This window comes from Vibrio sp. V15_P4S5T153, from assembly GCF_963874485.1.
Classification (GTDB): Bacteria; Pseudomonadota; Gammaproteobacteria; order Enterobacterales; family Vibrionaceae; genus Vibrio; species Vibrio anguillarum.
Genome location: NZ_CAWNHR010000017.1, coordinates 608474 through 666144, shown reverse-complemented (window position 1 = coordinate 666144; position 57671 = coordinate 608474). Strand labels below are relative to the sequence as shown.

At 36.8% G+C, this 57671-nt stretch carries 56 protein-coding genes and 1 pseudogene (2 of these 57 running past the window's edge); 44 read left to right on the top strand and 13 right to left on the bottom strand.

Annotation, left to right across the window (positions count from 1 at the left end):
* Positions 1-124 carry the 3' portion of a hypothetical protein gene (locus AACT42_RS13795; protein WP_094131826.1) on the top strand. 236 nt of this gene lie to the left of the window's left edge, so 124 of the gene's 360 nt are visible here — the last part of the coding sequence; its start codon lies beyond the left edge, outside the window; the stop codon is at positions 122-124.
* Between the two features lie 82 nt (positions 125-206).
* Here AACT42_RS13795 and AACT42_RS13790 read toward each other — a convergent pair whose 3' ends face one another.
* Positions 207-1100, bottom strand: a complete 894-nt coding sequence (locus tag AACT42_RS13790) for a hypothetical protein (protein WP_094131825.1) — start codon at positions 1098-1100, stop codon at positions 207-209.
* 422 nt (positions 1101-1522) lie between these two features.
* Positions 1523-1744, bottom strand: coding sequence for a hypothetical protein (locus AACT42_RS13785; protein WP_094131824.1), 222 nt, complete (start codon positions 1742-1744; stop codon positions 1523-1525).
* Between the two features lie 153 nt (positions 1745-1897).
* On the opposite strand from AACT42_RS13785, the gene AACT42_RS13780 reads away from it, so the two are divergent.
* Together AACT42_RS13780 and AACT42_RS13775 are read left to right on the top strand one after the other, a co-directional pair.
* A complete protein-coding gene (locus AACT42_RS13780) occupies positions 1898-2311 on the top strand; it encodes a hypothetical protein (protein ID WP_141194978.1) in 414 nt (137 codons plus the stop codon).
* A gap of 101 nt (positions 2312-2412) precedes the next feature.
* Positions 2413-3201, top strand: coding sequence for a thioredoxin fold domain-containing protein (locus AACT42_RS13775; RefSeq protein ID WP_094132031.1), 789 nt, complete (start codon positions 2413-2415; stop codon positions 3199-3201).
* A 30-nt stretch (positions 3202-3231) separates the two neighbouring features.
* Here the strand turns inward: AACT42_RS13775 and AACT42_RS13770 are convergent, their stop codons facing one another.
* Positions 3232-4341, bottom strand: a complete 1110-nt coding sequence (locus AACT42_RS13770; RefSeq protein ID WP_094132032.1) for a S1 family peptidase — start codon at positions 4339-4341, stop codon at positions 3232-3234.
* Between the two features lie 76 nt (positions 4342-4417).
* A complete protein-coding gene (locus AACT42_RS13765; protein WP_176432228.1) occupies positions 4418-5404 on the bottom strand; it encodes a DUF7768 domain-containing protein in 987 nt (328 codons plus the stop codon).
* 73 nt (positions 5405-5477) lie between these two features.
* Between AACT42_RS13765 and AACT42_RS13760 the strand changes: the two genes are divergently transcribed.
* Entirely contained in the window at positions 5478-6140 is a 663-nt protein-coding gene (locus AACT42_RS13760) for a DsbA family protein (RefSeq protein ID WP_094131992.1), read from the top strand.
* Positions 6141-6152: 12 nt separating this feature from the next.
* Here the strand turns inward: AACT42_RS13760 and AACT42_RS13755 are convergent, their stop codons facing one another.
* Together AACT42_RS13755 and AACT42_RS13750 are read right to left on the bottom strand one after the other, a co-directional pair.
* A complete protein-coding gene (locus tag AACT42_RS13755) occupies positions 6153-6710 on the bottom strand; it encodes a hypothetical protein (protein WP_094131991.1) in 558 nt (185 codons plus the stop codon).
* Positions 6710-7666: a hypothetical protein gene (locus tag AACT42_RS13750; RefSeq protein WP_094131990.1), complete on the bottom strand. Its 957-nt coding sequence runs from the start codon at positions 7664-7666 to the stop codon at positions 6710-6712. Before AACT42_RS13750 ends, AACT42_RS13755 begins: the two co-directional genes overlap by 1 nt.
* Positions 7667-8214: 548 nt before the next feature.
* On the opposite strand from AACT42_RS13750, the pseudogene recA reads away from it, so the two are divergent.
* From recA to AACT42_RS13590, 33 genes and pseudogenes are all read left to right on the top strand, one after another.
* Positions 8215-9145, top strand: a pseudogene (recA, locus tag AACT42_RS13745) (recombinase RecA); the annotation flags it as partial.
* A gap of 127 nt (positions 9146-9272) precedes the next feature.
* Positions 9273-9695, top strand: a complete 423-nt coding sequence (locus tag AACT42_RS13740) for a hypothetical protein (RefSeq protein ID WP_094131771.1) — start codon at positions 9273-9275, stop codon at positions 9693-9695.
* Positions 9696-10365: 670 nt separating this feature from the next.
* A complete protein-coding gene (locus AACT42_RS13735; protein ID WP_045592536.1) occupies positions 10366-10662 on the top strand; it encodes a hypothetical protein in 297 nt (98 codons plus the stop codon).
* 2 nt (positions 10663-10664) lie between these two features.
* Positions 10665-11321 carry a DotI/IcmL/TraM family protein gene (locus tag AACT42_RS13730; protein WP_094131772.1) on the top strand — a complete coding sequence of 219 codons (657 nt, stop codon included), beginning with the start codon at positions 10665-10667 and terminating at the stop codon, positions 11319-11321.
* 16 nt (positions 11322-11337) lie between these two features.
* A complete protein-coding gene (locus AACT42_RS13725) occupies positions 11338-12411 on the top strand; it encodes a DotH/IcmK family type IV secretion protein (protein WP_094131773.1) in 1074 nt (357 codons plus the stop codon).
* 14 nt (positions 12412-12425) lie between these two features.
* A complete protein-coding gene (locus tag AACT42_RS13720) occupies positions 12426-13904 on the top strand; it encodes a DotG/IcmE/VirB10 family protein (protein WP_094131774.1) in 1479 nt (492 codons plus the stop codon).
* Between the two features lie 310 nt (positions 13905-14214).
* The gene (locus AACT42_RS13715) at positions 14215-15636 is read left to right on the top strand and encodes a hypothetical protein (protein WP_094131911.1); all 1422 of its coding nucleotides are present in this window, start codon (positions 14215-14217) and stop codon (positions 15634-15636) included.
* Between the two features lie 111 nt (positions 15637-15747).
* A complete protein-coding gene (gene icmJ / locus AACT42_RS13710) occupies positions 15748-16479 on the top strand; it encodes a type IVB secretion system protein IcmJDotN (RefSeq protein WP_094131910.1) in 732 nt (243 codons plus the stop codon).
* 2 nt (positions 16480-16481) lie between these two features.
* Positions 16482-17678, top strand: coding sequence for a hypothetical protein (locus tag AACT42_RS13705; protein WP_094131909.1), 1197 nt, complete (start codon positions 16482-16484; stop codon positions 17676-17678).
* Positions 17679-17680: 2 nt separating this feature from the next.
* Positions 17681-17926: a hypothetical protein gene (locus tag AACT42_RS13700; RefSeq protein WP_038129330.1), complete on the top strand. Its 246-nt coding sequence runs from the start codon at positions 17681-17683 to the stop codon at positions 17924-17926.
* A gap of 47 nt (positions 17927-17973) precedes the next feature.
* Positions 17974-20934 (top strand): hypothetical protein, encoded by a 2961-nt coding sequence (locus AACT42_RS13695; RefSeq protein ID WP_094131908.1) that lies wholly within the window; start codon positions 17974-17976, stop codon positions 20932-20934.
* A gap of 113 nt (positions 20935-21047) precedes the next feature.
* The gene (locus tag AACT42_RS13690) at positions 21048-21563 is read left to right on the top strand and encodes a DotD/TraH family lipoprotein (RefSeq protein WP_094182874.1); all 516 of its coding nucleotides are present in this window, start codon (positions 21048-21050) and stop codon (positions 21561-21563) included.
* A gap of 11 nt (positions 21564-21574) precedes the next feature.
* Positions 21575-22453, top strand: a complete 879-nt coding sequence (locus AACT42_RS13685; RefSeq protein ID WP_094182873.1) for a type IV secretory system conjugative DNA transfer family protein — start codon at positions 21575-21577, stop codon at positions 22451-22453.
* A gap of 52 nt (positions 22454-22505) precedes the next feature.
* Positions 22506-23657 (top strand): type IV pilus twitching motility protein PilT, encoded by a 1152-nt coding sequence (locus AACT42_RS13680; protein WP_094182872.1) that lies wholly within the window; start codon positions 22506-22508, stop codon positions 23655-23657.
* A gap of 15 nt (positions 23658-23672) precedes the next feature.
* Entirely contained in the window at positions 23673-23915 is a 243-nt protein-coding gene (icmT, locus tag AACT42_RS24820; RefSeq protein ID WP_038129327.1) for an IcmT/TraK family protein, read from the top strand.
* Positions 23916-23987: 72 nt separating this feature from the next.
* Positions 23988-24800: a toxin co-regulated pilus biosynthesis Q family protein gene (locus AACT42_RS13675; RefSeq protein ID WP_094132885.1), complete on the top strand. Its 813-nt coding sequence runs from the start codon at positions 23988-23990 to the stop codon at positions 24798-24800.
* A gap of 17 nt (positions 24801-24817) precedes the next feature.
* On the top strand, positions 24818-26500 hold the full coding sequence (locus AACT42_RS13670; protein WP_176432227.1) for a hypothetical protein: 1683 nt from the start codon (positions 24818-24820) through the stop codon (positions 26498-26500).
* A 14-nt stretch (positions 26501-26514) separates the two neighbouring features.
* Positions 26515-27885 (top strand): type 4b pilus protein PilO2, encoded by a 1371-nt coding sequence (locus AACT42_RS13665; protein WP_094132889.1) that lies wholly within the window; start codon positions 26515-26517, stop codon positions 27883-27885.
* Positions 27886-27983: 98 nt separating this feature from the next.
* Positions 27984-28709, top strand: coding sequence for a hypothetical protein (locus AACT42_RS13660; protein ID WP_094132890.1), 726 nt, complete (start codon positions 27984-27986; stop codon positions 28707-28709).
* 122 nt (positions 28710-28831) lie between these two features.
* Positions 28832-30865: a GspE/PulE family protein gene (locus tag AACT42_RS13655; RefSeq protein WP_094132892.1), complete on the top strand. Its 2034-nt coding sequence runs from the start codon at positions 28832-28834 to the stop codon at positions 30863-30865.
* Positions 30866-30876: 11 nt separating this feature from the next.
* The gene (locus AACT42_RS13650) at positions 30877-31950 is read left to right on the top strand and encodes a type II secretion system F family protein (protein ID WP_094132894.1); all 1074 of its coding nucleotides are present in this window, start codon (positions 30877-30879) and stop codon (positions 31948-31950) included.
* Positions 31951-32131: 181 nt separating this feature from the next.
* Positions 32132-32680: a type 4 pilus major pilin gene (locus AACT42_RS13645; protein ID WP_094132896.1), complete on the top strand. Its 549-nt coding sequence runs from the start codon at positions 32132-32134 to the stop codon at positions 32678-32680.
* A gap of 143 nt (positions 32681-32823) precedes the next feature.
* Positions 32824-33849 carry an ATPase, T2SS/T4P/T4SS family gene (locus AACT42_RS13640; protein WP_094182871.1) on the top strand — a complete coding sequence of 342 codons (1026 nt, stop codon included), beginning with the start codon at positions 32824-32826 and terminating at the stop codon, positions 33847-33849.
* 68 nt (positions 33850-33917) lie between these two features.
* Positions 33918-35606, top strand: a complete 1689-nt coding sequence (locus AACT42_RS13635; RefSeq protein ID WP_094132757.1) for a type IV pilin protein — start codon at positions 33918-33920, stop codon at positions 35604-35606.
* Positions 35607-35717: 111 nt separating this feature from the next.
* Positions 35718-36920, top strand: coding sequence for a radical SAM protein (locus AACT42_RS13630; protein WP_020331548.1), 1203 nt, complete (start codon positions 35718-35720; stop codon positions 36918-36920).
* Positions 36920-38017 (top strand): radical SAM/SPASM domain-containing protein, encoded by a 1098-nt coding sequence (locus tag AACT42_RS13625; RefSeq protein WP_094132755.1) that lies wholly within the window; start codon positions 36920-36922, stop codon positions 38015-38017. Before AACT42_RS13630 ends, AACT42_RS13625 begins: the two co-directional genes overlap by 1 nt.
* A 5-nt stretch (positions 38018-38022) precedes the next feature.
* Positions 38023-39114, top strand: a complete 1092-nt coding sequence (locus AACT42_RS13620) for a radical SAM protein (RefSeq protein ID WP_094132753.1) — start codon at positions 38023-38025, stop codon at positions 39112-39114.
* A gap of 57 nt (positions 39115-39171) precedes the next feature.
* A complete protein-coding gene (locus AACT42_RS13615; RefSeq protein ID WP_094132751.1) occupies positions 39172-39930 on the top strand; it encodes a hypothetical protein in 759 nt (252 codons plus the stop codon).
* Positions 39931-40017: 87 nt separating this feature from the next.
* Positions 40018-41139 carry a radical SAM protein gene (locus tag AACT42_RS13610; RefSeq protein WP_094132749.1) on the top strand — a complete coding sequence of 374 codons (1122 nt, stop codon included), beginning with the start codon at positions 40018-40020 and terminating at the stop codon, positions 41137-41139.
* Positions 41129-41986 carry a hypothetical protein gene (locus AACT42_RS13605; RefSeq protein WP_094132747.1) on the top strand — a complete coding sequence of 286 codons (858 nt, stop codon included), beginning with the start codon at positions 41129-41131 and terminating at the stop codon, positions 41984-41986. The genes AACT42_RS13610 and AACT42_RS13605 overlap by 11 nt, the downstream gene beginning before the upstream one ends.
* A 7-nt stretch (positions 41987-41993) precedes the next feature.
* The gene (locus AACT42_RS13600; RefSeq protein ID WP_094132745.1) at positions 41994-43100 is read left to right on the top strand and encodes a radical SAM protein; all 1107 of its coding nucleotides are present in this window, start codon (positions 41994-41996) and stop codon (positions 43098-43100) included.
* Positions 43078-43332, top strand: coding sequence for a hypothetical protein (locus AACT42_RS13595; RefSeq protein ID WP_094132743.1), 255 nt, complete (start codon positions 43078-43080; stop codon positions 43330-43332). The genes AACT42_RS13600 and AACT42_RS13595 overlap by 23 nt, the downstream gene beginning before the upstream one ends.
* A 65-nt stretch (positions 43333-43397) precedes the next feature.
* The gene (locus AACT42_RS13590) at positions 43398-44612 is read left to right on the top strand and encodes a radical SAM protein (RefSeq protein WP_217899627.1); all 1215 of its coding nucleotides are present in this window, start codon (positions 43398-43400) and stop codon (positions 44610-44612) included.
* On the opposite strand, the gene AACT42_RS13585 is transcribed toward AACT42_RS13590, so the two are convergent.
* Positions 44609-44953 (bottom strand): hypothetical protein, encoded by a 345-nt coding sequence (locus tag AACT42_RS13585; RefSeq protein ID WP_085762313.1) that lies wholly within the window; start codon positions 44951-44953, stop codon positions 44609-44611. The two genes, AACT42_RS13590 and AACT42_RS13585, sit on opposite strands and share 4 nt — an antisense overlap.
* A gap of 71 nt (positions 44954-45024) precedes the next feature.
* Here AACT42_RS13585 and sbcB point away from each other — a divergent pair, with 71 nt between their 5' ends.
* Entirely contained in the window at positions 45025-46680 is a 1656-nt protein-coding gene (gene sbcB / locus AACT42_RS13580; RefSeq protein WP_094132742.1) for an exodeoxyribonuclease I, read from the top strand.
* Positions 46681-46766: 86 nt separating this feature from the next.
* Positions 46767-46985, top strand: coding sequence for a hypothetical protein (locus tag AACT42_RS13575; RefSeq protein WP_094132740.1), 219 nt, complete (start codon positions 46767-46769; stop codon positions 46983-46985).
* A 31-nt stretch (positions 46986-47016) separates the two neighbouring features.
* On the opposite strand, the gene AACT42_RS13570 is transcribed toward AACT42_RS13575, so the two are convergent.
* From AACT42_RS13570 to AACT42_RS13550, 5 genes are read right to left on the bottom strand one after another with little or no spacing between them, the layout of a single operon-like run.
* The gene (locus tag AACT42_RS13570) at positions 47017-49638 is read right to left on the bottom strand and encodes a DotA/TraY family protein (protein ID WP_094132738.1); all 2622 of its coding nucleotides are present in this window, start codon (positions 49636-49638) and stop codon (positions 47017-47019) included.
* 23 nt (positions 49639-49661) lie between these two features.
* On the bottom strand, positions 49662-50114 hold the full coding sequence (locus tag AACT42_RS13565; protein WP_094132736.1) for a hypothetical protein: 453 nt from the start codon (positions 50112-50114) through the stop codon (positions 49662-49664).
* 10 nt (positions 50115-50124) lie between these two features.
* Positions 50125-50757: a hypothetical protein gene (locus AACT42_RS13560; protein WP_094132734.1), complete on the bottom strand. Its 633-nt coding sequence runs from the start codon at positions 50755-50757 to the stop codon at positions 50125-50127.
* A gap of 44 nt (positions 50758-50801) precedes the next feature.
* Positions 50802-51875: a hypothetical protein gene (locus AACT42_RS13555; RefSeq protein WP_094182870.1), complete on the bottom strand. Its 1074-nt coding sequence runs from the start codon at positions 51873-51875 to the stop codon at positions 50802-50804.
* 13 nt (positions 51876-51888) lie between these two features.
* Positions 51889-52098, bottom strand: coding sequence for a hypothetical protein (locus AACT42_RS13550; RefSeq protein ID WP_045592669.1), 210 nt, complete (start codon positions 52096-52098; stop codon positions 51889-51891).
* Between the two features lie 137 nt (positions 52099-52235).
* On the opposite strand from AACT42_RS13550, the gene AACT42_RS13545 reads away from it, so the two are divergent.
* The 5 genes from AACT42_RS13545 (at position 52236) to AACT42_RS13525 (ending at position 57104) form a co-directional block, all read left to right on the top strand.
* Positions 52236-52718, top strand: a complete 483-nt coding sequence (locus AACT42_RS13545) for a type IVB secretion system protein IcmW (RefSeq protein WP_038129310.1) — start codon at positions 52236-52238, stop codon at positions 52716-52718.
* A complete protein-coding gene (locus AACT42_RS13540) occupies positions 52715-53206 on the top strand; it encodes a hypothetical protein (protein ID WP_094131815.1) in 492 nt (163 codons plus the stop codon). Before AACT42_RS13545 ends, AACT42_RS13540 begins: the two co-directional genes overlap by 4 nt.
* Positions 53207-53249: 43 nt before the next feature.
* Positions 53250-54902: a DNA topoisomerase gene (locus AACT42_RS13535; RefSeq protein WP_094131814.1), complete on the top strand. Its 1653-nt coding sequence runs from the start codon at positions 53250-53252 to the stop codon at positions 54900-54902.
* 130 nt (positions 54903-55032) lie between these two features.
* Entirely contained in the window at positions 55033-55329 is a 297-nt protein-coding gene (locus AACT42_RS13530) for a hypothetical protein (RefSeq protein WP_094134004.1), read from the top strand.
* 92 nt (positions 55330-55421) lie between these two features.
* Entirely contained in the window at positions 55422-57104 is a 1683-nt protein-coding gene (locus tag AACT42_RS13525; protein ID WP_094134005.1) for a hypothetical protein, read from the top strand.
* Positions 57105-57661: 557 nt separating this feature from the next.
* Here the strand turns inward: AACT42_RS13525 and clpX are convergent.
* A protein-coding gene (gene clpX / locus AACT42_RS13520; protein ID WP_094134006.1) for an ATP-dependent Clp protease ATP-binding subunit ClpX crosses the window boundary here: on the bottom strand, positions 57662-57671 show its final stretch. The gene runs 1211 nt beyond the window's last position; only the last 10 of its 1221 coding nucleotides appear in the window; its start codon lies beyond the right edge, outside the window — the gene reads right to left on this strand; it ends in the stop codon at positions 57662-57664.

Sequence of the window (57671 nt, the reverse complement as noted above, 5' to 3'; positions counted from 1 at the left end):
GGTTAAAGATGAGATCGTAAAGGTTCAGGCTGAGACTTTACAGGAATTGCAAAACGCATTGCTGCTCATTAATGAAGGGATTAGCAATACGGTGGTGTTCACAGAGGATGACAAAGAACATTAATTGCTAAATAACCCTTTACTTTTGCACCTTTTTAGGTATACTAGAAGAGTGGATTAGGGGATAACCCACTCATTAGATGGAACTACATTCCTAGAGATGATTCTCTTGAAGAGTCTTTCTCTTTAACCTTAGAGAGGTCGATAATATTTCTAATTTCGATTGCGTCAGTATTAAAGATGACACCGAAGTTTTCATCTGGGTGCGCCCTAGCTACTGACAAGTCTCCAGGGTTTTGCTCATACTTGCAAACCTCTTCATGAAACACTTTTGAATAAAAGTCTACATTTCCATTGGTTCCAATTACCGCAATGGTTTGAGACATGTTTCGGATCATTTGCCACATATTATTGCTTCTTCTCATTGTCTCAAGAACAAAGTGTTCTCTTGACTTGCATGTGGCAAATTCTTCGTAGACAAGATTGCAAGGATCGATAAAGTTATTAACGTGCTCTTCAGCGGTATATTTCCAGTAATCTGGATCATCATATTCATCAGGAGATACATCATCCAAGAAATCTGGAAGAACAGCGTTTATCTCATCGAAAGCCTCACCTTCTGAGGGTGCCGCTCCATACTCTTCCCATTCAGAAGCGAAATTGTAGATTGCTGAAGATATTCTTTCCTCATCATATCCATTAATCTCGTAAACCCTAGAGATAACGTTGTTAATTATTTCAAGCCAAGATTCCGTGTCGATGTAATCTGATTCTAGATCATCAATAAAGCCATTATGTTCTACCTTTAAAACGTACACGTAACCAGGATTTTCTTCATGAGATGCATGTAATGAGGCTTGCTCTGTATTTACCCCGTAGTATGCATAAATACCAGAACCGTAAACATCATTACTATTATTTGAAAAAACAACGTCTTCATCAAGCGCAACTACCATTTTTTTGTCGCGTCTAATCCTTCCATTAAACAACTGGAATTCATCAATTTTGTTTGGAGAGCCGTGCGTAAATAGAGATTTCATAAATCTTCCCACATTATTATTTATTATTTAATAAATATTTTACCGCATCGAGCAGTCTAATTGGAAGCATTCTTTTATTGATGACTCACCAAACCTATAGATTTAAAAAAATCAGAGATTTTATTTGACATATAAATTCTGAAGTAATAATATCTCCACATCGCCTAAGGATTCTCTTAAGTGATTCAAAAGTGTTTGAAAATGTGTGTTTGTGTTGGGAACAGGAAGGGGTGCCTTCCTGTTCTTTTTTGTGCGTAAAAAACAAAATCGACACAAGTGTCGATAATAACATTGTAGTTGTCGCAAGCGACAACAGTAACATTGTAGCTGATGCGAGCATCAGCAGTAGCGTTAAGATCAAAAAAGCCCACAACTAAGGATTAACCTTTCGTGGGCTTTTTAATAGAGGATTGAGGATTTAATTATGCGTTTATAACCTCAACCTCTGTGTCTGGCTCTATATGCTTGTTAACAGAAAATAAAGAAAGTACAGAAACTGAACCAGCAGCAATCACTGAAAAGTCCAATATGGTTTTTAGGCTTCCACTAACCAACCCAAATGATGAGATTGCGTAAAGCACAAAAGAAAGTGTGAGCGAAGTCAAAATTATCTTTGAAAAAGACATGTCAATAAAATTAGGCATAAATATCAATCCTCTAAGCTTGAATACACTCTTTTTATATACCAATAAAAATAGAAAATCAAGCGTTCTTGTTAAATTTTACGTAATAAATAGCAAAAAACCACTTACGTGAGCTAACTCAAACGGTTGCATTATATACAGCCATGAACTAAGATGAACAAAAAAGTAATAAACGGAATAAAAAAGATGAATAATAAAATACCTGCTGCTGTAATTACCGCTTCCATAAGCGCAGTTGCATTGGTTTCCGCTCATCAAAAACTAAATATCGAAGAAGATAAAGTAAATAAAGAATCAGTTGATGATCTGGCAGATACAATCGCTCAATTACAGTCCGCGAACGGAAATAATTCAATATTAAATAAAGAACTAGCTAAGTCACTAGCTAATGAAAAAGGTGAGTTACTAGGGATTAACATTAATGAAGTTTTAGCCAAATCAGACTGGAGTAGTAAGTACAACCCATATGGTTATTTTGAGGAAACTCACTCAAATGCTGGTGAAAACCCATCTGGCTGTTATACGAACTGTCACAGCAACTGCCACGGAAGTAGAAGCTGGAGATAAAGAAAATGGGCGAAAGCCCATTTTTTTATACCTTGCAAATTAATATCCAACCTTTATAATCCCAAAAAACAAATATTTAAATCAATAAATGAGAACTAATAATGAAAAAGACCATTCTTGCTCTAGCGCTAACAGTCATTTCTCTACCATCCTTAGCAAATGATTTTGTAAACAAAGAAATTGCAGAAGCAATAATTAAAACCTTACCTGGATTGACAGAGTCAGACATTGTATTCGCCAAACATGATAAAGAATCTGACTTTAACGTTGTTAGACTAAAAACTGGTCAGGTTCTTTATGGCGATCAGAATTTAAAGCATTTCATTGTTGGCGATTCTTACTCAAGAAACTCAATCTTAGCTTCTGATGAGATTACAGGTGAGCTTTATAATCACACATCCAGCTTGTATTCCGATTTTCATAAATCAATTTTTGATAACCTGACTGGTTATGGAGTACAAGCAAAATCTAAAGATGAGCTTATCAAAGTTAAAGTATTTTTTGAGCCTCGATGTGGATATTGCAATAAGCTTCATGATAATGAACAAAAGTATCTTGATGCTGGTATTAGTATTGAATACATCCCGTATCCAATTTATGACGGCGAAGAAAAGCTATCATCCAAGGCTCTCGCCTACATGATCTCTGCTGAGACACAAGCTGAAAGAAAAGAAAGAATGGAGACTATGATCAAGAAGTTCCATGAGAACATACAGAAACCCGATATAGCCGAATACGTAAAAGATGTCGATTTATCGATCCTACAAACCCATATCAAAGACATTTCAAATCTGGCAATTGAAGGTACTCCTTACATTCTTGGTGAAAACGGTATAGCAATACCAGGTTACGCTGAACCAGAAGATATCATTCGAGCCATAATGAAGTAAAAAAACCCCGACATTGTGTCGGGGTTTTTATTATTTTCTTCTTCTCATCAAGGCAAATCCAAGCAACCCTAATAAAGATAACGTTGAACTACTACCACCACTCTTAGAAGAGTCAATTAGCCCAGAATATTCAGGTTCATCTTCAGCTTCATCAGAATTGATAAACGGGTCAACATTAAAGTCATAGCTTACATTTTGAATACTTGTTACATCGTACCCATTAAAACCTGACAATGAATCAACAGCCTGGTTTATCCAATCATAGTAATGACTGATTTTCGTAAACCCACCGTGCTCATTATCATTTTTCATTATGCATTTTTTATCAATCTTAGTAACACTAACGTAAGAAGTAATACCAACCAATCTAAGTCCAAAGTCTGCATCAGCTACATTATTTTTATCTTTCCAAACTAAAGGACCACCGCTATCACCACTACAAATAGCGTAATTAACTTCTACATCAGGAGATTTAGTGCAGATAATATCATCTGAATTTCCACCTCCAGCTTTCATATCTTCGCAATATGTTCGACTGACACCTGTTAGCATAACTCTATTCAAAACATCAGATACATCGCTCTCATCAAGACCATATCCACTAGCTAAAAGGTTTCCAGTATTAGAACCATTATGCGCGTAAAGGGTATCGAATTCAGTCATCATACTCGTAACACTGGATTCATCTGCCACCTTAATTTTTTTAGCATTGAGAAGCTGACCTTCGGCATAGATAACAGCAATATCGTTTTTATTTTCAATATTACCATCCCACAAATCATGTATAGCAACATCTTTAGGGTAAACACTAAAAATCTTCTCTACTGGCGCTTCTGGATCTTCAAAATCTAGGTATGTAACATACGCCTGAGTAAAATTCATTGCTCCAAAATTCTCAAGACAATGCGCTGCTGTTAGAAGAACACTACTGTCAAGAATACTCGCTCCACACAAAGGATGTTGTACGAGATTACCATCGGTTCTTTCAATAATTAGCTTCGCCTGATATGGGACTTCAGCAAGCTGACTCTTTAATCCATTATGTATTTGGGGTTTGAAATCTGTAGTATCTGCATTTGCACTCAAAGCCAAGAATCCAAGTGACAGAGCTACGATATTTTTCTTAATCATTTTATTCATTCACGCTTTTATTAAATTTCATGCGCAATATAAAACAAGCCTATTAATTATTCAATTAAAAAAGGAGCTTTCGCTCCTATATACTAAACTCTTCCCTAAAATCACGTCTAAACAACACACCTATAGAGTTTTTGTGAACTCCAAAGTCCTGATTTATTCGCCCATGACTACGCAAAATATCATCTACCGACTTCACATCAGATACATCAACTAGTTTATTGTTCAATTCATTATCAAGAGACTTAAAAAGCACAAACTTGCCATTTGACTTCGCTTGATAATACACTGTGAACAAGTCATTGAAAGACATCCCGTCAACCAATACTGCAAATCCATCACATGCTTGATTCCAAGAAGACATCTTCGTTCTCACTTTTATCGCCAATTCGGGTTTAAAAATTTGATGATGAAGCATCTCAGGCATAAGCGGAGCATGTTCTGTTTCCAACAGTAGTTTTCTCATAAACACGCGATCTTCAATCTTGAAATATTTTTCTTGAAATCCTGCTTTCTCTATAGCCTCAATATCTAAGAAACTATCAATTCTAAACCTTGTGTAATCACCAAAAGAACCGACTGGCAATGCGATATCCTTAAGCTTCTCAATGTTTGACACAATAAATTTTAAAGCATTATCGGGATTTAAAGTTAAAGAGTTTGCATAATCAATAAACTGCTGAACCTTTTTATCCTTTGATAAACACCTAAACTCGACAGGTATACCATTATCGATTGCATGAACAAACCCCTCCCTCATGCCTTCAGTAAAACCTCTATCTAGATAGTAGATCTTCCTGTTCGCTTTTTTATGAATGACAAAGCTCCTACCGAGACCAAGGCTTCTTTCACTAGTATCCTCATCATTAATAATTTTAGGATATATTAGATGAAGACACTGAGGGTTTTCATTGTGATTGATAAGTGAATCTCGTACACATGCCTTAGTAAACTCTGAGTTATACTCGATGTTTCCTGCATAAGGGGTCTCGATAATGACCTTATTATCAATATCGCTAAAGCTTAAATCGTTGTATGTGTTTTTAGTTAATTGTCGTATAAACATTTTAAATTTGATTTTTTTTATTCTTTATATAAAATTGTACCACATAAAAAATCAAACAATAGAAGAAAAAAACATGAACGATAAGAAAACCAACAAACTCGCCATTGCTGCATTTGTAGCTGCTGCTGCATTTACAGGCGCTGGATACTACGTACAAAGCACAATAGACTCTCAAGACTCAACTTCAAGCGTAAGCGTTGAACAAGATGGTAAGTACCAATTAGGTAAGCACTACTTGAAGCTTGATAAAACCTACCCTGAGTACAAAGGCAAAGTAGTAGAATACATTAACTACCTATGCGTACACTGTAACTCAGTAGTTCCTAAAGTTGAAAGCTTCGATGAAGGTAAGGATGTTGTAGAAGTTCTTCATATTGGCTCACCAGTAAACAACTTTCAAGAAAAATTATTCTTTGCCATCAAAGATATGGGTAGGGGAGATGTTCATACTCTTATTCAAGAAAAAGCTGTAAAAGGCAAGCTCGCAAACGAAGATCAATTCATTTCTTTTGTAGTGTCTCAAGGCATCAAAAAAGAAGAGCTTTTAAGTAAAATGGAATCAAAGTCAGTATCTGAAAAGATTAAGAAAGCAAATGCAATGGCATTTGAATCAGGTATCTCAGGCACACCATCGTTTATCATTGATGGGCAATACGTATTGAACATTGGTGAGATTAGCAGTTGGGACATGGCATTCGATGTCATGGAAGAAATCTACAATAAAGAAATGAAGTAATAAAAAACTTCCCTACAGAGGTAGGGGAGTTCCAAACTTACCTTTTGCCAGAATAGTCTCATCCTTTAAAACATAACCCACCTCGTCAGGAACAATAGAAAGCCTTTCTTTTCTATCGAAAACATAAAATGAAAAGAGAACTTTCAACTCACCCCTGATTTTAACTATTAACTTACCTGTGAATGGAATATTTTTAATTATGATGAGACAGTTATCAGCCGATATGATTTTAGTGCTAACCAAATCAACATCGCCGCTGAAGTCGAAAAAATCATTCTTCCTATCAGAAATGAATTCATCAACGATTTCTTCAATAGAACGGCTAGCAACCATACTAGCTTCAACTAAAAATGACATATCGCATGGAACATCACTGGTCATAATCTTCAAACCATGACTGAAATCTACAAGATTGGATATGTCATCATCAACGAGAAACCCACTGTCATGACAATCTTTGCAATATGCCCCAACAACGTTGATATCATCTTCATCAAACCCAAAATGTTTATTGAATGATACTAGCTGCTTAACAGCATTAGTGTAGTTAGTAAATTCATTTAAATTCATTAGTCAAATCCCATAAGTAGATCAATCACTGAATCATTATCAAGAGTTAATAACGCTTCTTTCATAATCTCAGAATACTTTTTATCAAAAACAAATTTTGAGACGAAACAATTCTTAACACGATCAATATTATCTTTAGTTGCTTCATTTCCTGATCGGCTAACAGAAGTCTGGAAATATGATTCTGGAATTTTCAGAATCAAATCACCCATAACTTTCTTATGACCAAAGATTTTGTTTGCATCACCACCCACTGCAAATGACTCAATAAGAGAATCAACACTCATGCTTGGTGAGAAGCTTGAATTAATGTAGTGCGAGAAGTTATCGATAAAGATAGCTGATTTTTTTATGGACTCAACTGAAGCACCAGAATGACCGCTCTCAATCATTACTGAAATATACTTCTTGTATAGTTTATTCTTATCGATAACCACTTCAATATCAGATTCAGTATAAGATTGAAAAGCAGAGTTACTTACATGATTGGAAGGATTTACTGCTTGACCAAAATGACCAGTACTAAAGTTTGGTTCACCTTGTGACTGAAAGAAAACATCATCATCCTCGTCCAACTCAGCCCTAATCAGTTCTAAACGTTTATCCTGTTCAGATACAGAATTATCCCGAGTCATTTCTAAAGTTGAATTCTGTGACAAATCTTCAATCGGTGGTTTAGATAGGGCAGTAGATTCAAAATATAAAGATTTTTGATTTTCATCAGAAAGCCTTGCCTGTTCTTCCAAAGCTAGTTCATGTTCATTCGCTAGTTCTGAACAGACGTACTCAATGAAACTCTCATCCTCACGACTAGGGGTTTCCAGTCGAATATCTGAAAGTCTAAAAAGGGCATAATTGATCTTTTCCAGACCGTGTTGGCAGGAAACAGTTTCTTTCGAATAGAGAAGTGCATCCTCGACAGCGTCAAGGAAATCATTAAATTTATTAATTTTCATTTTGTGTTTGTGTTTTTTGTGTGTTGCAAGAGTTTACACAGATCAATCCATGAAGATCAATAAAAATTTTCTATGTTGTCCGAGTATTTCCTAAGTAAAGGAATATTAATCTATTAATATCCAAAAACACTCAGTGTTGTCCGAGTATTCCCTGTGTATTAGTATTTATTAAACACCTTCGGTGATTTTACCGATTACTTTTAAGTCTTTCTAACTTGATAAATCTAGTGTTAAACAACGATCAAGTAACAAGAAAATTGATCTTCCAAGATACTTGTATCTTGGTTTAATTATAAATCTATTATTAATAATATTTATTATTATTATTATTATTATGGTAATTTTAATTAAATAGTTAATGTTTTTTATTATATAAATATTAAAACATAGTAATTATAAATATATTATTAATATTATATATAGATAATCATATAAATTGTTTTCAAACTATAGTCAACTGTTTTTTTTGAAAGATAAAAAATCTTGATTTAGTGAAATTTCTAGTGTAGATTTCGAATCCAACATAAAAAACACATAGGTATTCAAGCATGTCAAAACAAGCAAAAAACACTGATAAGTCAAAAGCTTTAGAATCTGCACTTTCTCAAATTGAAAAACAGTTTGGTAAAGGTTCGATTATGCGACTTGGCGATAACCGAACTATGGATATCGAAACCGTCCCAACTGGCTCTCTTGCGTTGGATATTGCATTGGGTGCAGGCGGTCTTCCTATGGGGCGTATCGTTGAGATTTATGGACCCGAAAGTTCAGGTAAAACAACTCTAACTCTTGAATTGGTTGCTCAAGCTCAAAAGCTTGGTAAAACCTGTGCGTTTATCGATGCTGAACACGCTCTAGATCCCGTGTACGCAAGAAAGTTGGGTGTTGATATTAACTTACTTCTTGTTTCACAACCTGATACAGGAGAGCAAGCACTGGAGATCTGTGATGCTCTAGCTCGTTCAGGGGCCGTTGACTTAATGATTGTTGACTCTGTTGCCGCATTGACACCTAAAGCCGAAATTGAAGGTGAGATGGGTGATAGTCATATGGGTCTTCAGGCACGTATGCTTTCTCAAGCTATGCGCAAGCTCACTGGTAACTTGAAACAATCAAACTGCATGTGTGTTTTCATTAACCAAATCCGAATGAAAATTGGCGTTATGTTCGGTAATCCCGAGACAACGACAGGCGGGAACGCATTAAAATTCTACGCTTCAGTTCGTCTTGATATTCGTCGCACAGGCGCTATCAAATCAGGCGATGAAGTTGTTGGTAACGAAACTCGAATCAAAGTCGTTAAGAACAAAATCGCCGCTCCATTCAAAGAGGCAAATACTCAAATCATGTATGGCAAAGGGTTTAACCGCACAGGTGAGATTCTGGATCTATCAGTCAAAAACAGTCTAATTGACAAGTCTGGTGCATGGTTCTCAATGAACGGCAATCAAATTGGTCAAGGTCGTGAAAAGGCATGTGCTGAACTAGAGCGTTTAGGCATTCTTGAAGATCTTTACACTAAGATTATGGATATTCATAAGTCTAGTGTTGCTGAAGACTCTGGTAACGCAGAAGAAGCGATTCTTGAAACAGAAGAGTAAAAACAATGCCAGCGTGTAAGAATATTGATGAAAAATACTTACGCGATTTATCTTGGGGGATCGTGGTTAGAATCCCCCAGATTGATATCGAGAAAAACTTCCATTACAGAAAATATGGCTCGATTAAAAATACAAGAAATGAAGCGATAAAGTTTAGAGATGAAATCTATAAAAAGCACTTTGGCAGATCAATCTCGAAAAGAACATTTCATACTAAAAAGCGCAAGTCCAAGAAAAACACAAAACTTAAAGAACTAGATCCAGGTCTATCTTATGGCTACAGTCGAGGAAAGCTCCTTTATGTTGTACTTACCTATTCAGAAGATCCAGAAAAGCCTGCACAGAAGATTAGGTTTAACATTAAGAAACTTGGTTTGGAATCAGCAATAGATCAGGCAAAAACTGAATTATCAAAAAGAAGAGGCTAAGCCTCTTTTTTTCTATTTCCGATCTCAAAAACTTATGCCTACTGAAGCAGAGAAGACATTATAGCTAAGCCAAACATCTTTTTAACACTCAATCATATCCTACTTAATAAAAATTTATTGAATTACAATATTACCAGTACGTAATAAAACCAACAAACTATGGAATAACAAAGAACACAAATTAATAGGAACAATAAAAACCATTCTTTTCTGTATTTACTTTGATTAGAAAACATGTTATAACTATTATAACTGTTATAACTATTATAAAGTTATAATTCTAATATAAGGATAGAACTTTTAAAAACGAAGTTCTTATGAAAACCAAGTCAAAAACACCTCAAAATTCTTCTGCCACTACTGGCACTTTAACTGCCACAACTGGCATTTCCTCTGCCAACCTTGGCATATTCACTGCCAACCTTGGCAAAAAAATGTGCCAGTAAGATTTACCCTTTATTTTTCCATGCAAAAGTCGAGTGTCTTAAAAGTTGAGTTAGGCAAAGATACAAAGCCTTGGTAAAAAGCCAGATTTTGCAATCAAACTAAGCGCAATATAGAATTCCATCCATTAAAATGATTAAAAAACTCTCTCAAATTTGTTGAGAGAGTTTTTTATTGGTGATATTATTCACGAAATTAAGAATAAAAAATAAAGAAGCATATAAAAATGAACGATATGAGCGAAAAGATAAAAAAGTTTGAGTCAATGGTTGATGAGGAATCAGCTTTAATTGACTTAAATTCTGGAAAAGAGTTTGTTACTCACTTGCGTAAATATCGTCTTCTTGTCTTTGCATTCACTGTTTCTTGTTACTTGGTAATTGCGCTTCTTATGTATAGTGGCTTTAAGCTTTACGGTGCATTTGATGAGGATTACTACATATCAACTTATAGTGGTCACACACAAAAAATTTATCAATGTGAAAAGAGCAAGTGTAGTGCTAAAGGTTTAGTAGAGGAATAAAAATGAATAATAAAACACCTAAAAATAGTAAACCTGTAAGACAAGTAGCTGTAGCTGAAAGGCGTGAGTTCTACAAAGATGCTCACGCTTCACTTGTTAAGCTGGCTGTAACATCTGTGGTTTGTTTGGTTGTTTCTGTGGGTCTAGCGATTTATTCGCATTCAAGCACAACCAAGAACGTATACTTCGCGGCTACCAATGATGGACGAATGGTTAAAATGGTTGCTCTTAACACACCAAACCAAAAAGACGCTAACGTATCTGCATGGGTGCAAGAAGCAATCATAGAAACTTTCGATATGAACTTTCACAATATGAAAAGTCAGATCGCAAAATCATCTATGAAGTGGTTCACTCAGTCAGGTGGTGAAGCGCTAGTTCAAAGTTTAGATAGCGAAGGCTACTTTGACACAATCATCCGAAACAAACTGATTGTTGCATTTGCGCCAACACACACACCTGTAATAACCAAGAAGTTTTACAACTCTTCTACAGGAAAGTACACCTGGCATTTGCAAATGGAAGGTTTACTAACATACCGCACACAAACCAAGGTATATAGCGACTCAGTAGTGTTTGCCATAGAAGTAGAACGAATTAGCTTAAGAGAAGACCCTAAAGGAATGGGAATCTCAAAAATCATATTAAGAAAAAAATAAGAAAGGCGAATAAATAATGAAGAATAAATTAGGTATTCTTGCACTCTCTGTAACAACAGCTTTTGGAGCGAATGCAAATACTCAAAATACTGAACAAAGTCAGCCACCAGAGCCTGTTCAATATCAAGAACAAACAATTACGTTCAAGAATGATCAGGGTTTTATGATGGCTTCAGATTTTACTCCTGAAGAGCTTCAGTTGCTAAGACAAAAAAAAGACGTTTTGATCAAGTATCTTTATGAGCAAGAACAGTTAGAAAAACTTCGTTCAGTATTGAAAGAAGAAGAGCGAAGAAAAAACTGGGAATCGACAAAAGAATCATCTTACCCATTAACTCCGCAAGAAGTTATTGAGCTAAGAAAACTTTCAAAGAATATTGAAGAATCCCAAAACAAGCCTCTTCAAAATATTAAAAACCAAATTAGAACAGTGAATCTCGATGTAGGCGCATCAGATCCAGTAACTATTAATGTTGTAAAAGGCTTAGCTTCTTCTGTTGTATTTTATGATGAGACTGGCGCTCCTTGGCCTATCGAAGGTGAAATCATTGGAGACGTTACAGCATTTAAAAGACATAAGATTGGTGACAGACAAAACATCGCTGGCTTTGAGGTTATGAGAAACTTTGCTGAGTCAAACGCTCTTATTCATCTTAAGGGGTTGGATGTAAGTATTGTTATCCGATTGGTAGGTAGCGATACAGTCAATGATTCACGTCTATCTGTACGAATTCCTAAACCAGGACCACACGCAAAATTGATTCCAGTAGCCACTCAGACGGTTGGTGTCAATGACCCTCTACTTGTAAGTGTTGCTAATGGTGAGTTTATTCAAAACTCAAAACGCTACGAAATCGAAGGTGTTGAAGCTACAGCATTCTTCAAAGATGGATACTTATACATCCGAAGCAAACATCAATTAGTTATACCATTACCAAAAGAAGCTCAAACAACACCTTCTGGTTACTTGGTATATAAAGTGCCAGCAACAGAAGATTTCTTATTCCTCGTAGATGGTGAAATGATTGAAGCTTCAATTAAAGAATCTTTTGATGTGAAAATTAAACATAAAAGCAGCTTATTTAAATAATAAAGGCAATAAAGATGGCTAAGAAAAAAGGTTTGTTTAAAGATATACCGTTACCAGTAAAAGTATCTTTAGTCGCGTGTGCAGTAGCAATGGGGTTGGGTACAGTATTAATGTTCTCTCTCCCTTCTAATAACGCAATGCTGAATACAGATAACGGTGAAGTAAAGATTACTGCAACACCAAGCACCAGTCAGATAGAGACTGCTGCTGAGTCTGGTCAGCAATCTGAAATTATCAATAAAATTTATGAAGAAGAAAAGAAGGACAAGCTTAATGAAGCTGTAAATGGAAAAGCATCCTACTTAGAATCGCTAAAGCTCAAAAATGAAGAAAAAATGACTGATAAAATGGATCAGCGTGAAAAGGAAATTGAGCAAAAAGCAAATATAGATGCTGTTTTAGGTTTAGATACTCGTGTCCAAGAGGCAAGAAAGAAGGAAGAGGTTCGTCAAGACCGCAGAAATCTAAATAATCAAAATCAACAAGTGCAGCAGGTTCAACAACCATTAGTGCCTGCCATCCCACTATTTGATAGAGATGCATTCCTTGCACAAGAGACAGGTAAGCTGACCGAGATTAAGCAACTAAGAATGGCAACTTCACAGAACATTGTTAGCAATGGTATTGCTGGAAATAGCTCTTCTACTGTAACTGCTAACTATACTCAAACTGGTTCATCATCTGGTAGTTCAAGAGGAAATCAAAATACTGGTGAGGCCGCGCCAATCGCAGATTTCTTAACGGATGGTTCCCGACTAAAAGATGTGAACGAAAGAGCGAAGCAATATCAGGTAACTCAACTCGATGAGTTGAGAAAAGCAAGCAATAGTGCTGCTGGTCGTCCTACTCAACAAGGTAAAGTAACTAGTAGTGCTGGCGTAACGACAAATTCAACTATCCAGGATTTAGCTAACCCTATGGGATTTGCCGATACAAGCTCTATGGCTTATGTAACACCTGGCACCATCTATTACGCGATTTTAGAAATTGGCGTAAATACAGATGAGCTTTCTTATGTTCGCTCTATTATTATTCAAGAGGGACCTTTGAAAGGAGGTGTTCTGTTGGGTATGCCTGAGAGAAGAGGCGAGAAAGCTGTAATCATGTTTAATAAGCTAGCTCTGAACGGTAAAGATTACAGTATTAACGCTGTAGCACTAGACCTAGAGACTATGCGTTCAGGTATTGCTGATAATGTAGATCGACATACGTTTGAGCGATACATGAAGCTAATGGGGGCTGCATTTATTAGTGGCTATGCTGACTCATTGGCTGGCTCAACAACTAAAACTTACAGCGATGGTACAACAGAAACCATTACTGAAAGACTGCCAGATGCCGATGACCAAATCGCTTATGCGATTGGTAGAGCTGGTGAAAAACTTGTTCCTATTTTTGAACGCGAGTTTGATAGAGATCCAACTGTTGAGGTTGACTCAAATAGAGAAATTGCAATCATGCTTTTAAACGGGATTCAGGTTGAAGAGCAATAATAAAAAACGAGGCAGTCGCCTCGTTTTTTATTATTCAAACAAATAGATACATCAGATAAGAATTTCCATTAACATGAATACCTATGAAAAATCTTGCCTAATGTTCTTATTTGATTTAATTTATGTTAAAACAAATTCGCAATAATGCGTTTTACCAATAATAACAACCATTAGTTAAAGCATTGAATAAAATACATAGATGTCATGTAGGTTAGTACCATCTGCATGATGTTTTTTATGTTGAATAATAAACAGATTAATGTTATCTTTGCGCAAAATTAAACTAAAATAAATTCAAGAGAATTAAAATATGGCTAAAGAATTAGACGATACTTTGGATGATCAGCTAGACATTAATGAGTTGGAAGATGATGAGCTGCAAGATAACGAGCTTGGAAATGCGTATTCCACTGAAGAAGATCCATATGGCGACGATGAAGAAGATGAAAATGAAGAAGACTTAACTCCACCAAAAACAGGTTTGAGTCCAATCATGAAGGGCATCCTAGCTTTCACTGGTGTTGCTGTTGCTATCGGTACGGCTGGTATTGCATATCTTACAATCGCTGGCGGAAGCGCTCCAGCTCCTGTACAAAATACAGCAATGAGTGTTTCAGACACCGTAGCGCCAGATGCTAGAGATAACATGGCTCAAGCATTGAATGAGGCAAAAGCAACTCCAGTACTACCTGCTTCAGTTAATACTGGTAATGACCTCCAGATTGATGGTTTAAGCACTCCTGAACAAATCGTTCAGAATTCTGGCGCTTCAATAAATCAAGGCTCTGTTGTTTCCGATTTTGATTTATCTTCAAATGTTAAACCTGAGGTTCAAGTTCAACCTAATGCATCCACTGGCATGACCAAAGAAGAAATGGATAAATTTAAGGAAGATCTTGAGCGCGAACTTGAAGAAAAATATTTAGCAAAATTCAAGACTATGTCTAGCAGCATCAAATCTGATCTTGAAAGTGAGCTAACGAAGAAAATTGCAGACTCAGACTCAAGCTCGCAGAATGCTGAAATCGTTAAGCTTAGAAAAGAGATTCAAGAGCTTAAAGATAGCAAGCTGAAACTTTCTGATAATGAAGAAATCAAGAAGATTTACGAAGAGCTTGAAACTAAGCTATCTGTTGTTCGCCTTAGTGAAGAAGAGAAAGATGATCTTTTAGATGGCAGAAAACGCCTTCAGGGATTCATGGTTCTTACAGCTAGCCTAGATGGTGAGATGTCTATCGTAAGAACGCCAAGTGACCGAGTAAACGTTTTCTTTAAAGGTGAAATCTTTAATAATGCGGGTGACTACGTGAAAGTTACAAATGTGACTGATGGTGGATACTTAGTTCTTGTTGGCGACAATTACTTCATTGATGAAACCTATGTAGAGCGCTCTAAAGTAAAAACCACAAAGGTTAATCGCCCTGCAAAGAAACAGCAAACCTCTCAGAAACCAAACGTAGAAGAGAAGAAAGCTGCTGAAAAGCAGGCAAAGGTTAAGCTAACTGAAATTGATAGTCGTGCATACCGCGCTCAAGAAATTAATGGTAAAAAAGTTGCTGTTGGTTGGGTTAAGAGCGGTGAGTACTCACAAGGTTACTTAGTATCAAGCCCTTCAGGTGATTGGACACCAGTTAAAATTGGTGATGAACTAAAAGGTCTTGGTCGTGTAACTGGTGAAGACTTTGATGGAAATCTAATTGTTGGTAACTTTGTAGTGTTAGCTACTGAATAACAACACGAAATTTAAGAAAATTTAAAGCCACCGTTTCAGGTGGCTTTTTTATGTTTGATAAAAATAACACGCAGGTTTATAATCCGAAATAAAAAAGAATATTATTAAATTATGAAGATTAGAGAAATAATACTATCAGTCAAAAGAAGCACTTTTCGTGTTGATGATCCATTTTCTGATGAGAGCAATCCAGAGTTCAAGAAAAATAGAAAGATCGTGTTAGAGCGCGATGGTTTTTCTTGTCAATGCTGTGGTTTTAAAGCTGAAAAGTTTCAGGATGTTCACCATATTGATGACAACCACAACAACAACAAAGAAGACAACCTTATTACCGTATGCCCACTCTGCCACATGTGTCACCATTTAGGTCATGCTGGCGCGAAAGAGATGGGGGATTTAATTCATATCGATCCTAAGCACGGTTTAACTCAAGCATCACTTAATTCTTTAGTGAGATTTTTATGGTTAGCTGAGGGTTCATCAAATAAGGAGTTCGCTCAAAATGCAGTATCTTTGTATAACCGCCTACATCTACTCTCAGTAAATGCAAAGAGAGTAATTGGAACGAGCAAGCCTGAATTGCTTGCCAGACACCTTCTTAGCTTAAGCGAGCGTGATTATGGTAAAAGGAAAGAGAAGCTTGAAGGTATTTATTTCCTTCCGTCCAAGTCAGGGTTTACAAGGCAGTTGGAATATTTGCGTAAACTTTATGATAAAAACAACCCGCCAGATAAATGGATTGATAACGCTTCAGCAAGATTACTTAAATGGTTTGAGAATGAACATGGTGATGCTGATACCGATAATGCGGTAGCGAGCTACCTGAACAGTAAGAGGGTATAATTTTGAAAATTGGTGTTTGCTGGTTTGATGAAACCAAAGTAGGTAGTTCAGGATGGTGTTCGGTAGCTGGTAGCCAATCAAGACGAATTACAGGTATTAGTGAGCTTGAAAGCAGTGTTTTCTGGGTTACTAACTTAAATTATTTTGAATACAAAAACCTAAACTTAGTTAGAACTCCTAACATAGTAGATGAGCAATTCTTTAGAAGTAAGCTAAATGTTTTAGCTCAAGAAATTGGAATAAATGAAACTCCTGATGTTTTATGTCAAAAAATATCTTCAATACTTCACGGAGTCCATTTGTTGGGTATAACCAACCTTGGGATGAGTGACAACAGCTTAGCTAGCTACAGATACACTAACGCTATGCAAAGTGTTTTGCTAAAACAAGAGTGGAGAAGTCAGCCCAAAGGGAACCAGGCTAGCATGATCATTGAGGCGATAAAGCAATCCACTCAAGAAAATCAGGCCATGACTGGAAAGTTTGTTCCAAAAGGAAGTAAGGCTACTCAGTTTATATTTCCAAGAGGCTCATATGCTAAATGGATTTTGTCTCAGAAATATCCATTAAACAACAATTGGCGACCTTTAAACTTCAAGGAAAATAAAGAAACAATTATTGGATTTGAAGATGGATCTAAAATACGCGGTACAGATGCTGTCATTGATAAGCTTAAAGATATTTCTGAAACAAACGCGGGGATATTAAAGGTATCGGTGTTGAGTACTGATGAGTCATATGTAAACCACTCGAAATTTGGAGCTGGAGCAAACAATATGATCAGATGTTGGGCAACCATTCCAGAAATAATTGAGATCTCGAAGTATTCAAAGGTATCAATTATGAACGGTTTCCATACTGAATCTGGTCATTTAGATCTGCCAGAAATATTAATTCCAGATGAAAGTGAATATTCTCTTTCTAAAGGTTTGCTTCTGGAAAATGCTTGGGTAGCTTTATCGTCACCTTTATATGTCAAAGGGTACAATAACGTAAGTGCTATAGGTGCTTATATGAGAGCCTATGATCGTATTATGTGTGGCAGAGCAGCGGCGTCATTTTCTAGACACGGATTTGTAATAGGATCCTATGGAACAGGAAGAATCGTCTCATATGTTAAAAGCGGTGAAGAGCATGTCGCTAAAGAACTTGCGTTTAAAAATAAGCTTCTTCCTTTAATGAGGTTCATGGGTGAGTAATTATGAGTAAACTATTTGAAACGGATGGAATTCCTGAAGATTTTAACGAACTTCTCTCTTTAGATTTTTATTACCAAGTATGCAATCTCAATCAAAATGGAGTGATGGATAAAGAGGTCGTTATCGAACTGAATAACACTATCTTCGCTCCAGAGCATGAAAGAAGACAAAGATTGATACAAATAATAACTAAACAAGAAAACCAAGCTCAAAAAATTGAAAGCGAAGAAGAAATCCAGTATATTTAATCAATAAAAAATATATCAATAAATTAATTAAATAAAGAATAAATATTATGAGTTTACTATCAAATCTATTTAGCGCATTTAAAGCAGGAGTTTATGACTACTGTGAACTAGAAGCGCCGTATTTCGATAGCAAGCATAAAGGGATTTGGGCTACCAGAGATGGTGGCTTAATCTCTATGTACGAGCTTAAAGGTTCGTACAAGATGCTTGGAAAACATGGATTTAAAGACATACTTAGTGTGTTGACTGACGAGCTTTCAAAGAAACTTAAAGATCCAGGTCATGTTATTGAGTTTGTGTTTATTCGAGATCCTGAGCAATCGAAAGACATCGTAAGAAAGCAGCTAGAACCTATTCGTTCAACCATGAAGAGACTTCAATTAGATCTTGAAGGTTTAATTAATGAACGCGAAAAAGTTTTGTGTGAATCTTTAGTTTTTGAGAAATGTTTAATTACCATCAAGACGACACCAGCAGCACTTAGCCGCGCTCAAACAAAAGCAGCTTTAGATGCTCGTAGTGAAAAAGCGAAAGAAGTAGGTGTTAAGCCTGGTAAGTACGGTCAATCACCTTTCGTTGGCTTGGATGCTTTAAGGATTCCTCATATTGGTGTTTGTAACTCTGTAATTGGAACTTTAAAAACACAGTGTGTCATTGAGCAGTTTGACCACCACGAATTCATTACTGAGATAAAAAAGCAAGTTGAGCCTTACTCAACTAGTTCCGATTGGAAACCTTCTCTCTTGGGTGACAAGATTAGTGCTAAGTTAGTAAGGGAGGTAGATCAAGAAGCTGATCTTAGCCATCTTAGTAATGCAGATATCGCTTTTCAGATTTTTGGCAGAAAACCTCAACACGCTGATGAAGACTATTCTTCAGTTAAGCATGACAATGTGTACTATGCACCGCTGATGATTGAAAGCTGCCAAGATAAACCAACAATGTTTGGCGCTCTTTTTGACAACATTCCAAAAGAGATTCCTTGGCGTTTAAATTTAACAATAAAAACTGGTCATGACACAATTGTTAGTAAATTGGGTAGCAAAAGAGCATTTGCTGGGTTCTTGCAGTTTTCGAACTCCAATAACAAGCTGATAAAAGATGCTGCTGAAGAGCTAATAGATAGAGCTATCAACAACACTCTAGTTTCATGTCAGGTATCAATGTGTACTTGGTCTAGAGATTACAATGAGTTAATCGAAAGAAAAGAAATTATCAATCAGCAGCTACAGAAGTGGGGTAGTTTAGATGTTATTGATGAACTAGGCGATCCAATTGAATCATGGATTGGAACTTTGCCAGCATTATCCACCAATAAGATTGCGGCAGCATTTCCGCTTCCTGTTTGGGATGTTCTATACATGCTGCCGCTTACAAGACCATACAGCCCTTGGGAACAAGGCTCAATGATCTTTGGTACTCATGATGGAAAAATTTACCCTCAAACGGCTGGTAGTGCTATTCAGAAGAATACTTCAGAGCTAACTTACGCACCACCTGGTAGCGGTAAAAGTTTTAAGCTATCAGCTCTTAATATGGCTCTAATACTAAAGCCTGGTAATACAAAACTACCAAGACTGAAAATCATCGATATCGGTTTCTCTTCTAGAGCATTCGTTGAGATGATACAAGATGCATTGCCTGAACATCTTAAATATCAAGCTCAAGCAATTACGCTTGAGAATAGAGCGGATAGAGCCATAAACTTCTTCTTTACTCCGCTAGGTAATAGACATCCATTAACAGTAGATAAGCAAGCGCAGGCGAACATTCTTGAGTTGCTTTTGACACCAGCAGGTACTAAAGGAACCATTCCTCGCTTACCTGAGGTCTGTTCAGCCCTAATTGATGCCGCATATACATACAGACAGGATGAGAACAATCCTAACCTGTATGAGCCTGGTATGAGCGATATGGTTGATGAAAAACTTGACCAATATGGTATCGAGGCTACAGAGGACACAAGTTGGTGGAGTCTTGTTGATAGATTCTTTAAGCGTAATGAAATTGAAGCCGCTTCGAAATGCCAATCCTTCGCTATGCCTCTACTTTCTGATCTTACTTCACTAGTACAGGATTCAGAAATTAAGGGTATTTACGGGGATGCATTAATCGAGGGTGAAAAACTATTAAGTCTTGTTTCTCAGATGATTACATCATCACTAAAAGACTTTCCTGTTCTTACACAACCATCGGCTATTGATGTTTCTTCTGCACGAATCTTATCAATCGACTTGCAGAACGTAGCTAAGAAAGGTGGTGCTCAGGCTAACAAACAAGCCGCATTAATGTTCTTGTTAGCAAGAACGGTGGCGTGTAATGACTTTTATGTAGTAGAAGACACGTTAGTCGAAATAAACCCTGATTACTATGACTATCATAGAAAGAAAATTGAAGAAGAAGATGGTATTCCTAAAAAATTAGCAATGGACGAATTCCATCGAACCAGAGGTTTTGATCAGGTACGCTCTCAAGCAGAACAGGATATTCGTGAAGGACGAAAATACGGCGTAATCGTTAGCTTGCTGAGCCAAAGCCTGGAAGATTTCGACAAGAGCATGATCGAATTCGCGACAAGTATCTTTGTTATGGCAAAAGGTATCTCAAGTGAAGTTCAAAAATCTATCGTTGATAAATTGAGTCCGACTGCGGATTCAATGGTTGGATTCCGTAACTTTGTAAGAGGACCTGGCAAGGAAGGCTCAACTTTCTTGTATATTGCCGATGTTGACGACACTGATGGTGTAGAGCAAATTCTGAGACTAAAGCTAGGTGCGGAAGAGGTTTGGGCGTATTCAACAACTCCTGATGATGTCGCTTTACGTAGAAGACTAGTTAGAAAGATCGGACTACATTCTTCACTAAGAATTCTAGCAAAAGAGTTCCCGTCAGGTAGTGCGAAGAAATATATTGAATCGTTAAAAAACCAAGCTCAGGATGTTGAAGAAGAGTCAGTAATAGCTCAAATAGCAGACAGGCTAATACAACAGAACGCAAACATCGTTTAATGTAAAGTCCCGCTATGCGGGCTTTACTATGTTGATTTTTTATTTAATTAAGTATATATTTAACCTCAAATAAAATTAACAATAAACACAATCAAACATAAGTGATTAATAAAATGAAGATAAATAAAAGTTTAATCTTTTTGGGAGTGTTGGCAACTACTGGTTGTTCATCTATAGCTGCGAATAACCCTAATGAAGATATTTCACTTGCCAATAGCAAAGCATTAGAAACATTAATGAATGTGTCTATTGAAGCTCGTGATGAGCTTAGACTAATTGCAAAAATGCAAGAAGCTAAATCCTTAGAGTCTTTGACAGATGAGCAACATAAGCAAAAAGAAGCTCAAGCTCTAGCTGTGCCACCTGGTTTTGAGTCTGCGGTTGAATTTGGTATTACGGATCGAGCATCAGTAGTAACAAGAGCCTTAGCTAAAATGGCTGGGTACACATACAAAGAATACGGAAAGCCTCTAGGAACATTCCAAGAACCTTGGGTGAAAATCCCTAAAGCGACCAAACCTCTTTCTGAATTCCTCAGAGAAGTTGGTATGCAAACAGGTAATAATGTTCGAATCGAAGTATATCCAGATGCTAAATTAATTAGATACGTGTATAAAAACGTAGAGTAATAGGAGGCTATATGAGCTTTAAGAAAATTACTCTAGTGGCAAGCATTGCAGCCGCTCTAATGTCGTTTGGTGCAAGTGCGTATAACTCGATTGATGAAATCGCCTCTCTGAAATATAACCCAAACGTTGCTAAATCAGATATTATCTCTGAAGAGGGTCAAAGACAAAAGGCTCAGCGTGATGCGGCTTTATCTTTGGGTGCTCAGTATGGTTATTATGCATATATGGACGCATTGAAAAAGAATATTCGAGAAAAATCAGATTATCTTGATAGTGTTTTCGACTTCAATACGTTAATGAAACTAACATCTGATGGTTATGATGAGCTGTACTTACTCCCACCAGTAATTGCAGAAATTGATAATTCAATAAAATTGTCCGATGACGCAAAAACGATAACTCTTGCGGATAAAGACTGGCTTGAGTTAAGAGAAGCCAGATTGGTAACATCAGCCCCAAACTGGAGACAATACCTTCTATTTGATAGAGAGGTTGAAATATCATCCCCACCAAATGTATTGCTTCCAAAATCAATTATGGAAGAGAAGCTTTGGAAAGAATGGGTTGCGCAAGGATGGGAGTCAGGAAAAGCCCAAGCTGACAGGGAAATGGCTAGAAGGGCAGAAAGTCTGGGTCGTGACTATAATGGCATGTGGCGTTTCTACAGATTAAGTTTAATCAATAAGTCTAAGAAACCAATTGTTGTTAGCTCATACCAAGAAGTTGTGGGAACTGAAACTCACATGCGTGAAGGCGAGCGTGTAATTAAGCTTCAGGTAGGCGCAGGATTTAACACAAACCCTGAAAAATGGGATGCATTAATCTTAGATAGTCGAGGCTCATACAGAGCACCAATTGAAAAGCCAGACTATGAAAATAAATTTAATTAATAAAAACAATAAATAATAATGGAGGCGCAGAGGTTTCCTCTGCGCAAAATCAATGTTTGACCGTAGTGAGTTCATTCTAGATATTCCCCCTCGTGTGGAAACTAAGGAACAGCTTGATCGAATCCTTGCTCATATGCACGATCACAACGCATCGGATATTTTTATATATTCAAACAATAAGATTTGGATGCGTGTTAATGGTCGTATGGTTCCTGTATCAAAAAGAAAGCTCAAAATTAACGAGGTAAGATCTTTAGTTCAAGTTTTAGACGGGACATCGGCTGTTGGTCGCTTAGGTGATGCTGAGCCAATAGATACCGCATACGAAATGAAAGAGCAGGTTAATGTTCCTGGTAAAGAAGATCTAGTTCTGAGGCGCAGACGCTTCAGGGTTAACGGCATCACAAACATTACACAAGGTTCAAATGGCATTTCAATAACTATTCGTAAGCTTTCTACTGAAATTGTAAGAGCTAAAGATCTTGGTGTTGAGCAGGAATTAATTGATGTTGTTACAAGCTCTAGACAAGGTCTTATTTTGGTCGCGGGTGGTACAGGTCATGGTAAAAGCACATTGCTTTCATCATTAATATCTGAAAGTTTATTGGATGAAGAAGGAAATCATGTCCTTGTGACTGTTGAATCACCAGTTGAATATGTCTACGAAGAATTGGATATGCCTTCATCCATTGTTTGCCAAATGGAGATTGGATCATGTGTCAAATCATTTAGTCGAGGTGTTGAGAACACATTACGAATGGCTCCTACAATGATTGTAGTTGGTGAGGTAAGAGATAAAGCCACTAGTGGAGTAAGCATTGAAGCTTCAAACACTGGACACCTTGTTTTTGCAACCTTACACTCAAATACTGTGTCTTCTACACCTGAGCGCTTTATTGGTCTATTTGATTCAGATGCAGAAAAACAAAAAGCAAGATTTGATTTAATAAATGAAGCGAAATGCTTCATAGCTCAGCGATTAATAAATACTTTAGACGGAAAACGGGTGGCAATTAGAGAGTATTTGATATTTAATAGTGAGGTTAGGGAATATTTATATGACAATATGAATAATCTAACACGAGCAATTAAACACGCAATTAAGAAATGGGGAAGACCTATGTGTGTGGATATTCAGAGAAAATTAGATGCTGGCTTAATTTCTGAAAAAGATGCTCAAGACTTGTTTAAAGAATACGAATAAATAAAAGGAACAGTCATGTATCAACACGCAAATAAAAAAGTAAAGTTTCTTGTGTTTGATGGTTTGATCAGCATACCTTTCTTATTCTTAATGCTATCACCGAGCTGGGTTATGCTCGGTATAGTATTAACTATAAGTTTTGCATTGTTGTACCTATCATCGAAAGGCATGGATTTGCATATGCTGTTTAGAAAATTGAGAACAATGATGATCGGTAACAGAAGGTATAATAGACCACCAAACAGAAAATTAATTTAATTAACATATAAAAACAGATTGATTTTTGAAAAAAGCAAAATATAATTGTATTTAAAATTCGAGGTCAGAATAATGATTAATAATAATAAGACAAATAAAAAAAGTAAGATAATGCTGTCAGTAGCAACAATCGCTACACTATCAGGCGCATTTGCACCGTTCGCACAAGCAGAACTTTATATTTCTCCGTTGGTTAGAGAGTCAGTTGTAATTGATAGCGAGCTGAATCAAAAACTTTCTAACAAGAATGAGGGTGCTGTAGTTGTTGGTGAGTCCAAAGACTACGGTAAGTTCGTCATGCAAGAGAAAGCAAAAGTAGAAAAGAAAGCGTTTGGTTACGGTACAAACGTACCGCTTTTTGTAGCTGCTGAGGCAAACATCCCTGTAGATGATGGTTGGTTGGTTCATATTGATGAAAGCATTCAAAAGAAACCTGTTAGCTGGGAATCAAACAGTGACTCTTGGGAAGACACTATTAAGATTATCGGTGAACAAAACAATCTAAATGTTGTAATCAACCCAGTTGAAAAGTCTATCGGCATTTCAGGAAAGGAAAAACCTAGCCTGGCTAAACACTTAGCAAACCGTGTGCCTGAGGTTTGGGTTTTAACTCCTGGTAAAACATTGAAGAAAAACCTAGAAGACTGGTCTAAAAAGGCGGGTTGGCAGATTCACTGGGATGACTCTCTAAAAGTTGATTACATGATTGAGCACAAAGCTACCATGACAGGAAAATTCCTTGATTCTGGTGATGAAGATGGCGTGATTACTCAAGTTCTTGATTCATTGGCTGATGCGCACGTTCCACTTAGAGCTGAATTCTACAAGAAAAATAAAGTTTTATTGATAACTGAAGCTGGATTCAAGCAAGAGGTTAAATACTAATTATGAGAAATATAGAAATGAATAAAGTATCAAAAGTCGCTTTTGTAGGTTTAGCGGCATCTGTAATGGGTGGCTGTGCTACACATAAGATTGATGAATCTGCTGAAATCGTTGATGCTGGCTTAGACAATGCAAGCCTACTAAAAGACCAAGGTGATACTCTTAGCCGCAAAGCTACCACTTCAGTGATCAAGGATGAGTTCTTCTTAGCTACTACTCCATATAAAATGAGTAATCGCGATACGTTACCATCTTTCTTTGAAGAAAAAATCCTTTTCAATCAGCCTGAACCTGTAAGTGTTCATGAGATCCTTAATAAGGTTACTGCTGAAACTGGTATTCACATCAACATCACGCAAGACGCTTACCAATGGATTAATGGCGACGAAATTGAAAAAGATGATGAGGAAGACACAGGTGATGCTGCACAAACTGCTAAGCCTCAAGGTGGATTCGCTGCGCCTGCTCCAGGTTCATCCACTCCTTGGCCTCAAGGCGAGTCCAAAGACGGAACAGAAAAATCAATCAAGAAAGTTCATGATCGCGCAAACTATGCTGGTGTTAACCTACGCTTGCTTGAAGAAAAGTTCTCTTTCAAATTCCGTGGAACCATTGAAGAAGTTTTAGATCGAGTAACACAAAAACTTGATGTGAACTGGAAATGGGAAAATGGCAAGGTTGAGATCTACAAGCTAGAAGTAAAACACTATATTTTTGATGGTGCGAATGCTTCTGTTGAATTCAAATCATCAATAACAACAAAATCTTCAAGTGAAGATTCTAGCAGTGGTCATAACACTACTTACACAACAAGCTACAAGCCAATGTATGATGAAATTTCAACTACATTGTCTAAAATGATGACAACTAACGGTAAGTTCCATATCAACACCAATACAGGCATGATTACTGTAACGGACGTACCAAGTGTTCATCGTGAAGTGGAAAAGTACATTGAGCAAATCAATGTGATGGCAAGTAAGCGTGTCCTTATCAAAACTCAGGTTATTGACATTGTATCTGATGATAACGGTGACTACGGAATGGACTTGAATGCAATTTATTCTGGCTCTTCACGCTTCAACTTCAAGTTTAATCCTCTAGATCCTTCTGCGACTGGTGGTAACTTTGAAATCGGCTTGATTGATGGAACATCTGCTTGGAATGGTTCAAAAGCTCTAGTTAGTGCTCTAAATACAATGTCCAAAAACATCTACGAAAACTCAAGCACTGTTACAACTCAGAATGGACAACCTGTTCCAGTTCAGATCATTGACAGAAAGAACTTCGTAGAAAAAGTTACATCTGAAACTGATGATGATGGCAATAAGAGCTACGAAATCACCACTAACAAAGTTATGCCTGGCTTTAGCATGACCGCTCTACCTAAGCTAACAAGCAAGGGAACAGTGGCAATGCAATTGGCGATTGACCTTAAAAAGCTAAATGCTCTAAATGATTTTACTGCTGGTGATATCTCTGCAACTCTGCCAGATGAAACTCAAAAGTCATTTATGCAAAACGTAAACATTAAAAACGGTCAAACACTATTGCTTTCAGGTTTCGAAACAACGATTAACGAGTCAGAAGTTAAGTCTGTTGGCGGTGAAGAATCTTGGTTATTCGGCGGTAAGAAAGTTGGTGGCAAGAAAAAAGTTATGACTCTTATCCTTGTTACTCCGTACATAATGGCTAACTAACTTGGAGGTTAGTTGTGGTAAATAAAGCAAAAATTAACGGGGTAGAGTTTGGTTTTGGCTTGGTCTGGGAGGATTTAAACTCCCAGAAAACTAAAGCTCAAATCCAAAGCATCTTAGATGTGAACTCCTGTAAGTTTGGAGTTCACAAAAAAGATAAAGATAACCCTGACGAACAGCAGTTGGGCTACACCAACTTAAAAGAGCTGAAAGGCACGTTGTCTGCCGCTTATGTATTAGCAAGCATCAGTAAAGAAATCACTGTTATTGAAAAGATAAGTGAAGAAGATTTTTGGATCTGTGGTGTTAATGAAGGCAAAATTATTTCAACTACAGATGTAGTAGTTGCTCAGCATGATTTAGCAGACCACGTTGAAAACCTTAAAGGTACTTACTCTGACATTGAAATCCCATTCGAAATTACTTGTTCGGAAGAAGTTGCTGAAATAATCAGTGAGATGGGCGTAGAAGTTTCAATTGAAGAATACGAATCATTTGAGTCCAAATTACAAGAGTTTGATTTAAGCAAGTCTTTCAGTAAGCAAGCCAGAATTACATCACTAAAAGGCGTTCCTGTTCTAGGTATTGTTCTTGGGTTTGTTCTTGTTGGCGCTGGCGCTGTAGCTTATAGCTTAACTTCACCTCAAACAATAATCGCAGAAGCTGAATGGACTGCACCAGTCATAAAAGAAGCTAAAATCTCGATTAAATCTCAAGAAGATATAGTCAGAGAGATAAAGGCAGCCGCATATGCTGAGGAAGTAAAGTGGTTGACTGAAGACTTTAGACAGCAAGATCCTGTTGAAGTAATTAACTCATTCATTGATATTCAACGAAGAGTGCCAATGTTTATTGGTGGTTGGGAAGTTCAAAGCATCTCCTACGAGCGACAAAAAGGTAATTTAATTACTGTTGAGCTTCAAAGAGGACCGCTAGGAACGCCAGTAACACTTAGAGAGTCTCTGTTGAATTACCATTCTGTGCATATTGTAGATGGTGGAAATAAGGCAACAATTTCTTTTGATATGCACGATATTAAACGCTCAGAGAGAATAACTGATATTGTATCGTACATTAGAGACCACAAGTATAAAGACGTTGAAATCATTCATGATTCACACTTTATGGGGTACAAGTGGGGTGTTGTTAAGTATGACTTCTCACTAAGACGCGAACCAATTGCAGGCATTGCGAATCCAGAAGAGGCAAAAGTTGCGCTGCTTAAAAATGAAGGTAAGTTTATCAATATTGTTGGGAACAGACCTTATAAGCTTGCTGAGCTAAATAATGTATTAGAACGTTCAAGAACAACTCTAATTGAAACATTAACTATGTCGAGAAAAGATGATAGTGAATGGCAAGTTCAACTTTTAACATACACTAAATAATAAAAAGCTGCCTAAAGCGGCAGCTTTTTTAACTAAATAAATTCCAAAACGTGTGGCTCTCTGATATATTCAAGAATAAAAAATAACAGGTTAATAAAATGGAAAATACACAATTTAAAAAAGTCTTTTTAAGCTTGGCAATAGCAGGGCTTGTTTCAGCAAGTGGTGCTGCATATGCAAATTCTGTTGAAGTAAAAGGTGCAGAATCAAATGATGTTGTAAGCAAACTTCTAAACGTTGAAAACATTCAAGAAATTGAACAAAATGTTGATAAAGACGCTAAGAACAGAAGCTCTGAGCTAATTTACGACTCTAAGAAAAGTATCGATAACTCAAACAAACTGTCAAGTTTGCAAGAGGAAGCTGAACTTCTTGAAGCTCAAATAAAAGTTACTGAAAAACAAAGTATTTTGAATGAGAAGAAAGAAGCGTCTAAATTGAAAGCTGAAATTGAGAAAAACAAAAAGCTTACAGAAGAAATTTCGCAACTTAACGCATTAATTTCTGAGCTTGAAGACCAAAATGACAGTTTGAAATCTTCACTTTCAGCTTCTGAGCAAAGGGTTTATGCTCTTGAGCAGGCAGCTAAGAAAAAAGAGGCTGGAGAAGACTTCTTTGCTAAGGTATCAGTAAACCGACTTTACGGAATCAATAACAATCTAAAAGCTGATCTTGTATACGATAATCACATTATCACGAGAAAAGAAGGGCAGGAGATTACTAATGGTCTAATACTGACAAAAATCAATGAGGATAATATTGTTGTTAAAAAAGGAACAATAAGCAAAACAATCTTCATCTCAGTTTACGACAAAGACAATTAATAAAGTCAAAAGTAAAAAATAACAAGAGCTGAGCTTGCAAGAGCGAAGCTCTTGTTGTTTTTTTGTCTACTATGATATAACATTATCGTCAATGAATAATAAAAAAAATTGAGAAATAATAAATGAGCTTAGTTAATAAGATTCAGAGCTTATTGAATTCTGAGATAAGTTTTAAGGGTAATGCTAAAAAGCAACCTGTAAAACAATCGAATTCTAAAAGTAATGAAAAAATAAAGAAAAAAAGAGAAGTTAAGACTATTCGTACACTAGAGAATGTTCCTTCCTTTAGAAGAATTATTTCTCTTGGCGATGATAATGTCATTCCTGAAGATCAAAAAGAATCTATCATTCAGTTTACTCAAAAACTGAAGCAGGACTATATTGTATTAGATATTAGTAAACCAGGGGCTGGTGAAAAGAGAGCGGCTATCTTATCTTCAATTGAGATCTCAAACTCAATTGGTGTAGATAACAACTATCTTGGCATAAGAAAAAAATGTCTTGATAAAGGATACAGAAGTGTTGCAAAAGAATATGCTTCTCGTGAAATTATCCAGCTTCTTTATACAAAGAACACTAAAAAGAAAAGCGATGACAGCGTAAGTGATGATGATGGTGCTTTGGTTAAGAAGTTCGATGATATGCTTATCGAAGCTGTTGAAAATGAAGTATCAGATTTACACATTGAAGTTGAAGGTGACGATTCACTAGTAAGACACCGTATAAATGGTCAGCTTAAAAATGTAGATACTTGGGATTCAGTTCATGCTTTAAAGATGGCTCAGGTTATATACACCGTAGTAGCGGAAGAGAAAGATGTAACATTTAACCCTTCCGAACAGCAGGCTGCAATCATTAACAGAGAGCTTTTAGTTCCTGGCGAAGGTAATATCCGAGTTCGTGTTCGCCTAAATACAATCCCAGCATATCCAAGCGGGTTTAACGTAGTGATGCGTATTCTTAAGATGGGTAAAGCGGGAACGAAGCTTACTTTTGACATGCTCGGATACTCATTCGATCAGATCGAAGGTATTAAAGAGTCAATCGCTAAGCCTGTTGGTTGCACAATTATCAGTGGAACAACAGGTTCAGGTAAATCGACTTCGCTTTCAGTGATGTTGACTAGGCTCGTAAATGAGAACTTGGATGTTGCGAGAACATCATGTTCCATCAAAATAATTACCGTTGAAGACCCTCCAGAATATGAAGTTCCGCATGTTACACAGTCGCCTGTGGTTCGCTCAAAATCGAAAGATGAGAACCCATTCAGTGCAGCAATCAAGGCGGCAATGCGTTGCGACCCAGACGTGCTCATGGTTGGGGAAGTGAGGGATGAACACTCAGCAGAGCTACTTGTACACGCTGTGCAATCAGGACACCAAGCATTTACAACAGTTCACGCTCCAAGTGCTCTAGGAATCGTGCCAAGACTTAGAAGTTTGGGTGTATCCAATGATGTTCTTGGTAATGATGAGTTTATCGCTGGATTAGTATACCAGGCTCTACTCCCTGTTCTTTGTAATGAATGTAAGGTTTCAATGGAAACATACGTGAACAAAGTAAAAGGTGGTGAGTATTTTGTTGAAGACAAATTCGGCTTTGAACAGCTAATTGAGCGTTTAGACAAAATCACAATGCCAGAAGAGAAAAATAATATTTTCTTTAAAAATCCATGTGGATGTTCTGAATGTGATAAAACGGGCATTTCTGGTCGTACCGTAGCTGCCGAAGTTATCGTGCCTGATCTGTTCATGATTGATTGTTTCTTTGAAGGAAATGATACAAAGGCAAAAGAACACTATAAGAAAAAAGGTGGTGAGTTTGCACTTGATCATGGAATAACTAAGATGCTCGATGGAAGAGCGGATCCTAGAGATGTTGAGAAGAAACTTGGTCGTGTAACAGGTGCTGTTCGTTTATCTAAGATTGAAAGCTTAAAAAATGGCTCGGCTGAACTCGAAAATCCAGTATTGAATACAGAATCTGATCTGTTTAACATTGAAGATTCAGGTTCTGCTGAAAATGTCAGTAAAGGAACTACAGTTATTTCATTAACAAATAAAAAAGGCGGTTTAAGCAGTAAGCTTAAAAATCCTAAATTAAATCAAAATAATGAAGTAGACGAAAGCGAACAAAATAATAATGAAATTGAATAAAGGCATTAAAAATGGCAGATAATAAATTAAACTCTTTTGAGAGAAAGTTTGCAAAAATGCAATTCGGACTGAAAGTCCGAATTGACCTCTATAAAAAAATATCATCATTCATAAAAAATGGCGTTCCAGTGAATGACATTGTTCAAGAGCTGGAAACACAGTATCTTAGGTATAATAAGAGCGATATCAGAGCTACAATTCTAGGTGATATACGCACTAACATGTCTAAAGGTGAATCGTTTGGTGAGGCATTAGCTCACTGGGTTCCACCTAGTGAAGCAATGATTATTCAGGGTGGTGAAAAGTCAGGTAATATTAGTCAGTCTTTTCATAATGCAATTAAAATTACCGAATCAGCATCTCGCATGAAATCTACAATCATTGGTGAGATTTCATACCCTTCGGTTCTATTGATGATGCTTAGTGGTTTAATCTACATGTTCTCGACCCAAGCCATACCTGAACTAACATCAGTATTGCCACCAGAAAACTGGCCTCCAGTCTCCCAGAAGCTATATCACATGTCTAAGTTTGTGGAAGAAAAGTGGTGGTTGGTAGTAGCTGTATTCTTTACGTTTGTAATCGTATCTTTTAAATCTTTAGGTTCAATGACGGGAACGTTGAGAAACATACTAAACAAAGTACCACCTTGGTCAATATACAAGACATTCCAAAGTTCTGTTTTCCTGATTTCCACATCAGCGATGATGAGTACAGGTACGCCGATATTTGAGGCGATGAGCAGATTAAAAAAGATGTCACCCAAATATGTTGCAAATGAAATTGATAAAATTCTAAAAGAAGTCGATAGCGGTACGCAAATTGGTGATGCAATGAATAGTGGGTTCTTAGATCGTGATACGGGTATCGATGTATCTATCTATGGTAAAGTCGCGAACTTGCAAGAAGCACTTGATAGCATTGGTAGTGACGCTATTGAAAACGGCATTGAAAAAATTAAAGGTGTCGCTGGATTACTTAAGAACCTTGTCCTATTTGGTGTTGCTTCTTACATCGGTTGGGTATATTACGCTTTCTATACACTAACTCAAGCAATCGGTAATAGCGTTTCAGCCGCAATGTAAAAAGTGTAGAAATTAAATAGTTTAACGAATAAAAAGTGGTTGTATTTTGAATTTTGTGTGGTAATCTTTCACTAAATAAAAATAATAAATAGCTTACTTCGAAAAAAATTAAATAATAATAAGGTAAGCTAAACCATTAACTCATAAAAAATAATCAAAAAAATAAACAAGGAATAATAATATGAAGATACGTTCTTTGAGCAAAAATCGTCAGATTAAGTCTAGACGAGGCGCTACGCTCCTCGAACTGACAATGGTAGTTGGTATCATCGCTATCATCTCTATCGCGGCTATTGCTTACTACAACAGCGTAAACAACGGTAACAAGATCAAAGATGAAATTAACAACCTAAACAGTTTGTCTGCTACGATTCGCAACATGTTCAATACTCAAGGTAGTTACGAAGGCTTAAGCAACGCAGTAGTACTGAAAAGCTCAACCTTCCCTGATCGTATGCGTGTTCCAAATAACAAGACTCAGATCAAGCATAGCTGGCTATCAAACGGTGTAACTGTTGCATCTGCTACAGTATCAGGCACTGCTCACGATGGTTTCACTATCACTTACAAAGATGTACCTAATGATGCATGTACCGACATCGTATCTAACACTTACCGTCACTTTGTGAAGTTAGAAGCTGGTAACGGTGCTATCTCAAACCTTGGTGATGTGGCTGGTTCTTGTAACTCTGGTAGTGACAAGAACACAATCATATTCACAACTCGTTAATTCGAAATTGTGTTTAAAAAAGAGAGGCTTGCCCTCTCTTTTTTTTATTTCCGATATTAATTTGCGAATCAAAGAAAACTTTACTGTTTTAATTTTAAATGTTATAAAGCGGTAAGAAAATAATAATATCAAAGGTAAATAAAGTGGATAGTGATTATTACGGAGTTGGTGAGGATTACTCGAACTTCAAGGATATGATTGTTATTGTTGATAATTTGGAATTGAGTCACTTTTCACCATCAACAAGAATAGCATATAACTCCTGTGACAAGGTAAACGGCTTAATTTCTCACACCATTGAAAAATATAAGATAAACAAAGAAATAAACAGAAAAGACTTTCGAGTTGAATTTGATAATTATGTTTATCGTGGAACCATCATGTCTTCTATTCGTGGAGATCACGTTCTTCTTAGGAGAATGCCAAAAGAGGTTTGGCCTCTGAAACAGTGCTTCTCTTCTCTAAGTACAAACATGTCCAAGGCGTTATATAAACATCTAACAGAAGCTCGTCTTAATATGGGTGGTATTATCATTGTTTGTGGTAATCCTGGTAATGGTAAGTCAACAACTTCCGCCTCCATTGTTAAAGAGCGCTTGGAAATACATGGTGGTCACTGTAATACCATTGAAGATCCATGTGAAATGCCGCTTCATGGTAAAATTGGCGAGTCTGGTTATTGCATCCAGAGAGAAGTTAGTGGAAGTGAATCCTTCGAAGATGCTCTCCGCGACACTTTAAGAGGATATCCTACAGCGAGTAACAACATTCTTCTTTTGGGTGAAGTGAGAGATCCAACAGTAGCGGAACAAGCGGTAAGATCTGCAATTGATGGTCGTTTAGTAATAACAACATTCCACTCGGCGGGAATCATTGAGGCTATAAAGCGTTTGCTTAATCTATCAGCAGATAAGTTAGGAATGTCAGAAGCTTCAGATCTTCTCGCATCAAGCTTGAGGGTTGCCATACACCAAAAGATAATCGGTAACACACTTAAAGTGACTTCGCTATTTGATACTGATGCAGTTGTAGGTGCAATACGCGACCAAACATCTAATGTGTCTCTAGAGCATTTACAAACTGAAATTCTTAATCAAGCTAAAAAAATTAACGATGGCATACCAATTCTTACAAGAAGTAAGAATGGAAAATCTAAATTAGGCAGATAGTAAACTCAAATGGTGCTTCTTGTCGGGGCATCATTTATAATTAAATAAAAAATAAGTGATGAATACCCATGAAAATTAAGAAATTAAAGAATCAGCGAGGGTATACACTGATGGAGTTGATGCTAGTGATAGCAATCATGACGCTTATATCCATTGGTGTGATGCAAGACAGAATGGCAGAAGCTTCTCAGCTAAGAGCAAAAACTCTTGGTAAAGAAATTGCTACTGTTGCAACAGCCCTACAATCATACACTGGCTACTACTCTGGTTCAGATGGCGCTCCAGGCGCTCCTGTGACAGGTACAGTTCGTACTGGTATAAACTTCTTGAAGTCAAACACCTGTTCCTCAGCAGAGACAACGAGCAAGGGTGCTATACCTGTTGGATTCCTCGGTGACTGCGGATACCTTTCGCATACTACGACCTCAACAAGAGACCAAAGAACAACTTTTGGAAACTTGTCGTTTAAAACAACTTTTAAACGCACTGCGGCAGGCGCTGGCAATCCAGGAACAGTTTTAGAGGCTATAACGGTTCTTGACCCTCTAAAAGGTCATAATGGCGTAATGATGTCTGAATCTGGTTTGGCTGCTTTAGTTGCTGGTGGTATGTCTTCTACTTCTGTTGGCGCTGGTGGTGAAGCTGGCTATCGCGTAGTCTACTGTGTACCTGGTGGTAGAGGCGATGCTTCATACAACAGAATGTGTACTGGTAATGCTGATAAGATCGTGATTATGACCACTACTGATGCAACAGCTAACATTTGGTTGAGAACTGATGGTCGAAATACTATGAATAACTTAATTACTTTCGGTGAGACAGTTAACTCTGCACTGCGCGGCTTAGTAAACATCAACAAGTTAGTTCTTCCAAGAGGCGGTCAGAAATTAACTATCGAACAAGACAGCAAAGTATTTGTTGATATCGATAAGAGTAAGTTTGACGTTATTGATGCAAACCTTACTGTAAAAGGTACTGGTTACATCAAATCAGAAACTTCAGTGGTTGCTAAAAACTCTGTTCAGTCAAAAGTGTACTTACCATTCCTTGGTGATGGCAACGAGAAATCCACAACAAGCAACTACCGTGTTCAAATTGATGGCAAGTCAGAAATGAAGAGCGTAGGTTTGAATGGTATTTATCTTGGTACAACCGCAGGCTCTAGAGCAGAAAACAATGGTATTAGTTCTATCACTGCTGAAAATAACACATCTATGAAGATACGATCTAACTCTGTTGGATTTGAGCAAATATCTGGCGCTGATGTTGCTCTAAAGGGAATGGTGAACGTTTCTCAATTGGGTGTAGAGCTTGATAACGGTACGCATAAATCCTTATCTCAATTACTCCCACGATACACATTACTGGGTGTGCAAAAAATCGTAGGTAACGGTTCGGACTATGTTAATAAATCGACATATGAACTGCTTGGCTGTCGTACACAAGATATGAAACCAATTCTTGTCGTGAGTGGTATGAACGTTCAGGGATTCTTGGCAACAGACTCATCATGGAAAGGTTTTGATGCACCTTATGTCGGTGGTAGTCAAAGGGCGTATGCGATCAAGGATCCTACACGCTTCATTACATACGGTGAAAACATTGCATATGTAACAGACCACGGCTCATCATGGACAGCAGTCATCGATGGTTATTCTCGCGGTGCTAACCACAGTAAAAAAGGTTGGGCGCAAAGACGTTATGGTGCTGGCTTGTTACATGTTTACTGTCTAAATGACATAAAGAAAACCCTTTAATAAATAAGGGAATAAATAATCAAGTTACTGAGAAGTAACTTGATTTTTTTTGTCTTATTGGGTACTGTTATAAATAATTAAGAAAATAAAAAAGTAATTAGGAAGCAATAAATGATTAACACGATAATCGCAAAGCCTACAAAAGACTGTAATGCTGATTGCGCTTACTGCTCAAGCCCTCCTGATATGGATGGACATTGGACGTTTGAAAGATTTAAGACAATTTTCGATCTAATCTCGCCAAAGCTTGCAGAATCTGCCGTATGGATTTGGCATGGTGGCGAACCGATGCTTTTAGGCGACAAGTTTTACATTCAGTGCTGGGATTACGTAAAAGAATATAATGCTAAGGAAAACAAAAATATTAAGTTTTCTATGCAGTCGAACATCCTACTTTATTCAAAAAAATGGAAGCCTGTATTCAGGGATGTTATGAAGGGTTCTGTTTCTACTTCGTTTGATCCTGACATGACGTACAGAACACTAAAGGGTTCAACAGAAAAGTACGCTGAACAATTTTATAAAAAGCTTGATGCCGTATTAAATGATGGTTTCAACCCGATGGTAGTATCTACCTATAGTGAAGAATCAGCTCACTTAGGCATGGAGCTGTATGAGAAAAGTTTAAATAGCGAAAATCAATTTCACTTACGGTTTAACTATCGTTACCCAGCAGGTCGTGCTAACAATGATGGTAACGGGTTAATCCATCCACAAACTTACGGTAAGATGCTAATTGAGCTTTATGACCGTTGGTTAAAAGATACTCCTTCATTCTCAATTACACCATTAGATCAAATGTTGGATTTAACTGTTGGTGGAGACAATCAGCGTTGTCCTTGGATTCGCGGGTGTAACGGAAAGTTTTTAGGTATTGAGCCAAATGGCGATCTTTACAACTGCGCTGACTTTGCAGATTTGAAAGACGAGAAATTTAAATTTGGTAACGTGTTTTCAACAACAGTCAAAAACAATGTGAATTTTGACATTAAAGTTAGAAAATCAGATTTTGCAGACAAAATATTTAGATCACCTGCGTCACGTTCTCATGCGAGAAGAGTAAGCAAGCTACCTATGGACTGTAAAACCTGTCGTCACTTCCATGAATGTCAGGGTGGTTGTATGAGAGATGCTGAATTGTATAACAGAGGATTGGGCGGAAAGTTCTTCTACTGTGAATCTTGGATGATGGTTTTTGACCGAATTAAAGAATCTGTGCTTAGCGGTGAAGCTGATGGAATCCTAGTTCGATTAGGCTATGACCCAGAGCACTCTAAAAATGTTGTGTCTAACAAAGTAGGGCAGATTTTATAATGAAAGTTCTTTCTGTTTATGTAAAACCAACAAACTTCTGCAACATAGATTGTGACCATTGCTACTTGCCCGAAGAAGTTCGGGCTAATAAGAAAACAATTTCTTTTGATGAGCTTCGTAAGGCATACGGCTTTGTGAAAGACGTTGCTATACGTGAAAACTTCGATGATGTTCACTTCATCTGGCATGGTGGTGAACCAATGATGCTTGAACCAGAATGGTACGAAGAAGCACATAGAATTGCAGATGAGGTTTTTGGTGAAAGGCAATACGGTACAAGCATTCAAACATCACTAATCAGATATTCAAGCAAGTGGAATAATTTGATTAATGATAGATGGGAGTCGTTTGTTGGATCTTCAATCGATTTTTCTTCAAGAACTATTCGCAGCTCAACAGATTCTTACATCGACTTATGGATGAAGCGAGTAAATAAGGCAAGAGAGGCTGGCATTACAGTTATTCCAGGCTTTGTTCCATCAAAAAACGAAATTGGTAAAGAGAAAGAAATTGTATCTTGGTTTATAGAAAATGGATTTGAAGCATTTAACTTTGAGCGATATACAAATTTCTTGAATAAGCCTGATTTCAACTACCCATCAAATAAAGAACACTCATTGTTTATGATTAGTTTGTTTGATGAGCTAATGCGAATGATGGAAGAGGACGGATCTGCTCCTGACGTGAAGCCGATATATGCCGCAATCCGAGGCGTGAAAGATAAGGTATCTGGAGATAGATGGGGAACTAACTGTCAAAGTAGCTTTATTATAATTGAGCCAAATGGTGATATTAACACCTGTCCAGACAGATCAAGTGTAGAAAAGCCATTTTCAAATTTCAAAGATGGCGCTGATGCTTTTTTAAACTCTAAAAGCAGAAGAAAATGGATTAGAATGTCCGTAGTAAAACACAAAGGTGAACATTGCTTAAATTGCGAGTACAATACTTGGTGTAAATCAGGATGTCCTATTAATCCGAATAAACCATTTGACCCTAAAGTTGCAGACTGTTCTGGGCATAAATTATTTTTGAATCACGTAAAGCAATTTTTAAATTCTGAAAAGGGTGAAATTGCTGTCAAATACATAAGTTAAAATCAATGAGCAATCAAACTAATAAAGATAATAAAGATTACTTCGACCACCTCATATACATGCGTGTATATGAGGGGTGCAATCTTCATTGTAAGCACTGTTTTATCCCTGCAAATCCCAAAAAAATGTCTATAGACAAAGTGAAAGAGGTTAGAGATTCACTTAAAGGGGTTGCGAAACCTGGCGATGTTTTACTATTTCAATGGCACGGTGGTGAGCCTACTGCCAGAGGTGTGAGATTTTTTAAAGAAGCTTTGGAGCTTATTAATGAACTAAGTGATACATACGTTATAAAGCACGGCATTCAAACTAACTTAATCAATTACAATGAAAAGTGGAGAGATATCTATCTCGAATACTTTGGTGGAAGGATCGGAGTAAGTTGGGATGCAAAAATACGATTAATGAAGAAAGAAGATCCTGACTCGAATGCTGAGTATGAAAGAATTTTCTTCCAAAATCTGGAACAGTTAATTTCAGATGGTGTAGAGCCATGCATTGTAGTAACTGGCACTAAGACGCTTTTTGAAATATTGAGTAAGCCAAAGGATTTTTTCCAATTCTTCATAGAGAAAGGTGTGAAAGAAATACACATCGAAAAGCTAACCAAGACTGGCAATGCAATTAATAACTGGAATGAGTTAGGGCTTACCCACTTAGAATATGCGCAATACATGAGCAAGCTCTTGAAATATTATGTAAGAATTAAAAATTCAGATCTTGATTTTTACGCCTCACCATTTGACGGATATATTGATTCTGTTGCCAGTATGGATACTCCTAAACCTAAAGGTTATGGCTGCAACTCAGGGAAATGTGATACTGCATTTCATACTGTTGATTCAAATGGTTATACAGCGGGATGTACGGCTCTTACAACAAATGAGCAATCTTCAAGTTCTAATAATGTTTCTTTCAATAAAAAAATTATAGTTAGAAGAAAAGAAAAGACTCTAAATTGTTTTGATTGTGAATTTAAGTCGATCTGCAATAGTGGTTGTGCGACTGAAAAAACCTTCGATGGTTCTGGAGGATGCTCGGGTGGATATTTAATTTATAAAGCAGCCAAAGATGTTATTGCAAAAGGATTGGTTTGACTTTTTAGTTAGATAACGATTTAATAGAAAAAAGTTGTAAATTAAAGGCTAATAAAAATGAAATTATCAGAATTGCATGAATATATTGCAGAACAAAAAGAAGAAGGGAACCCAGTTACCCATATCTACGGCATAGAAGTAGATGATTATGTTCATGAAATCCCAGAAGGTGTTGTTGAAATCGGCTTGCTAGCTAAAATGAATGAAGATGGCGACGATTTAGATGATGACCTTGCTGACGTTATCACCAGATATTACAAAGACGCAAAATTAAAAGTAATTCTTGAAGTGCCATTTGGCTTAGAGCATGATGTGAATGAGTTGGTAACAAACATGCAGCTTCTAAACTACGACATTTCAATCTTGCTTCCAGGTTCAGACAAAATGAATGATCCAGAAGCTTGGGATGAGTTTTATGAGCTGAATAAAGAATATCTTGAGTGCTTATTCCTTAACCCAAAAGTGAAAAATCAGATCTATCCAGTAAGCAGCTACTTCCAATACCTACTTATGGAATGCAATAACCATATCCCAGAAACAATGGCTACAGATGATTACATCAATGCTCGATTCGTTGAGGGTGTAAATGTCGAATTAATGGATAAGATGAAATATAAGCTTCGTGAAGATATCAACGAACAATTTGAGCCTTTTGGTGGTCTTGAAACATACGCAAGAACTCTAAACGTAGCACTAGCCAAATTGATTGCTAATAAAGCTGAAGAGCATATGCAGCTTCAGAATGAATCGGTGGCTTGTGAAAGCTCAGATAATGAAGATAATAGCGAATCTGAGTCTGAATCTAAATCTGATTGATACAATTGATAAAAATGAGAAAAAATCATTTAATATCACGAATAAAAAGTAATAAAAGGCAGCTTACGAGCTGCCTTTGGAGTTTATATGAATAACCAGTCATTTGTTTTGCATTTTCGAATCACAAAGAATTGCAATGCTAATTGCTCATATTGCTCGTCTGCAATGCAAACAAAGCTTAATAGCATGACACCTAATGAGGCTAAGATCTCTGCTGAAAACACACTGAAATATTGGGGCGATCTAGGGATAAAACCTAAATACTTGACCATTGAATATGTTGGTGGAGAAGTAACAATGCTACCAATTGAAGATTTAAAAGCCCTTGTGTTGAATGTGAGGGAGGTATTTGTAAGCAAAGGAATAAATGTAACTGATGGTGTTCAGAGTAATCTTCTAACATCTAAGAGAAAACTTGATGAAGTTTACAAGCTATTTGATGGAAGAATTGGCACATCAATAGATAACTTCACAAAGCAGCGAAAACTAGGAACTTCATCCACTAGATACAGGAAAATGCTAACGTCTAGTCTACAACATGTAAAATCGTTTGATAATAAAACACTCCCAGCCGTTCTAACAATCGACGGTGTAAATAAAGGATTCATTATAGATGAGTATCATTTAGCTGAAAAAGAATCCAGAAACATTGTTGTAAGACCTGTTTTTCAGGGTGGTTCTGACATTGTGTTGGTTTCCGAATCTGAGCTTGAAAAGATTTACTTAGACTTGTTTGAGGCATGGTTTATGAAAGGCAATATCTTATTAGAGCCTTTCAATACTCTGTTAAAAAAACGCCTAGAGCATTTTGGTCTTAAAGGAACGGTTGGAAATTTTTGCTCCTGGCAATCTGATTGTGTAGATAACAGTCTGAGTATAGAACCTAATGGTGATATCTATGTATGCCAAGAGCTTGCGGATCATGATTTTGGTAAGCTAGGTAACATCATAGATTATTCTATTGACAGACAAGAGCAGAGAAAACTTTTAAGACGTAAACTAAAAATAGCAAAAGAATGCGGTGGCTGTCCTTACTTTAAAGAATGTCAGGGGGGCTGTATGATGCACGCTATAGAGAAAAGATTAAGCGTGTATGATAAGACTCCATACTGCACCACTTGGAAGTCTTTGTTTGCACTTATGGATAAATTAATAAGTCAGTACAAACTGCAAGAAATTGAAAGCTGGATTTTAAACAATGAACAATAAAGTATTCTTCCCAAACTATGATATAGCTAATATTTATGCTGGAATAAAAATTTGCGACTTTAATCTATCCAGAAACAATAATAGGAAAAGGGGTACTACAGGATTAAGTGGACTGTACTCGAAAATCTCCTTATACGCTGACGTTTATTCTGCATTGTTGCTTGATAGATACGCCACTATAGATTTCGATTACATTATTGTGGGGCAAGACCACCTAGTTAACGCTATAGTCGCTTCAGAACTCGCCTCTAAAGGTATGCGAGTTATGATTCACGCAACCCCTGAGGAAAACCTACCAAAAGAAATTAGAAAAATTGACAGATATAGATTCCAAATCGATAACGAAAAGTTTAGTAGAGTCTTATCCAAAAAGATTTTTGATGAACAACTAACTTCAATTGATAAAATAATTGAACGTTGCTTTTCGATTAAGTCATTTTCACATGGCGCTCAGGATAACTTACCTGTGATAAACACCAACTATGACCAATACTTCACATTCTGTGAAGAGGAAAACAAGTTTCACCTCTTTACTAGTGGGAACAGGCCAGATAAGGAGAATGACAAGAACCTTTGGGCTTTGAAAAAGAATCTTCCGTCACTTAAATTATTAAAAGGCAGGGAGAAAAAGGGGTTTTTAGCTAGAAAGCTATATTTTGATTCTATCATTCGCTGTGATAAGATTATCGAAACATCAAGATCACAAGCTAAGTTGACTTACGTTGATGGAAATCAAAATATTGTAAAAGTGGCATCTTCAAAAAAGAAAACTGACGAATATAAAAGATACACTATTGCAGACCGTATGCTTGAGATTTTGGATACATTGGAAATAATAAATAAATAGGATAGTTATGTTTAACTCAACCTTCTTATGTCAGATAAATGTAACTAGGGACTGCAACCTAAGGTGTGAGCACTGTTACATAAGTACAGACAAAAAAGTTTCGTCAAAATACATGACGAAAGATCAGTTTTATCAAGTAATAGAGCAGCTTTGCGATTTTCTTGTTTCAAACCCAAGCTACCTAAATGCTGAAGTGCATGTAATTGGGGGCGAACCAAGTATGCTTGGTGAAAAGTTTTTCAAAGAAGTATTGCCATACGCCAACGAAAAGTTTTCTCAAATACCAACCAACGTTAAGCTTTCTATTGTAACAAATCTGCTTACATCAAGAGCTGTAAAAGTAGCTAAGCTTTTTGATCATATATCTACTTCGTATGAAGTAAATACACGCTTCATAAAGGTGAATCATGAACACGCTCCTGAACTTGAAAATCAGTGGATTGATAACTGCAAGAAAATGATCGCTGATGGTCATAAGTTGAATGTTACAATGGCTATCACAAAACAAGCTGTAGATCTTGGTGCTAAAAATGTGCTTGAGTATCTTTACCAAATCGGATTTAGAGGAATCCACACAGGTTTCTTTATCCCATCTGGTGACGGAATGAAGCATATTACAAGTGTGTTTCCTGCATTTGAGGAAACAAGCCAGTTTTTGATTGATGCTACAGAGTGGTATCTCGAAAAACGTAAGCTTTGTGACGAAATTGCAGTCAATCCTGTTGAGTCCCTAATTAACTCAATTAAATTCAATCGCGCAAATGACGACATAATATGCCCAATCATACCTGGAAGTATCGATATTGACTGGAATGGTGAAACAGTAACATGCATTGAAGCTGGTGGTGAGTTAGGTTTCGATTCTATGGGTAATATATTCGATTCAAACATTTCAACAATCATGAAGTCTAAGAAATATCGTCAAGAGAGACGTAAGGCTATGAAGGTTAAAACATCATGCGTGGGCTGTGATGAGATGGAGCAGTGTCAGATGGCTTGCGGTATTTTACATGACTTTTGGAATGGTGAGGGGGAATGCCCTGGATTTAAACGTTTTATTAAAAACACCAGAAGATTAGTAGAAGTAGAAAATGTCCAACCAAGATACGAGTAAGATCAAGAGGTGGTCTCAAGAAGAGATAGACCAAGCTCTGAAGAAAACTATGGGTGGCTCATCATTTTTTTCGATATTTAGAATTCTATACAAAATGTTAGCCCCATCAATTGCAAGATTGTTAAACCCAAAGATCATTCTTTCTGGAGTCAACCAAGCTCAAAACAACACGGTTAAAGAAAAAACCGAAACGGCGATCTCTAGACCATACGACTATGATGGACAAAAGTAAGTCAATTGGATTTTGCGGCATATTAATGTAATATGCCGCTTAATAATTAATAAAAGGAATAAAAAGTGAGTAATGTAAATTTCACGACTAAAAAAGTAGTCATTCCGTTACCAAAGAGAGATTACGATTGCTATAAGATGCCTGATGGATTTGACGTGAACACTCAGAACAACATAGAAAGCGGGTACTTCGTCTTTACTATGATGCCATCACTAAGATGCGAACTAAATTGTCCACATTGTTACTTATCTACAGACGAACGAAGAAATAGCCCTGTAATGAGCCTTGAACAACTCCAAGAAGTAATGGATAAAGTTTATGATTACTACGCGGATAAAACTGATGTGCCAGTTAAGTTCCTCTCATTCTACTGGTATGGTGGTGAACCAACTCAGATGGGCATAGATTACATGATTGCTGCCTTTAAGATGATTGAAGAGCGATTTACCGAAAAAGATGGCTACCACATCAGACATACTCTTTTAACGTCTCTAATAGCCGTACAGGAATATTGGTTTGAGTTTTTTGAAAAGTGGTGCGGTGGATACTTCCAGACATCATTTGATGGCTTGATGCGCGGTAAACGATACATGAGAGACTGGGAGCGAAAGGTTAAACTTGCAAGATCTCGTGGAATTAGCGTTGGAACGATTACAGTAGTAAACAACAAGATTTTAGAAGATACCCCGAAGAGTGTCCTAGACTACCTTGTTGAACTTGGAATTAGTGAGGCTTCATTCCTACCTATGATGCGAAATGAACAAAACGAAGCACATCACTATGGGAAGTATGCACCTTCAATGGATCAGTATTCAGCGTTTATGATTGAGTTTATGGAGTATTGGTACGAACTCAAAGAGAAGGGTGTTAGTGTTCCTGCTATTGGGCAATCACAATACATAATGAGTAGAGCAAACACCGACAAAAACGGAAACATAGCTGGTCAGACGATGTTTCTTATGCCAAATGGTGACTTTACACTTCCAGATTACAGAGATGGCTATACCGAGTATATGCAGCCTTTTGGAAATATCTTTGAGTCCGACTTCGAAACAGTTCTAGCCTCTAAAGATAGAAGAAAGTATCTACGCAGACAGTACTTTGCAAACAAAAATACTGAGTGCATCGAGTGCGATAAACGACACCAATGCATCATGGAGTTTTGGAAAGAAAACAAAGAAAATGATGATTGCTTTGGCGCTAAAAAGTACGTGGACTGGTTAGTAGATAGAGAGAGCAGAATACCTGTTGTCTCTCTATCCAATGGAGTGATGTGCTAAACAATACTCAACTCTAAAAGACACAGGTTAATATCATCTCGTATGTGACGAATGTAATTAACCTGTTTTTTATCACCTTCAGATTTTTGCCTTTCAGCAATTCTTGCTTTGTTCAGCTTAGCGCGTCCTTCAACAAACTCTGGATTTATTTCAGAGATGGGTAAACCCATCTCAATTCTACAAAGTTCTTTTGCTATTGAGTAAATGGCTTCACTGGAAAGATCAGATGCAAGACGCTTTTTGGCTTCAAGAAGTGTTTCGCCTGATGATAGCGATTTTAAGATGTTATCTATGTCTGAATCAGAAAGTTGATATTTCTGAGTTAATCGTTTTATTGTCATTATACATACCTTTGTTTTTATGTTATTATTAATTCAATTCAATAACCAATTTTATTTAAAAGAGAAATAAAATGCCAATAAAACTTGATCCTGTTTTTTATGAAAGTTTCTTTGTTTACGATTATGAGACCGCTGGACTAGATAAAAATCATAGCCAACCTGTTCAAGGAGCTTGGATTTACACTGATTCTCAGTTGAATATCATCCAGGGTTCAGATCAAAACGTATATTGTAAAATGAGATTGGATGTAGTTCCCTCAATTGATGCATTCATGATTACTAAAATCGATCCTAAGACGCTAGAAGAAAAAGGCGTTTCGGAATACGAGTTTGCAAAAATTGTTCAACATGCGATGCAGCAGAAACCAAACACATGCATTTCTGGTTACAACACAATGGCATTTGATGATGAAGTTACACGAAATCTAATGTTTAGAAATAATCGCAGAATGTATGACCACGAGTGGAAGAATAACAACGGAAGAGTTGACTTCTATAATCTATTAAAAATGACATATGCTTATTTTCCAAACCTTATTAACTTCCCTCACAATGAGGAAGGAAAGATTAGTTTAAAGCTAGAAGATCTATGTAGAGCTAATGATTTATTACACGAATCAGCCCATGACGCATTAAGCGATGTAATTGCAACGGTGCAGCTAGCTAAGCTTATTAGAGATAAAAAACCTAGATTGTTTGATTATTTCTTGAAGCTGTCTAGCAAGAATAATGTAAAGAATTTATTAACCGAAAGACAACCTATTTTTTACACAGAAAGGGTGATTGATGAAGCTAACTACTTTACAACATTAATTTATCCTTTAGTTATGGATCCAAAAAATAACAACGCGTTTATATGTGTTGACCTAACTCAAGACCCTACCACTTTAATTAATTCAAGCGCAGAAAAAATCCAAAAGCTGGTTTTCACTAAACGCGCAGAATTGCCTGAGGATGCCCCTAGACTTGGATTGCACTCTATTAAAACAAACAAGCAACCGATTCTAAAAGAAGTTGATGATCAGTCTTCTAGCTTACTATATAAGAGATTTAACATTGATCATGAACAATGTGATAGAAACCTTGCTTTGATTAATGAAGCCATAAAAAATGACCCGTACTTCCTAACAAAGTTACAAGTAGCATTTGAAAGCAATTTGCCTGATAAAAGTGATGTATATGGTACTTTGTATTCAGGAGGCTTCCTTTCTAACAACGATATGGCAATAAGAGACTCAATGCATCACATTGTTGACTTTAGTAGTAATGCTACAAGGCTCGAAAAAACAGATGTCTATGACCAAGCATTGAAAGCAAATGATAAAAAGCGTATTGCTGATTTATTACTTCGCTCTAAATGGAATACTCACATGGATAACCTTCTATCGAGCGGGGAATACTCAAAGGTAGAGTTTAGAAACTATCTTTCCTATGTATCGAAAATGGTTAGCTTTAAGCTTCCTGATGCTGATAATGAAACAATATCCTCATTCAAAACCAGGCTGAAAGAACTACCATTTGAAAGGGCGCTTACAAATGAGGAAAAATACATCTTAAAAGGTTTGGAGCAGCATGTAGCTAAAATGGAGGCTAGTCTTTCAGAGCTGAGAGAGATCGACAAGCAAAACGAGTCAGAATATAAAGTTGAAATTTCAGGTGATTCTAGCTTCAAAAAATTTACGATTCAAACTAGAGAGTTGGAAAAGAATCAGAATTTGAGCATATAGCTTTGTAAACCGCTAATTAATAAAAGAGAGATTATTGACAATCTCTCTTTTTTATGTAATATAAAAAATAGAATATTGGAGGAAGTATGCTTATTTTGATGATTGCTGTAATTATGGCTATAGCTGCGATTTGGGCTGGTGTCGGCGCATTCTACGGGATGATTGCTAACTATCTCCACAGCCTCTCTCCTGAGTCTGTAGGGGTTATTAAATACATACCTTACTTAGAGTATGGGACGATGACTTTAATTATTGGCATCCTAATTTTTCAAACATACCAGATTGCAAAAATTAAAGACGAATAAAAACCCTCGCTGTGCGAGGGTTTTATGTTTATCAGCCTTTTTTATCATCCCCATTATCTGGGGCGTCATTATCTTTATTAGACTGCCTTCTGGCATTCATTTTCAGTGTTCTCATAATACCGTCAGCTTTATGTTTGATATCGCTAACGCTACCTTTTAATGATTCACCTACTTTATCTTCACCAAAGCCTCTATTCCCAGCACCACCTGCAAACCACTCTAAAATGTGGTTAGGTAATGTGTACATAATTGAAACTATGGTTTGTGTTATTGTTAAGGCTGTTGCAGTGTATAGCGCAATTAGAGCAAACAAGTCAAGTGGACTACCGTATAAGTACATTTTTGCTGCTGACCAGAAGAATGTATTAAAGATAGTGAATCCAAGTGAAGCAATTGTAATTGCACCGATGAGACCAATAATCATGAGAGATGGCTTTAGAATTACAACAATTAACAATTGCATTGCTCTCTCAAGCCTTTGACCCAATATACCTTGACCTTCAGGCAGTAACATTTGGACAACTGCCAATGGCGCTGCTGTTGACGCTTCAATTACTGTAACCAAATAGCCTATCATCATATTTGTCCAAGCTATTACTGGAAGGAATGGGATCATGTACGCCAAAACAAAACCACAAGCTAAATATGAAAGAACAATTACAAACACAAGATTAGCCACAGAACCAACAATTGAAGCTCCAAATCTTAATCCTGCTTTAAACAAACCAGTACCATCTAAACTAGCAGCCCAACCCTCACCAATTCCTGGCATTGCAGCACTAGTTGCTTTAGCTAACACACCAATGCCATATCCAACCATTGCGTATGAATTCATTGTATGACCAATAGAGGACAATGTAAGAAATGGGTTAGAGAAACCAGCAGGATTAAACATATTTCCCTCTACGGTTTCACCAGGTTCTTGCTCATCGAACAAAATTGGACCACTAGCGAAATTATTTAAAATCCACTGCGCTGTTGATGTTGCGTAATTTGAAGCTACGTCTTCATCAATTTCACAATCGTCATAATTTGGGCATTTACCTAAGAATGAATCAACATTTACAGAATTACTTTTAGCTGCTTTAGGGTCAATTCCTTCTACATATCCATTTGAAGCCTTATATAAATGAGTTAGCAGACCAATTGCAGCATCATAGTTGGCAGACGATTGCTTACATACTGTAGAAGCTTTTATGTTACTTGTAACGTTCTGACATAAATTTGCCACTGGTGGAGGCGATATCTTATTATCGATGTCCAGGGAACCTACTTTTTGTTGCGTAGATCCAACCTCAATGAACCACAAGCCAGCAGCAGCCCAGCCACCCTTAGTGATACGATCAACTTGTTTTTTCTCATTACCTGTTAATTCTCTAAATAAGTAGCTTGGAATGTTATGAGTAACAGCTTCTTGGAATTGACTTCCTGCAATAGCAAAACGTTCCGCATTCGCCTCGATTTGACGCAATATTTGCTCATTAGCTCCCTCAATATTTGGAGACTTAACTTGCTGATATGCTCGTTCAGGGTTTCCTTTATCAAGGTCGCCAATATCTATTGCAATCGAAAATGCAGCATCAATAGCTTTAGGCAACGTGTCTTTTTGGAACATTCCAAATGCAGTTTCAAAATTTTTGATTTCCTCAAGATCCGAGCTAGTTAAAGATTGATTTTCATTGATTATGGCATCACTTTTATCAATAACTGAAATTGAACCACAACCATACTGGAAGTTAACTTTATTAACCTGAATATCAGATTTCAAAATTTGATTTAAACCACCGATATTTGCAATTCTGTATGAATAAGTTTCAGCATCTGTTTTAATCACATCGGCAAAAACTTGTTCTTGTTTGATTTCGTACACCTTTTTAGTTTTGCCATCCACAGTTTTTATCTGCTTAGTTCTACCTGTGTAGTAATCAACAGTAGCAATTTGAGCCTTGTTTGCATCAGATCCTGCTCGTTTATAGCCTGGAATAACGCGTTCTGCTTTTACGTTGTGATCAACACAGGTTAGACTTTGAGCAATATTCAGCAGCGGTTTATTCCCTGGAGATACAGGTGAGTACCCGTAAATTCCATCAGTCGTTAACTTCTCGGCTGTATTGTTCCAAAGGAATGTAGCTGAGTTGGAGCCAAAGATAACAAGCCATATAATACCTACTTGCGACATAGACATTACACCGCCACCAATACCAGGCACAGGCATTACAAGTCCGATACCAAGAACAGATCGAATAGGCATCCAAACAGGAGACCAGTTTCTATTAAGAACCTCACCACTATGAGTAGAGTTTAAGGCACCACCACCAAGGACGTAGACCATAACTACTGTACCAAAGGTAATCGCTAATAAATTAGTAAAACCTACAGCAGAAGCCAAGATTGAGATGTCACCACTATCATTTGTCCAAGGCTCAAATATAAAGCTACCAAAAATTATTCTTAACCAAACATGAAAATAGTCAACGTTAGAATCTGTAGGATCCAGTGACACTGGCATATTTAAAATGTTATTAAAAGCGCTGTTAACAGAATTTTCCCCATAAGAAACATCACTTGCATAGGCGCTTGCACTACCTAAGGCAAGGAAAAATATGAAGAACATTAGAACAACATTTTTAATTGGTATTTTATTAATGTTCATTTTGTTATTTTTCCATTTTATTGTTACTTAAATAATAACTTAATTGGAGCAAATTCTAAAGGTTTTCGTTTGATTACATTGAAATATTGAACGTATGATGTGGTTAAAACCTTGTGACGTTGAGACCAATTCCTTGCAACAATTCTAGCTCTCCATAATTGATATGAATTCGACCAGTAAAGTAGCGATAGACCTGCTACAAATCCAAGGCAAATTATGGTTGACAAAATTGAACTAAAAATCAGGGCTTGCCATAAGCAGAATAGAAATAACGCTATTACGCCGATATTGGTTAATCTCAGTGCTTTGTATCTATTGAAAAACTCTTCTTTAGATATAGAGCTAGAAACAGCAGGGGAAATTTTACCTTCCGCTTTTGCTGTTTCCTTAATGTCTTTAATATATTTTATTGTTACATTGTTTTTTAATTCTTTTGTTGCATCTGATGCAATCATTCCGAATAGTTTTTTTATCATTTATATATACCTAATTAAAACATAAAAATGGCATATTTAGCGTATTGCCTACAAAACAAGCAAAATCAAGGATATTCATTGCAATCATACCCGCGCCAATATGAATAGCTGACTTTTTAAGTGGACTTGAGTCCTGTCCTTGTTGCTTTGGTGCTCCCATGTCTTTCAGTATGTAAATACCTTTCAGAAATGAGTAAACGCCAAACAAGAAAATTATACCTATGAGCATTTCAATGGTTTGTGCGGGTAAGTATTCACCTAACCAGCTATTACTTAAATCGCCAACCTTTCCAAGCATGTCACTTTCATTAATTGATAAAACATCCATGCTGTAGCTAGGCGTACTATTCGATACTGTTCCTGAGAAAATGTGGTATGCAGCACTTGATGATAACAACAGCATACCTGTGAACATCTTACTTACAGCATGTGAAATAGGGTGCTGGTTTTTATTCTCCGCATTTCTTTTAACGTCATACAATCCCGCACCAATAAGGGCTAAGCCAAGAAGTATAAAGGCACTTACTATCAAGGAATTGATAGGGAATACTTGCTTGTCTATGAAGTCATTATTGTCGTATCCATTTGCAAATGCTTGTAATGGTAGAGTTGCCGTAACAACGCCCCAAAAAAACCTTTTCATATTCTTTTCCTAAATTTTATTGTTATTTGTTATTTATTTTTAATTTATTTAGTTAAGTTTGAACTGTTTTCAACATCTAGCATTAAAGAAGATGCTTGCAGAGCTTCCATTCTTAACTGCTGTTTGTACTTTATAATATCCAAATGTATTTGGAACGCTTGCATTACAGCCATTCTTCTTTGCAACTCGGTTGGCATTACTGCATCTTTTTGATCGGCTGTTGCTCCAGCTACTTCAACAACCCATTCAGGATTTCCCCATCTTTCATCAGAGAAATCTTGTAAAAGAGATAGTTCCGATGGCGCTTTAAGCTCACTGCTTTCACCAGCAGAACCTCTAACAGAAGCAATATGTTGAAGTGAAGAGACAGCGAGTGACCTTATTGCAAGTTTTCTCATTTCTTTAACCATCATTTCGTCTTTTTCATACGAACCATCTGGTAAAGTTTGGGACATTTTGTGCTCTGGCAAGGGACCTGTTATTAAATCTATGATTGTATCAGCAGCGACTTGCTCACCAGGCTCATACGCATCTTGAGTTTCAGTACCAAGCAAGATCCCGCCACGTAAACAAAGGCTTGTTGAAAGCTTGTCTGTTCCATCAATATTATCTGCATACTGTAGATTTCGACATAGCTCTAGTAGTTCTTTAGTTTTTTCAACTTTCTTTTCAATCACCTTTACCTGACTATCTGTAAAGTTGTTATTTTCGTGCGAATCCTTATCCAGTTTTGAAACTGTTGTATCAGTAGTAACACAGTCAACAGCATTTGATACCTTTTGGATTGCACAAGTGCGAGGCGCTTGCTTATCTGGCTCTGACATCTCTTTAACCATAAGGTTATGAAGTGATTCTTGGAGTTTTAATTCTTTCTGTAATGAGAATTGTGCAAGAAACGAATCCATTGACATAATGGCTTGCTGGAAATAGGAATCAGCAGCCATCATAGCTGTCATAAGTTGAGATTCTGATACCCATTGAGATGCTGATTGTATGTTGCCAACGATTTCTTCTGTTAGGTTTGCAAAGTCAACGTTAGGAATGGCGTAAGATGGAGCGCTAACTGTCAAACTTGAACCGAGAACTACAGCCAATACGGTTTTCTTTAATTTATTCATTTTATTCAAACCTTTATATTTTATTGCCAAGAACAAATCCGCTATTACTTAAGTCGCGGCTAACTTGTGTCCTATGAGTAAAACCATATTTACCGAAATCTCTTTCTATAAATTTGGTGCTTAGCTGTTTCATTTCCCTAACCTTTTTACTTTCTTTAAATAGGGTTCCGCAACTAATTAGCTCGTCTTTACTTACATATGGGGCAAAATTTTCGAATTTCATATTGTTTTCAATTCCTTAAAAAGAGGTTATTATTCATTATTAAATAGAAAGGAACTTTACACTTTTATTTAGGTTAATTTAATAATAATATATTATCAAAGTCAACTTTGAAATACTAACAGATTAAGAGATATAAAATGAAAAATAACTCGCAAGATATATTCTCGCCTGGTTTTCAAGATTTGTTTTGGGGAACGTTAGAGCCTGATTTTAGAGGCTTCATGAACGATCTGGAAAATAAAGAGGTTTGGACTCATAAATATGAGGAATTTCCAGACATGTTCAAACAACTTGCAGATCTTTTACCTCATTGTGATGAAGTTCGAGCTATGAAAGCGGACAATAAAACAATAAGGGATTTCATTGCAGTGTTATCAGCAATGCCTGCACGACAATCTTTATCAGCCCTTTCATGGTTAGATTCTCAATCATCCTCAGAAACTCGTATAGGATGGGGGGCTAAAATCTTCCTAGAGTGTGCTGACATTTATAAAAATAAACAAGAAGATCCTCTGAAGCTTGAAGCAAAAGCAGTATATAAAAGAGTCCAATCAATTTCTCAAACTAGATTACTTGTAGATCTTTTTGTGAACGAAGCAATATTCGGAGAAAAGAAATGAATAAGATAAAACTAACATTTTTAAGTTTAGCTATTGGCAGCGCCTACATGCTACCTGTCAACGTGAGTGCTGCTGATGCCGTACCTAAAAGACCAAGTGTTTGCAAAACAGAATCCAAGGCAAAAATCAAAAAGTATATTGAGAAGCAAGAGCAGTCTTGTGAAACTGAGTATGGAATTGATACAAAAAACAAAGCAGAAGATAGTGACTACTGGTCAAATAGTGATGATGCTAACTGCGATTTAGGATTGAAATTCCCAAGCTTGCCAGGGTTTGACTTAGATATCAGCGCTCTGAATGCATGTGAGATTGCGCAGGCAGTAACCGAGAATGTAGTTGGGGAAGTTAACAAAACCACTCAGGACGCTGTTGAGAACATTACAGAGAACGTAACTGGTGATAAGGACGGTTTAGATCTTGATGTTGACCCTAATGATACCGTTGTAAATGAGATGGAACAACGCAATGTAGGTGGAATGCGTAACTGATAGTAAAGCCCCGAATGGGGCTTTTTAGTAGGAAACAATATCTATGAAAAACTTTTTAATGATCATTGAATCTGATTGGAAAGTTTATAAATTAACTCAACTTCTAAATGAGGTTGGATGCACAAACTTCAAAGTCATATCAACAAGAGGCAGGATTCGTGATTTCCCATCCAATAGGATGGGTGTAAATCTTGAAACATACGCCGCAGAAGAAGTGTATTTAGATGAGCATTTAATAAAAAAAATCCGATCTGAAAGCGGAAAATATGGAAAAACACTAATTTGTACAGATGATGACACAGAGGGAGAAAAGATAGCTTTCGATTTGGCTAAGGAAATAATAAACAGCTATCAAAGATCTATAATTAAAGATATGACTACTAATTCAGTTCTTAAAGCAATCGGTAATGGTCGAGATATAGATATGAAGATGGTTAATGAACACATATCTAAAAGAACAGTCAACAGAATTATAGGGTTCAATCTGTCAGTAACTGATATTAGAAATAGATCAGAAGTTGGCAGAGTCATTACTCCAGTGTTATCACACATAGAGAAAAACGCTCAAAAGTCTGGAATCATATATAAAAACCTTCAATCTGACGGAAAAAATGTAAAGCTAATCTTTGATTGCTTCAATATGGATAGAGATGCAATAAAGGGTATTACTGAGCAACTTTCAAACATTACCAAGATTGAATTGATCCAATCTGATGAGAATGAATTGCTTGATAGCAGCACACTTTGGAATGGTAAGCAGGCGATGATTAATATTGCCAGTTCATTGAATATGAAAGTGATAGAAGTTTTCAAACATTTACAGGATTTATACGCAGAAGGTTTAATATCATATTTTAGAACCGACTCATGTTCTGTTTCGGATGATGATGTTAGCACCCTTATCGAATTAGCAAGTGAGTTTGGGATTGTTCCTGATTCAAGAGAAAGCATTATATCTAGAGCTAAAAAAGGGAATAATAAATTATCAAAGATTGAGAGGGTTCAGCATAGTCATGGCGCTTTAATCCCCTTAAATCCAAACTTCAATCCATATGCTCCATTATCTTCTCTATCTGATAGAGATAAAGTTTATAGTTTACTAGTGAGACACACTTTGAAAGCTGTAAAAAAACCAGCAATCATAAAAGAAGCACGTTTCAAGCCTGATTTAAGCAGTATTAACAATAAAGAGTTTTTTAACATAATCTCTCAGTACAGAGATAAGGTTGATTATAAATTTATTTCAAGAACAATTAAGGGTCACGATAAGCCTGAATTTCCATACTACCCAGAAATTTTACCTAATGGTGTAAACTTAGGCATTGAGAAAATGAGTAAAGATTGCGGTTATAGGTTAATTCAAAAAGATCTAATGGTTGCATTACTGTTAGTTAGGTATGGATTGTCACGACCAAGTACTTTTGCATATCACTCTGAGAAGATATCAAAAAGATATATAAATGATGAAAACACCTTAAATGTTCATGCGAAAAGCTCATTACTTAAAGCAAGCCAGGTTGCACCTGTACTTTGTGATTTAAAAACATACCATGAACTAGACAATATCTTTGCAAATAATGAAATGACGCTTCATGAAAGGATTGCTTTATCTCTAGAAATCATAACAAAGAAAGATACAGCAGAAGGTCAAACAACAGAAAAAGTCAAATCGAGCGAAATTTCTCCATTTAGATAAAGAAGTAAAAAAACGGTTTGATTATGTCAAACCATAATGATAATCTTCTCCACAAATAATAAGTGCAGCATGACATCGATCACGTTTTGCAAAAAAATAATATAAAAAAATAAATAAATGGAAAAGAAAAATGGGTATTAAAAAGTATGTGAATCAAATTGGTGCAGGTATTGCGAGTACTAAACAATTAGCAATGCTTACTCCAGCAGTTCAAAAGATTGTTTCAGAATTTTCTCGTGACGAGATCAAAGAAGCTCTTGAAGATGACACAAAGCTGCAAACTTTTGCGGAAACTGTTTACTCAAAACTGCCTATTGGTATTAAAACTAAGCTATCAAAAGAGTGGTTTATTGAAGAAATGGTTAAGCGCAAAGATCTTCTTATGTCTAAAAAGAGCAACAAAAAGAAATTGCGTAAAAAGAAATAGTAAAATTTCTTAAATATTTTGCAAAAAATACTTGCCTCGCCTATCTTTATGTATATAATTCAGAATACAAATCGATGAGGCGAGGCAAGAAGATGAACTTATCTACCGAACAATACAAAAGCATTATCGCTAACTCCTTAGCAATAGCACAAAAACAAGGCCGCATCGGTCTTTCACTTTCTGAAATCGCTACTGAAACTAAACAGAAGCGACAATTCCTAAAGCTAGCCAGCTCTGACCTGAAAAAAGATTCAGTTATTGATCACAAATATGATGGTGGTTTGCCAGTACTTACTTTTACTGGTGATGAAGCATACCTAGAAGCTCACCCATTACCAGAAGGCTTTAGCTTTGCTGAAGGTGGTTTCCTTGCGGAAGCATCTAAATCATTGAAAGGTTCAATTGTTCAAGGTGGTTCAAAAGAACCTAAAGTTGAAGCTTCACCAGCAATCAACATTGAGAAGAACACTCAGGCTAACACCATTTCAAATGATGATAGTGATATCCTTGCTGATCTAGCAAAAAGTATGATTAGTTACATTTCTAAAAACAGAAATGATGACAACAACTATTTTCATGCTGACCCTTTCTTCAAAGATGCAAACCTTACAGGCTATACAATGGATGACCTGCTGAATGTTTGTGGGGCGTTAGCAAAAGAGGGTTATTTGAAAGAAGATGACCTCTTGAGCGAGTTACAGGATGCAAACCTATACATTGTTGAAGATAACTTTGATAATGTTGAGAAAATGAGTGATGCTGAATTACAGTCACTTATCTCTAACTACGCACCAGAACCGTCCGTGGTTACAAATCCTGTAGCTGTTAACGCTGGAAGTGCATCAGCGCCAGTATCGTCACCTAAACCTCAAACTACTGCCAAATCGACAGAAAGAGAAACTTTGTCGATAGCAAAAGCTGAAACTAAGCAACCTGTGGAAATGAGTGATTACCTCAAACCGCTATACAAACTTGATATTGCTAAAGTATCAGATTTAAATAGAAAGGAGAAACGTCAAGTTTCAGGTGCTATCATACGACAAATGTTAGCTGAGAAAGGCGATAGTATGAATAAAGCCAACCTTTTTGAGCTTACTAAGCCTGTACTTAATGTATCAATGCCTACTTTCTCTTCCTGGCTTGAAGAGCTTGTTAATGAAGGTGTTATTCAAACTACAAAAACGAAAGCTCGCCTAATGTACCTGGTTGAAGGTGAAACTTCAGATATCGGTCTTCTACAAAAAGTTGAGGATCTGAAATTACCTAAAGAAGAGCGAAAATTTAGCACTGTACTTGATTGGGAGCTTGCGACTACTAAAGAGGTGGCTCAATCAGTATCGAATGCATCAATCACTCTAGAACAACCTGTTCAAACTCAAGAGCATAAAGTAGACCCGTCAGATGCATTTGGAGACGATTTTGTTTTTGAGGCTTTCCCTAGCTCTATGAGTGAAAGCTCTAACGAAAATGAACTTACGGATGTTCAGCCAAGCGGTATTGAGCAAAAGCAAGAGCCTGTGGTTGATTCATCTGCTGTAAACGTACAGCAAGCAACTTCGACTGAGAGTTCAGTCAACATGTCTCAGCAACTAGAAGCGCTTCTTGAAGAGGTTATGGGCAGTATTGATAAGCTGAACGGCAACAATCAAGCTCAGCAAATAGGCTTAGAGGTTTCTCAAAGTATTTCTCGACTAGTGAATTATACAGTTGAGCGTGAAGAGGAATGTAAGAAGTGGCGAGATGCAACTAAGCAGTTTCTTACTCAAATCAAGTAAAGCGTAATCATACAAAAGGAGGCATAAGCCTCCTTTTTTAATGCCTGTAATCTCAATACAAATCCTTTCTCTATACCCGATCCCATTGAAATTCAGGTTGTTATAACACTAAGACCGATAACTCTATTATTCTGCTAGGATAATAAGAGCGAGGTTATGGATAATTTTGCGTTGGACACCTGTAACACCAAATGTCACATAAGAAGACATGAAAATCATGTCAGTAATACTGTCGAAAGAGATTTCTTCAATTTATGAATTGGCTCTCTTGATGATTTGAGGTAAATGCTACAGCAGTAATTTAGTTTTCTAATAGGTTAGTAGGTTAGTAGGTTAGTAAGTTAGTAGGTTAGTAGGTTAGTAGGTTAGTAGGTTAGTAAGTTAGTAGGTTAGTAGGTTAGTAGGTTAGTAGGTTAGTAGGTTAGTAGGTTAGTAGGTTAGTAGGTTAGTAGGTTAGTAGGTTAGTAGGTTAGTGGGGTAATTATCATCGAGCTAATTAGTGGTTAATTTAGCCAATAAAAAAGCCCCATTCGGGGCTTCAATCATCCAATCTAGTCTTATGCTGCT

What these genes read in the sequence shown, in the direction of transcription:
- AACT42_RS13790 (WP_094131825.1), bottom strand. Translation starts at nt 1,100, where the DNA reads ATGAAATCTCTATTTACGCACGGCTCTCCAAACAAAATTGATGAATTC.
- AACT42_RS13785 (WP_094131824.1), bottom strand. Translation starts at nt 1,744, where the DNA reads ATGCCTAATTTTATTGACATGTCTTTTTCAAAGATAATTTTGACTTCG.
- AACT42_RS13780 (WP_141194978.1), top strand. Translation starts at nt 1,898, where the DNA reads ATGAACAAAAAAGTAATAAACGGAATAAAAAAGATGAATAATAAAATA.
- AACT42_RS13775 (WP_094132031.1), top strand. Translation starts at nt 2,413, where the DNA reads ATGAAAAAGACCATTCTTGCTCTAGCGCTAACAGTCATTTCTCTACCA.
- AACT42_RS13770 (WP_094132032.1), bottom strand. Translation starts at nt 4,341, where the DNA reads ATGAATAAAATGATTAAGAAAAATATCGTAGCTCTGTCACTTGGATTC.
- AACT42_RS13765 (WP_176432228.1), bottom strand. Translation starts at nt 5,404, where the DNA reads ATGTTTATACGACAATTAACTAAAAACACATACAACGATTTAAGCTTT.
- AACT42_RS13760 (WP_094131992.1), top strand. Translation starts at nt 5,478, where the DNA reads ATGAACGATAAGAAAACCAACAAACTCGCCATTGCTGCATTTGTAGCT.
- AACT42_RS13755 (WP_094131991.1), bottom strand. Translation starts at nt 6,710, where the DNA reads ATGAATTTAAATGAATTTACTAACTACACTAATGCTGTTAAGCAGCTA.
- AACT42_RS13750 (WP_094131990.1), bottom strand. Translation starts at nt 7,666, where the DNA reads ATGAAAATTAATAAATTTAATGATTTCCTTGACGCTGTCGAGGATGCA.
- AACT42_RS13740 (WP_094131771.1), top strand. Translation starts at nt 9,273, where the DNA reads ATGCCAGCGTGTAAGAATATTGATGAAAAATACTTACGCGATTTATCT.
- AACT42_RS13735 (WP_045592536.1), top strand. Translation starts at nt 10,366, where the DNA reads ATGAACGATATGAGCGAAAAGATAAAAAAGTTTGAGTCAATGGTTGAT.
- AACT42_RS13730 (WP_094131772.1), top strand. Translation starts at nt 10,665, where the DNA reads ATGAATAATAAAACACCTAAAAATAGTAAACCTGTAAGACAAGTAGCT.
- AACT42_RS13725 (WP_094131773.1), top strand. Translation starts at nt 11,338, where the DNA reads ATGAAGAATAAATTAGGTATTCTTGCACTCTCTGTAACAACAGCTTTT.
- AACT42_RS13720 (WP_094131774.1), top strand. Translation starts at nt 12,426, where the DNA reads ATGGCTAAGAAAAAAGGTTTGTTTAAAGATATACCGTTACCAGTAAAA.
- AACT42_RS13715 (WP_094131911.1), top strand. Translation starts at nt 14,215, where the DNA reads ATGGCTAAAGAATTAGACGATACTTTGGATGATCAGCTAGACATTAAT.
- icmJ (WP_094131910.1), top strand. Translation starts at nt 15,748, where the DNA reads ATGAAGATTAGAGAAATAATACTATCAGTCAAAAGAAGCACTTTTCGT.
- AACT42_RS13700 (WP_038129330.1), top strand. Translation starts at nt 17,681, where the DNA reads ATGAGTAAACTATTTGAAACGGATGGAATTCCTGAAGATTTTAACGAA.
- AACT42_RS13695 (WP_094131908.1), top strand. Translation starts at nt 17,974, where the DNA reads ATGAGTTTACTATCAAATCTATTTAGCGCATTTAAAGCAGGAGTTTAT.
- AACT42_RS13690 (WP_094182874.1), top strand. Translation starts at nt 21,048, where the DNA reads ATGAAGATAAATAAAAGTTTAATCTTTTTGGGAGTGTTGGCAACTACT.
- AACT42_RS13685 (WP_094182873.1), top strand. Translation starts at nt 21,575, where the DNA reads ATGAGCTTTAAGAAAATTACTCTAGTGGCAAGCATTGCAGCCGCTCTA.
- AACT42_RS13680 (WP_094182872.1), top strand. Translation starts at nt 22,506, where the DNA reads ATGTTTGACCGTAGTGAGTTCATTCTAGATATTCCCCCTCGTGTGGAA.
- icmT (WP_038129327.1), top strand. Translation starts at nt 23,673, where the DNA reads ATGTATCAACACGCAAATAAAAAAGTAAAGTTTCTTGTGTTTGATGGT.
- AACT42_RS13675 (WP_094132885.1), top strand. Translation starts at nt 23,988, where the DNA reads ATGATTAATAATAATAAGACAAATAAAAAAAGTAAGATAATGCTGTCA.
- AACT42_RS13670 (WP_176432227.1), top strand. Translation starts at nt 24,818, where the DNA reads ATGAATAAAGTATCAAAAGTCGCTTTTGTAGGTTTAGCGGCATCTGTA.
- AACT42_RS13660 (WP_094132890.1), top strand. Translation starts at nt 27,984, where the DNA reads ATGGAAAATACACAATTTAAAAAAGTCTTTTTAAGCTTGGCAATAGCA.
- AACT42_RS13655 (WP_094132892.1), top strand. Translation starts at nt 28,832, where the DNA reads ATGAGCTTAGTTAATAAGATTCAGAGCTTATTGAATTCTGAGATAAGT.
- AACT42_RS13650 (WP_094132894.1), top strand. Translation starts at nt 30,877, where the DNA reads ATGGCAGATAATAAATTAAACTCTTTTGAGAGAAAGTTTGCAAAAATG.
- AACT42_RS13645 (WP_094132896.1), top strand. Translation starts at nt 32,132, where the DNA reads ATGAAGATACGTTCTTTGAGCAAAAATCGTCAGATTAAGTCTAGACGA.
- AACT42_RS13635 (WP_094132757.1), top strand. Translation starts at nt 33,918, where the DNA reads ATGAAAATTAAGAAATTAAAGAATCAGCGAGGGTATACACTGATGGAG.
- AACT42_RS13630 (WP_020331548.1), top strand. Translation starts at nt 35,718, where the DNA reads ATGATTAACACGATAATCGCAAAGCCTACAAAAGACTGTAATGCTGAT.
- AACT42_RS13625 (WP_094132755.1), top strand. Translation starts at nt 36,920, where the DNA reads ATGAAAGTTCTTTCTGTTTATGTAAAACCAACAAACTTCTGCAACATA.
- AACT42_RS13620 (WP_094132753.1), top strand. Translation starts at nt 38,023, where the DNA reads ATGAGCAATCAAACTAATAAAGATAATAAAGATTACTTCGACCACCTC.
- AACT42_RS13615 (WP_094132751.1), top strand. Translation starts at nt 39,172, where the DNA reads ATGAAATTATCAGAATTGCATGAATATATTGCAGAACAAAAAGAAGAA.
- AACT42_RS13610 (WP_094132749.1), top strand. Translation starts at nt 40,018, where the DNA reads ATGAATAACCAGTCATTTGTTTTGCATTTTCGAATCACAAAGAATTGC.
- AACT42_RS13605 (WP_094132747.1), top strand. Translation starts at nt 41,129, where the DNA reads ATGAACAATAAAGTATTCTTCCCAAACTATGATATAGCTAATATTTAT.
- AACT42_RS13600 (WP_094132745.1), top strand. Translation starts at nt 41,994, where the DNA reads ATGTTTAACTCAACCTTCTTATGTCAGATAAATGTAACTAGGGACTGC.
- AACT42_RS13595 (WP_094132743.1), top strand. Translation starts at nt 43,078, where the DNA reads ATGTCCAACCAAGATACGAGTAAGATCAAGAGGTGGTCTCAAGAAGAG.
- AACT42_RS13585 (WP_085762313.1), bottom strand. Translation starts at nt 44,953, where the DNA reads ATGACAATAAAACGATTAACTCAGAAATATCAACTTTCTGATTCAGAC.
- sbcB (WP_094132742.1), top strand. Translation starts at nt 45,025, where the DNA reads ATGCCAATAAAACTTGATCCTGTTTTTTATGAAAGTTTCTTTGTTTAC.
- AACT42_RS13575 (WP_094132740.1), top strand. Translation starts at nt 46,767, where the DNA reads ATGCTTATTTTGATGATTGCTGTAATTATGGCTATAGCTGCGATTTGG.
- AACT42_RS13570 (WP_094132738.1), bottom strand. Translation starts at nt 49,638, where the DNA reads ATGAACATTAATAAAATACCAATTAAAAATGTTGTTCTAATGTTCTTC.
- AACT42_RS13565 (WP_094132736.1), bottom strand. Translation starts at nt 50,114, where the DNA reads ATGATAAAAAAACTATTCGGAATGATTGCATCAGATGCAACAAAAGAA.
- AACT42_RS13560 (WP_094132734.1), bottom strand. Translation starts at nt 50,757, where the DNA reads ATGAAAAGGTTTTTTTGGGGCGTTGTTACGGCAACTCTACCATTACAA.
- AACT42_RS13555 (WP_094182870.1), bottom strand. Translation starts at nt 51,875, where the DNA reads ATGAATAAATTAAAGAAAACCGTATTGGCTGTAGTTCTCGGTTCAAGT.
- AACT42_RS13550 (WP_045592669.1), bottom strand. Translation starts at nt 52,098, where the DNA reads ATGAAATTCGAAAATTTTGCCCCATATGTAAGTAAAGACGAGCTAATT.
- AACT42_RS13545 (WP_038129310.1), top strand. Translation starts at nt 52,236, where the DNA reads ATGAAAAATAACTCGCAAGATATATTCTCGCCTGGTTTTCAAGATTTG.
- AACT42_RS13540 (WP_094131815.1), top strand. Translation starts at nt 52,715, where the DNA reads ATGAATAAGATAAAACTAACATTTTTAAGTTTAGCTATTGGCAGCGCC.
- AACT42_RS13535 (WP_094131814.1), top strand. Translation starts at nt 53,250, where the DNA reads ATGAAAAACTTTTTAATGATCATTGAATCTGATTGGAAAGTTTATAAA.
- AACT42_RS13530 (WP_094134004.1), top strand. Translation starts at nt 55,033, where the DNA reads ATGGGTATTAAAAAGTATGTGAATCAAATTGGTGCAGGTATTGCGAGT.
- AACT42_RS13525 (WP_094134005.1), top strand. Translation starts at nt 55,422, where the DNA reads ATGAACTTATCTACCGAACAATACAAAAGCATTATCGCTAACTCCTTA.